This is a genomic window from Pseudoalteromonas sp. BSi20480 (assembly GCF_000241365.1).
In the GTDB taxonomy this organism is placed as follows: Bacteria; Pseudomonadota; Gammaproteobacteria; order Enterobacterales; family Alteromonadaceae; genus Pseudoalteromonas; species Pseudoalteromonas marina.
Genome location: NZ_BADX01000143.1, coordinates 1 through 57,671, shown reverse-complemented (window position 1 = coordinate 57,671; position 57,671 = coordinate 1). Strand labels below are relative to the sequence as shown.

General features: G+C 39.1%; 46 protein-coding genes and 5 pseudogenes. 27 read left to right on the top strand and 24 right to left on the bottom strand.

Annotated elements, in window-relative coordinates; genetic code table 11:
• Positions 1-59 precede the first annotated feature (59 nt).
• From P20480_RS18560 to P20480_RS04825, 3 genes and pseudogenes are all read right to left on the bottom strand, one after another.
• A pseudogene (locus P20480_RS18560) lies at positions 60-1,915 on the bottom strand (glycoside hydrolase family 13 protein).
• On the bottom strand, positions 1,915-3,408 hold the full coding sequence (locus P20480_RS04820) for a tryptophan halogenase family protein (RefSeq protein WP_008131549.1): 1,494 nt from the start codon (positions 3,406-3,408) through the stop codon (positions 1,915-1,917). The pseudogene P20480_RS18560 and the gene P20480_RS04820 overlap by 1 nt, the downstream one beginning before the upstream one ends.
• Positions 3,409-3,523: 115 nt before the next feature.
• A complete protein-coding gene (locus P20480_RS04825; protein WP_008131547.1) occupies positions 3,524-6,310 on the bottom strand; it encodes a TonB-dependent receptor in 2,787 nt (928 codons plus the stop codon).
• A gap of 638 nt (positions 6,311-6,948) precedes the next feature.
• Between P20480_RS04825 and P20480_RS04830 the strand changes: the two genes are divergently transcribed.
• On the top strand, positions 6,949-8,571 hold the full coding sequence (locus P20480_RS04830) for an alpha-glucosidase family protein (protein ID WP_008131545.1): 1,623 nt from the start codon (positions 6,949-6,951) through the stop codon (positions 8,569-8,571).
• Between the two features lie 68 nt (positions 8,572-8,639).
• Here the strand turns inward: P20480_RS04830 and P20480_RS04835 are convergent, their stop codons facing one another.
• On the bottom strand, positions 8,640-9,194 hold the full coding sequence (locus P20480_RS04835) for a TIGR00645 family protein (protein WP_008131543.1): 555 nt from the start codon (positions 9,192-9,194) through the stop codon (positions 8,640-8,642).
• A gap of 229 nt (positions 9,195-9,423) precedes the next feature.
• Between P20480_RS04835 and P20480_RS04840 the strand changes: the two genes are divergently transcribed.
• Positions 9,424-9,666 carry a hypothetical protein gene (locus tag P20480_RS04840; RefSeq protein WP_008131541.1) on the top strand — a complete coding sequence of 81 codons (243 nt, stop codon included), beginning with the start codon at positions 9,424-9,426 and terminating at the stop codon, positions 9,664-9,666.
• 171 nt (positions 9,667-9,837) lie between these two features.
• Here the strand turns inward: P20480_RS04840 and topA are convergent, their stop codons facing one another.
• Both topA and P20480_RS04850 read right to left on the bottom strand, forming a co-directional pair.
• A complete protein-coding gene (gene topA / locus P20480_RS04845; protein WP_008131540.1) occupies positions 9,838-12,546 on the bottom strand; it encodes a type I DNA topoisomerase in 2,709 nt (902 codons plus the stop codon).
• A gap of 244 nt (positions 12,547-12,790) precedes the next feature.
• Positions 12,791-16,141: an autotransporter outer membrane beta-barrel domain-containing protein gene (locus tag P20480_RS04850; RefSeq protein ID WP_008131537.1), complete on the bottom strand. Its 3,351-nt coding sequence runs from the start codon at positions 16,139-16,141 to the stop codon at positions 12,791-12,793.
• A gap of 191 nt (positions 16,142-16,332) precedes the next feature.
• Here P20480_RS04850 and P20480_RS04855 point away from each other — a divergent pair, with 191 nt between their 5' ends.
• Positions 16,333-17,664: a dicarboxylate/amino acid:cation symporter gene (locus P20480_RS04855; protein WP_008131535.1), complete on the top strand. Its 1,332-nt coding sequence runs from the start codon at positions 16,333-16,335 to the stop codon at positions 17,662-17,664.
• 80 nt (positions 17,665-17,744) lie between these two features.
• Here P20480_RS04855 and sohB read toward each other — a convergent pair.
• Positions 17,745-18,763, bottom strand: a pseudogene (sohB, locus tag P20480_RS04860) (protease SohB).
• Between the two features lie 102 nt (positions 18,764-18,865).
• Positions 18,866-21,295 (bottom strand): VolA/Pla-1 family phospholipase, encoded by a 2,430-nt coding sequence (locus P20480_RS04865; protein WP_008131530.1) that lies wholly within the window; start codon positions 21,293-21,295, stop codon positions 18,866-18,868.
• A 206-nt stretch (positions 21,296-21,501) separates the two neighbouring features.
• Here P20480_RS04865 and P20480_RS04870 point away from each other — a divergent pair, with 206 nt between their 5' ends.
• Positions 21,502-22,248, top strand: coding sequence for a YciK family oxidoreductase (locus P20480_RS04870; protein WP_006792162.1), 747 nt, complete (start codon positions 21,502-21,504; stop codon positions 22,246-22,248).
• 72 nt (positions 22,249-22,320) lie between these two features.
• On the opposite strand, the gene rluB is transcribed toward P20480_RS04870, so the two are convergent.
• The 4 genes from rluB to P20480_RS04890 all read right to left on the bottom strand — a co-directional run bounded on the left by rluB (position 22,321) and on the right by P20480_RS04890 (position 25,098).
• On the bottom strand, positions 22,321-23,190 hold the full coding sequence (gene rluB, locus P20480_RS04875) for a 23S rRNA pseudouridine(2605) synthase RluB (RefSeq protein ID WP_006792163.1): 870 nt from the start codon (positions 23,188-23,190) through the stop codon (positions 22,321-22,323).
• The gene (gene scpB, locus P20480_RS04880; protein ID WP_008131527.1) at positions 23,187-23,777 is read right to left on the bottom strand and encodes an SMC-Scp complex subunit ScpB; all 591 of its coding nucleotides are present in this window, start codon (positions 23,775-23,777) and stop codon (positions 23,187-23,189) included. Before scpB ends, rluB begins: the two co-directional genes overlap by 4 nt.
• Positions 23,778-23,925: 148 nt before the next feature.
• The gene (locus P20480_RS04885; RefSeq protein WP_008131525.1) at positions 23,926-24,447 is read right to left on the bottom strand and encodes an EF-hand domain-containing protein; all 522 of its coding nucleotides are present in this window, start codon (positions 24,445-24,447) and stop codon (positions 23,926-23,928) included.
• 219 nt (positions 24,448-24,666) lie between these two features.
• Positions 24,667-25,098 carry a hypothetical protein gene (locus tag P20480_RS04890; protein ID WP_008131524.1) on the bottom strand — a complete coding sequence of 144 codons (432 nt, stop codon included), beginning with the start codon at positions 25,096-25,098 and terminating at the stop codon, positions 24,667-24,669.
• A 240-nt stretch (positions 25,099-25,338) separates the two neighbouring features.
• On the opposite strand from P20480_RS04890, the gene xthA reads away from it, so the two are divergent.
• The 3 genes and pseudogenes from xthA to rlmA all read left to right on the top strand — a co-directional run bounded on the left by xthA (position 25,339) and on the right by rlmA (position 27,591).
• Entirely contained in the window at positions 25,339-26,145 is an 807-nt protein-coding gene (gene xthA / locus P20480_RS04895) for an exodeoxyribonuclease III (protein ID WP_008131522.1), read from the top strand.
• A gap of 5 nt (positions 26,146-26,150) precedes the next feature.
• A pseudogene (locus tag P20480_RS18555) lies at positions 26,151-26,797 on the top strand (energy-coupling factor ABC transporter permease).
• Positions 26,794-27,591, top strand: coding sequence for a 23S rRNA (guanine(745)-N(1))-methyltransferase (rlmA, locus tag P20480_RS04900; protein WP_008131519.1), 798 nt, complete (start codon positions 26,794-26,796; stop codon positions 27,589-27,591). The pseudogene P20480_RS18555 and the gene rlmA overlap by 4 nt, the downstream one beginning before the upstream one ends.
• 17 nt (positions 27,592-27,608) lie before the next feature.
• Here the strand turns inward: rlmA and yfbV are convergent, their stop codons facing one another.
• Positions 27,609-28,055, bottom strand: a complete 447-nt coding sequence (yfbV, locus tag P20480_RS04905; protein ID WP_008131517.1) for a terminus macrodomain insulation protein YfbV — start codon at positions 28,053-28,055, stop codon at positions 27,609-27,611.
• Positions 28,056-28,338: 283 nt separating this feature from the next.
• Between yfbV and P20480_RS18550 the strand changes: the two are divergent.
• From P20480_RS18550 to P20480_RS04935, 7 genes and pseudogenes are all read left to right on the top strand, one after another.
• Positions 28,339-29,554 (top strand): annotated as a pseudogene (locus P20480_RS18550) (acetate kinase).
• 1 nt (position 29,555) lies between these two features.
• Entirely contained in the window at positions 29,556-31,709 is a 2,154-nt protein-coding gene (gene pta, locus P20480_RS04910) for a phosphate acetyltransferase (RefSeq protein WP_006792172.1), read from the top strand.
• Between the two features lie 223 nt (positions 31,710-31,932).
• Positions 31,933-32,318, top strand: a pseudogene (locus tag P20480_RS04915) (ACT domain-containing protein).
• 3 nt (positions 32,319-32,321) lie between these two features.
• Positions 32,322-32,819 (top strand): PTS glucose transporter subunit IIA, encoded by a 498-nt coding sequence (locus P20480_RS04920; RefSeq protein ID WP_008131509.1) that lies wholly within the window; start codon positions 32,322-32,324, stop codon positions 32,817-32,819.
• Positions 32,820-32,822: 3 nt separating this feature from the next.
• Complete coding sequence (locus tag P20480_RS04925) at positions 32,823-33,167, top strand: ArsC family reductase (protein WP_008131506.1); 345 nt, start codon at positions 32,823-32,825, stop codon at positions 33,165-33,167.
• Positions 33,167-34,294: a succinyl-diaminopimelate desuccinylase gene (dapE, locus tag P20480_RS04930; RefSeq protein ID WP_008131502.1), complete on the top strand. Its 1,128-nt coding sequence runs from the start codon at positions 33,167-33,169 to the stop codon at positions 34,292-34,294. The genes P20480_RS04925 and dapE overlap by 1 nt, the downstream gene beginning before the upstream one ends.
• On the top strand, positions 34,294-34,980 hold the full coding sequence (locus P20480_RS04935; protein WP_008131500.1) for a M15 family metallopeptidase: 687 nt from the start codon (positions 34,294-34,296) through the stop codon (positions 34,978-34,980). The genes dapE and P20480_RS04935 overlap by 1 nt, the downstream gene beginning before the upstream one ends.
• Positions 34,981-34,988: 8 nt before the next feature.
• On the opposite strand, the gene P20480_RS04940 is transcribed toward P20480_RS04935, so the two are convergent.
• A complete protein-coding gene (locus P20480_RS04940) occupies positions 34,989-35,858 on the bottom strand; it encodes a DMT family transporter (protein WP_008131498.1) in 870 nt (289 codons plus the stop codon).
• Positions 35,859-36,167: 309 nt separating this feature from the next.
• Between P20480_RS04940 and P20480_RS04945 the strand changes: the two genes are divergently transcribed.
• Genes P20480_RS04945 through P20480_RS04960 form a run of 4 tightly spaced genes read left to right on the top strand, consistent with a single transcriptional unit; the run spans position 36,168 to position 39,077 of the window.
• On the top strand, positions 36,168-37,532 hold the full coding sequence (locus P20480_RS04945) for a COG3014 family protein (protein ID WP_008131496.1): 1,365 nt from the start codon (positions 36,168-36,170) through the stop codon (positions 37,530-37,532).
• A gap of 8 nt (positions 37,533-37,540) precedes the next feature.
• On the top strand, positions 37,541-37,966 hold the full coding sequence (locus P20480_RS04950) for a YcfL family putative periplasmic lipoprotein (RefSeq protein ID WP_008131494.1): 426 nt from the start codon (positions 37,541-37,543) through the stop codon (positions 37,964-37,966).
• Between the two features lie 11 nt (positions 37,967-37,977).
• Entirely contained in the window at positions 37,978-38,592 is a 615-nt protein-coding gene (gene lpoB, locus P20480_RS04955) for a penicillin-binding protein activator LpoB (protein ID WP_008131492.1), read from the top strand.
• Between the two features lie 17 nt (positions 38,593-38,609).
• Positions 38,610-39,077, top strand: a complete 468-nt coding sequence (locus tag P20480_RS04960; protein WP_008131489.1) for an outer membrane lipoprotein — start codon at positions 38,610-38,612, stop codon at positions 39,075-39,077.
• 54 nt (positions 39,078-39,131) lie between these two features.
• Here P20480_RS04960 and P20480_RS04965 read toward each other — a convergent pair whose 3' ends face one another.
• Together P20480_RS04965 and P20480_RS04970 are read right to left on the bottom strand one after the other, a co-directional pair.
• The gene (locus P20480_RS04965; RefSeq protein ID WP_008131487.1) at positions 39,132-40,349 is read right to left on the bottom strand and encodes a pyridoxal phosphate-dependent aminotransferase; all 1,218 of its coding nucleotides are present in this window, start codon (positions 40,347-40,349) and stop codon (positions 39,132-39,134) included.
• A gap of 163 nt (positions 40,350-40,512) precedes the next feature.
• A complete protein-coding gene (locus P20480_RS04970) occupies positions 40,513-40,857 on the bottom strand; it encodes an Hpt domain-containing protein (RefSeq protein WP_008131485.1) in 345 nt (114 codons plus the stop codon).
• Between the two features lie 135 nt (positions 40,858-40,992).
• Between P20480_RS04970 and P20480_RS04975 the strand changes: the two genes are divergently transcribed.
• Together P20480_RS04975 and P20480_RS04980 are read left to right on the top strand one after the other, a co-directional pair.
• Entirely contained in the window at positions 40,993-41,586 is a 594-nt protein-coding gene (locus P20480_RS04975) for a tRNA-uridine aminocarboxypropyltransferase (RefSeq protein ID WP_008131483.1), read from the top strand.
• A gap of 20 nt (positions 41,587-41,606) precedes the next feature.
• Positions 41,607-42,398, top strand: coding sequence for a CLCA_X family protein (locus tag P20480_RS04980; protein WP_008131481.1), 792 nt, complete (start codon positions 41,607-41,609; stop codon positions 42,396-42,398).
• Here the strand turns inward: P20480_RS04980 and dcd are convergent.
• On the bottom strand, positions 42,395-42,982 hold the full coding sequence (gene dcd / locus P20480_RS04985) for a dCTP deaminase (RefSeq protein ID WP_006792188.1): 588 nt from the start codon (positions 42,980-42,982) through the stop codon (positions 42,395-42,397). The genes P20480_RS04980 and dcd overlap by 4 nt on opposite strands.
• 4 nt (positions 42,983-42,986) lie before the next feature.
• Complete coding sequence (apbC, locus tag P20480_RS04990; protein ID WP_033025719.1) at positions 42,987-44,063, bottom strand: iron-sulfur cluster carrier protein ApbC; 1,077 nt, start codon at positions 44,061-44,063, stop codon at positions 42,987-42,989.
• A 187-nt stretch (positions 44,064-44,250) separates the two neighbouring features.
• Here apbC and metG point away from each other — a divergent pair, with 187 nt between their 5' ends.
• Positions 44,251-46,272, top strand: coding sequence for a methionine--tRNA ligase (gene metG / locus P20480_RS04995; RefSeq protein WP_008131479.1), 2,022 nt, complete (start codon positions 44,251-44,253; stop codon positions 46,270-46,272).
• A gap of 124 nt (positions 46,273-46,396) precedes the next feature.
• Positions 46,397-47,047 (top strand): bifunctional 4-hydroxy-2-oxoglutarate aldolase/2-dehydro-3-deoxy-phosphogluconate aldolase, encoded by a 651-nt coding sequence (locus P20480_RS05000; protein WP_008131478.1) that lies wholly within the window; start codon positions 46,397-46,399, stop codon positions 47,045-47,047.
• 90 nt (positions 47,048-47,137) lie between these two features.
• Here P20480_RS05000 and lepB read toward each other — a convergent pair whose 3' ends face one another.
• On the bottom strand, positions 47,138-47,788 hold the full coding sequence (lepB, locus tag P20480_RS05005) for a signal peptidase I (RefSeq protein ID WP_008131477.1): 651 nt from the start codon (positions 47,786-47,788) through the stop codon (positions 47,138-47,140).
• Positions 47,789-47,956: 168 nt separating this feature from the next.
• Between lepB and P20480_RS05010 the strand changes: the two genes are divergently transcribed.
• Positions 47,957-48,454: a fasciclin domain-containing protein gene (locus tag P20480_RS05010; protein ID WP_006792193.1), complete on the top strand. Its 498-nt coding sequence runs from the start codon at positions 47,957-47,959 to the stop codon at positions 48,452-48,454.
• Between the two features lie 75 nt (positions 48,455-48,529).
• Here P20480_RS05010 and P20480_RS05015 read toward each other — a convergent pair whose 3' ends face one another.
• From P20480_RS05015 to aceK, 3 genes are all read right to left on the bottom strand, one after another.
• Positions 48,530-48,781, bottom strand: coding sequence for a DUF2999 family protein (locus P20480_RS05015; RefSeq protein ID WP_008131476.1), 252 nt, complete (start codon positions 48,779-48,781; stop codon positions 48,530-48,532).
• A 69-nt stretch (positions 48,782-48,850) separates the two neighbouring features.
• Positions 48,851-49,813, bottom strand: a complete 963-nt coding sequence (locus tag P20480_RS05020; protein WP_008131475.1) for a zinc-binding dehydrogenase — start codon at positions 49,811-49,813, stop codon at positions 48,851-48,853.
• 54 nt (positions 49,814-49,867) lie between these two features.
• On the bottom strand, positions 49,868-51,643 hold the full coding sequence (aceK, locus tag P20480_RS05025) for a bifunctional isocitrate dehydrogenase kinase/phosphatase (protein ID WP_008131474.1): 1,776 nt from the start codon (positions 51,641-51,643) through the stop codon (positions 49,868-49,870).
• Positions 51,644-51,760: 117 nt separating this feature from the next.
• Between aceK and P20480_RS05030 the strand changes: the two genes are divergently transcribed.
• Entirely contained in the window at positions 51,761-52,708 is a 948-nt protein-coding gene (locus P20480_RS05030; RefSeq protein WP_008131472.1) for a LysR family transcriptional regulator, read from the top strand.
• A gap of 517 nt (positions 52,709-53,225) precedes the next feature.
• Positions 53,226-53,663, top strand: a complete 438-nt coding sequence (locus tag P20480_RS05035) for a hypothetical protein (RefSeq protein WP_008131470.1) — start codon at positions 53,226-53,228, stop codon at positions 53,661-53,663.
• Positions 53,664-53,675: 12 nt separating this feature from the next.
• Here the strand turns inward: P20480_RS05035 and icd are convergent, their stop codons facing one another.
• Positions 53,676-54,944: an NADP-dependent isocitrate dehydrogenase gene (icd, locus tag P20480_RS05040; protein ID WP_008131468.1), complete on the bottom strand. Its 1,269-nt coding sequence runs from the start codon at positions 54,942-54,944 to the stop codon at positions 53,676-53,678.
• A 184-nt stretch (positions 54,945-55,128) separates the two neighbouring features.
• Between icd and P20480_RS05045 the strand changes: the two genes are divergently transcribed.
• The gene (locus P20480_RS05045; RefSeq protein WP_008131466.1) at positions 55,129-55,929 is read left to right on the top strand and encodes a M61 family metallopeptidase; all 801 of its coding nucleotides are present in this window, start codon (positions 55,129-55,131) and stop codon (positions 55,927-55,929) included.
• Positions 55,930-55,969: 40 nt separating this feature from the next.
• On the opposite strand, the gene P20480_RS05050 is transcribed toward P20480_RS05045, so the two are convergent.
• A complete protein-coding gene (locus P20480_RS05050; RefSeq protein ID WP_008131464.1) occupies positions 55,970-56,521 on the bottom strand; it encodes a dienelactone hydrolase family protein in 552 nt (183 codons plus the stop codon).
• Between the two features lie 661 nt (positions 56,522-57,182).
• Here P20480_RS05050 and P20480_RS18545 point away from each other — a divergent pair.
• Positions 57,183-57,671 (top strand): transporter substrate-binding domain-containing protein (locus tag P20480_RS18545; RefSeq protein WP_033025716.1); only part of this gene is annotated, 489 nt, incomplete at its 3' end.

Here is a 57,671-nt window from a genome sequence, read left to right as displayed (position 1 = left end):
AACTTTATACTAAAGATTACTGCAGCAACCATACAGTTGCTGCATACGTATTCAGGTCACTATTGTGGCTTATTGATAACTAATACAGTTGCGCTCATAGCTGGTAATTGAACAGTTTTGCCAAGCTTTTGTGTTTTTTGAGTAAATAAATTAAATGCTGTTATGCTGCTAGGCATTACCTCTTGCATATACTCAATATTTTTTTGTAGTGCCTCTGTGTTTTTATTCATAAATACCAACACAGTTTGCTCATCGCCAATACGTGCATAACTATAAACCCCTTGTTGAGGCGTAAAGTGTACAAGTTTACCTTTATCTAGTGCTGAGCTGTTTTTTCTAAAGTTAAGCAGCGTACTGATGGTGTTATGCATCTCTTTTTGCTGTTTTGTTAAGCCCTCTTTGGTAAAGGCGTTACGTGTTTGCCCATCAAACCCTCCAGGAAAGTCAATTCTAATATCGCCATGGTCTTTACTTGGGGTGTTATCTAATAGTACTTCCGTACCGTAATACATTTGCGGTATGCCACGTGTGGTTAAAAACAAGGTCATCGCCATTTTTGTTTTGGCTACATCTTGACCTAGCTCAGTGTAAACACGGCTCATATCATGGTTATCGGCAAACACCATAATGTTATTTGTATCAGGGTATAAAAAGTCATTAGCTAACGATTCATATACTTTAACCCAACCCGTGTTCCAGCTTTCATCTTCATTTAGCGCTTGAATTACCGACTCTTGCAACGAAAAGTCCATCACGCTTGGTAAGCTTGATGTATACCCATCTTGATTATGCTTGCCACGTTGCCAGTAAGAAGCAATAGCAGGGTTAGACGTCCACTCTTCTCCAACAATATTAAAGTCTGGATACTCTTGCATTATGGCTTTTGTCCAATCACTCAAAAATGCTTTATCTGAGTAAGAGTAGGTATCAACGCGTATGCCGCTTAAATCGGCGTATTCTATCCACCAAATCGCATTTTAATTAAGTATTCACTTAACAGTGGTTGGCGCTGATTTAAATCAGGCATGGTTTCGACAAACCAGCCATCGTTAAACTGGCGTTTATCGTACTCACTGGCGTGTGGGTCTTGTATGGTTTGGCGCGCATGGCTGGTGGCATTCTTGCCTTTATTAAACTCACCATTAAAGTTAATCCAATCTTTAGTTGGCTTATCTTTAACCCAAGTATGCTCAGAGCCAAAATGGTTAAGAACCATATCCATTACAAGGCCTATACCCTGCTCTTTTGCTTTTACAGATAACGTTTTGTATAACTGGTTTGAGCCCATTCGTGGGTCAACCTTATAAAAGTCTGTAATTGCATATCCATGATAAGAATAATTAGGCATGTTGTTTTCAAGCACAGGCGTTAGCCAAAGCTGTGTTACGCCTAAGTCATTTAAATAGGGAAGCGCGTTTATAACGCCTTGAATATCACCACCGTGGCGCCCACCTTTTATACTCGGGCTTGCTGCTTCTAACATGCTTGGGACGGTATCGTTTTCTTTATCACCATTAGCAAATCGATCGGGGTTAATTAAATAAAGCGTATCAGCTGATGTAAACCCTTTACGCTGAGCGCTGTTTTTATCTCGTTCAAGAAGTGGAAACTCAAAGTTATTGCTCGTTTCGCTGCTATTAAACTTAAGCGTTCCGGCTTTAGCGGCGTCGGTAATGGTAATATTTAAAAATACATAATTTGGATTATCGGTACGGGTTACTTTATTTAACTTAACGCCGTTGTATTTAGCTAATTTAATTTGCCCGTTTGCAATGTTTTGCTCATGAACCATGATGGTAATCGTGTTTTTGTTCATGCCAACCCACCAATTAGCTGGCTCAACGTCAAGTGCGTAGCTAATGGTTGGTAAAGTACAGGCACTTACAAGTAAAAGCTTTTTTAAAAGTTGCATCATCAGGCCTTTTTAATTTTTGCTAAAAAATCTTTATGAGTGGGTAATTGATCTACCGTTGAGGTAATAAGCGTTTTTAGTGTTGAGAATAAATCGTTTAGTTGTTCACTACTGAGTGAGTCAACGATGTTGTTATAATCCTCGGGAATAAGACCTTGTCCAATACACACCTGCTGCCAAGCCACTTCTGCAAATAGCTCGTCGTTTTCGCGCACTACCTTGCCTGTTTGCCTAAATAAATCAATTTTATGAGCTAGCGATTGAGGTATATCCATTTGCTTACATTGGCGCCAAAATGGCGAGTCTTCTCGTTCGGTTAATTTGTAATGCAAAATAATGAAGTCGCGAATATGTTCTATTTCAGTAACACTTTGCTTATTAAATTCAGTAACAAGCGCATCACTAATGCCATTATGAGGAAATAACTTAATTAAACGTATAACCGCACTTTGAATTAAATGAATACTGGTAGACTCAAGCGGCTCTAAGAACCCACTTGAAAGCCCCACTGCTACCACATTTTTATGCCATTGCTTTAAGCGTCGCCCAGTTTTAAATTTTATTAAGCGAGGATCTGTTGTAGGTTCACCCGGTAAGTTATTAAGTAAAAGTGCAGTCGCGCCCTCGTCAGATAAATATCGACTGCAGTAAACAAGCCCGTTTCCTGTTCTATTTTGCAACGGTATTTGCCACTGCCAGCCTGCGTTATGTGCAATAGAACGCGTATAAGGCCTTAATTCGTCACCTCCTGTTGATTGCACTGCTACGGCGCTATCGCATGGTAAATAATGCGACCAATCAACAAAGCCTGTATTAAGCGTTTGCTCAATTAAAAGTGCACGTTGCCCCGTACAATCTATAAATAAATCCCCCTCTATTTGGCTATTATTATCAAGCGTTAGACTGTTAATTTGGCCTGTATTTGGGCACTGAGTAACACGCTCTATTTTTGCATCGATGTGTTTTACACCGCGTGATAATGCCAGTTTTTTAAGGTACTCAGCATATAAGGTCGCATCAAAATGAAAAGCGTAACTTATCCCAGGTAGCTGTGTATTAGGAATAGCGCTTAGTGGTGCAAACTTGTGCTTTTTAGCTGCTTGGTAATTAAGTGAAAAATCCCATAAAGAATCCTCACTACCACTAATTTGCCCTTTTACCCAAAAGTTATAAAAGTCACAAAACGGAAAGTCTTTACCAAACGAGCCAAACGCATGCATGTAACTATGTGATGGTGTTTTCCAGTTTTCGAACTCAATGCCAAGCTTTATAGAGGCATTAGTAGCATTTATAAAGTCTTGTTCATTAATACCTAACGCATTGTTGAGGTGAATAATAGGCGGAATGGTCGCTTCACCAACGCCAATAGTACCAATACTGCTGGATTCTATAAGGGTGATGTTAATTACTTTACCTAACACTTTATTAAGTAGCGCTGCGGCTATCCAACCAGCGGTCCCACCACCCGCAATAACAACGTTTTTTATTGGTTTCATAGTATTGCCCACTTCTACAAGCCAAAGCTTTGTTAAGTTTGATAAAATTTAGATAAAGTAGCTATAAAAAAGCCCTTGTAAAATAAATTACAAGGGCTTCTACACACAACGTTTATTATAGCTTGTAACTAAAGCCCAATAAGAACGTACGACCATAATCTTGGTAGTCACGTACTTGCAGCGCGTTATCGCCACTTAAAGTGGTAAACGGTTCTTCAGTAATATTTTGTACTTGGAAGGTTACATTTAAGCCATCTAAGCTATCAACACCTGCTTCGCCAAAATCAAAGCCCAATTGTGCATCCCAAATTGTTTCACCTTTAATGTCAACTTGAGTTGCAGCAAGGCCTAATCCATTTACATTACCTTTAAAGTCACTACGTTTACGCATACTTGTACGCGCTTGGAAGCCATTACGCTCGTAGTAAACAGTCAAGCTATCAATTTGGTCAGATAGGCCAACAAGTTCATACTCATTCCCATTTTGATCTTCAACGTCTTGTTCAATTCCCGTATGGCTTGCAATTAAACCAAAGCCATCAAGTGAAGAATGAAATACGTTAAACGGTAGCGCAAGAGAAAGCTCGTAACCCCATAGGTCACCGCCGCCGCCATTTACTTTACCATTACCAGTACCTGAAGAAGTTGCTGGTATTTCACCCGTTGCAGGATTAGCTACGCCAGACATATCGACTGCGTATGTACCATCAAATATCCACTGGTTGATATCTTTATAGAAAACCGCAGCAGAGAAGTAACCTTCTGCATTAAAGTAATTTTCGTAGCTGATATCAAAGCCTGTCGCTTCTTTTGGCTCTAGTTTAGGGTTACCACCTGAAATACTCCAAAAGTTACCATTATCATCTGGTTGTTGCCCGTATGATGCATTGATTGACGCATTCATATCGTTTAATAATGCGCGCGAAATAGTTTTAGCCGCACCAAAACGTAACGTTTGTTCTTCGTCGATTGCAAACGACAAGTTAATGCTTGGTAAAACGTGGCTGTAGTCGTGACTTACGTCTGTTGGTGTAACAACTACGAGACCGTCTACTGTGTTAGCAGCTGAACCTTGTGAAGACTGTTCAGTTTTAACATAGCGAACGCCCACATTACCTGTTACCGGAATTGCTCCAATTTCTGCGTTAATGTCAGCTTGAACAAAGAAGGCAGTTACTTTTTCTTGGACTGTCCACGACTGTGTTTTATGTTTTTGGTCTGTAAGGCTTTCTTGAAGTAAATCATAGTAACCATCGTTTATTAAGGCACGAGTATCGTAGGCAATCATATCGCCCATACCAATGAAGTCTAAGCTAGCTGAACCTAAACGGTACTGCTCTGGAACCGAAACCATACCTGGGTTTGATAGAGAAAAATCTTTAAGTGTTAAAAAATAACCTTCAGATAACTTTGATTTTTCACGGTCACGATAAGACATACCAAATTTAACAGCATTAACGTATTCGTTGTCTAGAATTTTAGTTGCAGCAAGTTTTAACGTGGTTAGTTCATCATTCACTTCTGGCGCATTGATGAAACCATCTTGTGCTGTATTTTGAAATGGTGTGTCAGTTAAACCATATTTGTCATTAAGGGCTTTACTTCCACCCCACGATAACGGGCCACCTAATTGAATTAGGTTATAGTCACTGTAATCTAGTTCATGAGAAAATTGTGCACCTGTATTACCACCATCAAGCATATAACCAATGTTGTCAGCAACACCATTAGCATCACCTCGACCTGTGCCTGAATAACTTTCAATGCTCCATAGCTGACGTTCAACCTCAGAGCGGCTAATATCAAACTCTGTGCTCCAACTGTCGTTAATATCGTATTTTGCATTAAAACCAAACTGCGTTAATTCAGCTTTTCGTTCTTGATGGTCGTTACGAACAACAACACGCTGACCTTCAGTCACAGCACTTGTGATAAATCCAGTTTCAGCATCAACTGTTGTTGAATCTGAGCTAATTGAACCTTGACCCCATGCAAATGGAATTTCGATACCGCGCAAAATTTGTTCATCTGAAAAGTCGATATAAAGCGCATCAAACGTCATATTTAATTTATCAGTCGGTGCAGCTTCTAATACAAGCATTGCTGAGTCACGCTCAAGCGTTGAAGAACGTACGTATGGTTTAGCACCACCTAAAATAGAATATGATTGACCATCTTCAGTAGTAAACTCTGGGTAACCCCATGAGTTCCAACGCTTTTCTTGGTTTGGTGAACTCATTGTGTTTAGAGCAAACGCAACACCAATGGTGTCATCTGCGAATTGGTCAATGTATGAGACCGTACCACGGTAACCTTGATCATCACCGTCTGGATTAAGCTTACCAAAACCAGTTTGCTCAAGTTGACCATTAAACATGATTACACGTTCACCTTTACTTAAAGGTTTAACGGTTTGCATGTCGATAACACCGGCGATGCCTTCAGCTTCGATACTCGCACTTGGTGTTTTATAAACAGTTACGCCGCTCATTATTTCAGATGGGTAAAGGTCGAACTCAACGCCACGGTTATCACCAATTGATACTTGCTCACGGCCATTAAATGTAGTGGCACTTTCGTTTTCGCTAAAGCCACGTACACTCACTCGGCTTGCACGACCGTCTAGGCGCTGTGCTGTTAAGCCAGGTAGACGAGCGATAGACTCAGCAATCGACGAATCAGGTAACTTACCGATATCTTCTGCAGAGATAGACTCAACGACTTCTGGTGAAAAACGTTTAGTGTTGATTGATTCTACAATACTGCCACGAAAACCTTTAACTTCGATAACTTCTACGTCATCATTTTTTAGTTGTTTTTCTTCCGCTGCAGTTGCTGCAAAACTAGTGATGCCAGCAGCAGCTAACGCCAGAGTTAATATACTTGGTTTGAACATAGACATGATGTTTTCCCGTTACCCATATTGTGATACCCGCTCAATTGTTTAGTGATAGTAAACCGAGGCGAGCTTATTTTGTTGTCAGGATGGATATTAACGCTTGGTTTATTTTATTAACAAGTTTATGCATACGTATTCAAGCCTTATAAAACAAACATAAATTAACATAAACTTCACACAAAACTTAGTAACACACTGTTTTAAATGATATTTATTGGTGCAACCAATTTTATCCGAATATTACAACTATGCAAAATAGCCTAATGATTTAAACCTGCTTTAACAGCTTGTAATTATTAAGAAATAAATTAGATCTATGCATTATTGGCTAAATTTAACTAATAAATATCAATGTGAAATTGGTAAGACCATTACATGCAATCACTATTATAGTGCAACCCAGCTAAAATATGCACTTGCGAGGTGCTATGCCGTGTTACTTTTTAATTACATGCAATTGGTAAACAGATTCAATTTAATGGCAACGCTTTTTGAAGTCACTCAAACAGGCTTATTTTTGTGCATACGTATGCAGTCTTTTTACAGTATCTCGGCCTTCACGTATGCTTTTTGCAAATAACGTGATTTACCATAATCACATATAAGAATTTAAAAAACTGTTTTGAATGACGGAGAAAAGCATGGCCCAAAAGCAGTGGTATAAAGGTGCGGTTATTTATCAAGTTTACCCGCGTAGCTTTCAAGATAGCAACAACGACGGTATTGGTGATTTAAGAGGAATAATTAATCGTATTGATTATATTAAGAGCTTAGGTGTTGATGCTATTTGGATTTCGCCATTTTTTAAATCTCCTATGAAAGATTTTGGTTACGATATTAGTGACTACCGTGATATTGACCCTTTATTTGGCAATTTAAACGACTTCGACGAGCTTATTGAACAAGCACACGACCGCGATATTAAAATTATTATCGACCAGGTGTTAAGCCATACGTCAGATCAACATCAATGGTTTTTAGACAGCCGAGAAAACCAAAGTAACGACAAAGCCGACTGGTATGTGTGGGCTGACTCTAAAGAAGACGGCACTGCACCAAATAACTGGTTATCAATTTTTGGCGGCGGTGCATGGCAGTGGGAACCACGTAGAGGGCAATACTACCTTCATAACTTTTTAACTGAACAACCCGATTTAAATTTTCATAACCCAGATGTTAGAAAAGCAGTGCTGGATAACGTTGAGTTTTGGCTTAAAAAAGGCGTTGATGGTTTTAGACTCGATGCCATTAACTTTTGTTATCATGATGCGCAGCTTCGTGATAACCCTGCAAAACCAAAAGAAAAACGCCAAGGCCGTGGTTTCAGTGAAGACAACCCTTACGCATTTCAATACCACTACTACAATAATACCCAACCTGAAAATATTGAGTTTATGCAAGATATTCGTGCGTTACTTAATAAATACCCAGGCACTGTATCACTAGGTGAAATTTCGTCAGAGGACTCTTTAGCCACTATGGCAGAGTACACACAAGGCGGTGATAAGCTGCATATGGGTTATAGCTTTGAGCTTTTGACTAACGATTATTCAAGTGAGTATATAAGAACAACCGTGCAAACCCTTGAAAAAGGAATGACAGAAGGCTGGCCTTGTTGGGCGTTTAGCAATCACGACGTTGAACGTGTAGCAAGCCGTTGGAGTCAAAATGGCGAAGTTAATTCACAGCAATGTAAAATGCTCACCGCCCTACTCGCATCCTTGCGCGGTAGCGTATGTATGTACCAGGGTGAAGAATTAGGCCTAGGGGAAGCAAACGTAGCCTTTGAGGATTTGCAAGACCCGTATGGAATAACCTTTTGGCCAAACTTTAAAGGCCGTGATGGCTGTAGAACGCCGATGCCATGGGATAATGCCGATTTACACCATGCAGGCTTTAGTGACACTAAGCCATGGCTGCCTGTAGACGAGCAGCATAAGCAGCAATCAGTAAAACAGCAAACACATGATCATGGTTCTATTTTAAATGCTTATCGTGAATTTATGGCGTGGCGAAAAACAAAAACCGTGCTACTTGAAGGCGATATTGAATTTATTAACACACATGAGCCTGTACTTGCTTTTTACAGAACGTTCGAAAATGAAAAAATGTTGTGTGTTTTTAATTTAAGTGGCACTGAAGCATCGCTATCAATGCCAACTGAGGTATTAACAGAGTTTAGTGAGCTTAGCCACCACAAAGGCCATGTAGCGAACGAGGAATTACTATTAGCGCCGTTTGCATGCTATTACGCAAAATGCTAATTGATACTAACCGCTAATTAGTTACAAAAAAGCCCATGTAATAACATGGGCTTTTTTTGTAGGTAAATTTAATGGTTATGGGTTTTGCTATTGAGGTAATCGGTAAATGCAAACAACACTCCAGACATCACAAAAGTAACGTGGATTATTACTTTCCATAGAAGCTCGTCGTTTGAATGCGCCTCTGAATTTATAAACACTTTTAATAGTTCAACAGCCGATATTGCAACGATTGCGCTGATAAGCTTCATTTTTAGCCCTGAAAACCCCACTTTACCCATCCAAGATGGCTTATCTTCATGATTATCTATACCTAGTTTAGACACAAAGTTTTCGTATCCACTAAATATAATAATCAATAATAAGCCTGCAAGTAACGCTGTATCAACCAGCGTCAATATGCCTACTAGTAAATCTTGGTTTGATGCGGTAAAAGTAGCGATCCCCATTAAATAAAGTTGTTTAAAAAACTTTATTAATAACAAAATTACAGCAAACAAAAGGCCAACAAAAAAAGGCGCTAACAACCAACGTCCTTTAAAAATAAACGACTCCAATGCATGCTCTACTTTATTGGTTGATTGAATGTTTTTTTTGGGTGTAACGGGAGTGTTAGGTGTCATTTATTATTCTATGAATTAAAAAAAGGCGACAGTAACGTATTAATTAAGGTTATACAAATAATTATAAAAAAACGGCTCATAAATAAACTTATCTTTACGATAAATATATTTCGTTATCTTTTATTTAAAATTCGATTAAATTCAGCATACCAACAGAAGCGTTCTGCTTGGACATGTTTGTTTAATAGCGACAATCACCGCTATAAAACCATTTTTTAGGAATAAACGAATGAAAAAAGCATTACTTGCATCACTTACAGCGTCACTATTTGCAGTATATGCAACATACTCAGTAGCAGACAACACACCAGTAGCATCAGCACAAATGGTAAAAGAGTACACTGAGATGTGCGTTAACTGGGCCAAAGACGACGATGTAATGAATGAAGACCTTTACGCGTATGTTTTAAATTGCGTAAATGATGAGCTTGAATCAGAAGGCTATCAAAAAGTAACTTCTGTAAAAATCTAACCCTGACTCAAAGGTATGCTTTAAGCCTGCTTTTAAGGCTAGCTATGCTTAGCTAATTGAACAGCCAAAAAGCCGTTGCGAGCACAATTACCAAGCATAAAAAAACCGGAATAGACACATGCTGTGCATTCCGGTTTTTTGTAACTATAAGGTGTTAAAAACGCGCTTTAGTTACTTTTCATCTTTTTTTGCTTTTGCTTTAGGTTTTGCTTTAGCAGGGGCTTTTTTAGCAGCAGCTTTCTTTTTAGGTGCTGCTTTTTTCTTGGCTTCTTCTACCCACTCACCTGCTTCATAATGAGCAGTCCAACCAGTTGCTTTGCCGTCTATCTCAGTCATAACGTACTGCGCTTTGTTTTTACGACTATAGCGCACAACAGCAAGATTACCATCTGGATCTTGAGCTGGTGCGTCCGCTAAATAGTAGAATTTAGGGGATATACGATCTCTAAATCGTTTTAACTCTTCAACCTTAGGAGCTCGAGTTTCACGCGATTTAGGGAATGTATTTGCAGCTAAAAATATACCTGCAGCACCATCTCGTAATACAAAATAGGCTTCTGATTTTTCACATTCTAATTCAGGAATATGAACTGGATCTTCTTTAGGCGGAGCAGCTTCACCATTTTTTAGTAACTTACGTGTATTTTTACACTCTTCGTTATTACAGCCAAAGTACTTACCAAAACGTCCAGACTTAAGTTCCATGTCTGAGCCGCATTTATCACACTCAATAATTGGACCGTCGTAGCCTTTAATCTTAAACGTGCCTTGCTCAACAATATGCCCTTTACACGCTGGGTTGTTACCACATACATGTAACTTGCGGGTCTCATCGATTAAATACGAATCCATCGCTGTTTCACAAACGGGACAGCGCTTCATTTGCATTAATTTTTCTGTTTCTTCGTCTTCAACATCAGCGGCAACCGCTTCATCGCCCGACACTAAATTCATAGTAGTAGTACAACGTTCTTTAGGCGGTAAGTTATAACCTGTACACCCTAAGAAAACACCCGTTGATGCCGTGCGAATACCCATTTTACGGCTACAGGTAGGACACTCTATATCAGTTTCAACCATTTCATTAAGACGCATGCCACCTTGTTCTGGTTCGTCTTTTGCAATGGTTAATTGGGTTGAAAAATCAGCGTAAAACTTATCAAGTACTTGCGTCCATACACGCTCACCTTCTGCTATATCATCTAAACGACCTTCCATTTTTGCTGTGAAATCAAAGTTCATTAAATCGGTAAAGTTTTCAACCAGACGATCGGTTACAATTTCACCCATTTTTTCAGCAAAGAAACGACGATTTTCTACCCGCACATAGCCACGATCTTGAATTGTAGAAATGATAGAAGCATAAGTAGATGGACGACCTATTCCTCGTTTTTCTAACTCTTTTACTAAACTTGCCTCACTAAAACGCGCTGGTGGCTTAGTGAAGTGCTGTTTAGGATCAAGTTCAACAAGTGTCAGTGTTTCGCCCACTGCAACAGCTGGGAGTGATTGATCTTCTTCGTTCTTCTTACGAACAGCTGGTTGCACTTTGGTCCAACCATCAAAACGAAGCACACGCCCTTTTGCCTTAAGCTGAAAATCGTTAGCCGCAACAGTTAAGGTTGTTAAATCGTACTCTGCAGGTACCATTTGGCACGCTACAAATTGACGCCATATCAATTCGTAAAGCTTTTTAGCATCGGCATCTACACCTTCAAGGTGTCCAGACAGCACAGTAACGCTAGAAGGACGAATCGCTTCGTGTGCCTCCTGTGCATTACCTTTAGAGCTGTAGTTAATTGGTTCTTTTGGCAGATATTTTGAGCCAAACTGCTCTGTAACGTATTCACGACACATCTCAACAGCATCTTTCGATAAGTTTGTTGAATCAGTACGCATATAAGTAATATAACCACCTTCGTACAATCGCTGCGCTAGCATCATGGTCTTTTTAACACCATAACCTAAACGTGTACTGGCAGCTTGCTGCATTGTTGATGTGATTAAAGGTGCACTTGGGCGACTTTTACTCGGTTTTTCTTCAACATTAACAACTTTATATTCTGCACTCTCAAGGCTTTTTACCGCCTCTTTGATCTGTGCTTCATTTACAGGTTTAAATGGCTTGTCTGCTTGTTTAGTGACTTCTAAACGCAGGTCAGACTCGCTATTTTTAACATCTGCATGAATATCCCAGAACTCTTCTGGAATAAACGCTTTTATTTCACGCTCACGCTCTACGAGTAATCGTACTGCAACTGACTGTACTCGCCCTGCAGATAAACCACGCGCTACTTTTGCCCATAGAAGCGGCGATACCATAAAGCCCACAACACGGTCTAAAAAGCGACGAGTTTGCTGAGCAAATACCATGTCAGTATTTAGCTCACCCGGTGTTTCAAACGCTTGCTGAATGGCATTTTTAGTAATTTCGTTAAAAACAACGCGTTTGTATTTTTCTGGTTCGCCACCGATGATTTCTTGAAGGTGCCAAGCAATTGCTTCCCCTTCTCTATCCAAATCCGTTGCGAGGTATATTTGGTCTGCTTTTTCGGCCAGCTTTTGTAATTCTTGAACAACCTTTTCTTTACCCGGTAGGATTTCGTAATGAGGCTGCCAGCCTTTTTCAGGATCAATCCCCATACGTGCAACCAAGTTTGTGTAATCTCGTTGCTGTTTATAAGCTGCTTTCTCATCCGGTGGCATTTTACGCACTTCTGCTGGCGTTTTAGTTGCCGGCACTTTTGCTTTGCTCGAACCTGAGGTAGGTAAGTCTCGTACATGTCCAATACTGGACTTTACGATAAAGTCATTACCTAAGTATTTATTAATTGTTTTAGCCTTAGCAGGTGACTCTACAATTACTAGCGATTTGCCCATAGTTGCCTATTTCTAACCAAATATTGAAAATGTGTTTACCGCATTAGCGGTGCGAATATTTATAGGTATATCTACAAACACTAGTTGTTACAAGCTTTTAATACAAACTTTTCAGTATTTACTGAATAAACGAACAATTTTTGTTGCTAATTTAGACAAACTGGTGTTTTTAGAATAATTGCTGTGGAATATATAGAACACAAAGAAAAATGCCAACCTAAAGGTTGGCATTTTTTACGATAACTTAAACATCATCGAAAATTGTGATGCCTGTCGAGACCGTTTTACTGGCCCCTAGTTGGTTTTCAAATTCAAAAGTAATACTTAAAACCCCACTTGTTTGGTCGTTACCATCAGTCTCTCGTGAAATTAATACATCTGAGTACATCGGTTTATCTGTGTTGGTATTAGGTATTGTTTCACTGTGACTAATAATTGACAGATCGCCATTGCTCGTTGTTAAAGACACTACCGTGTTTGCAGGTAATGGATTACCAAATTCATCTGTGTAGTGAATACGAACAGCCATTGATGTTAAACCAATGTCCACGGTAAGTGTTTCAGGGTCTGTTTCATCAGGGTCATTAGGATCGAAATCTGGGTTAGCGATTTCAACATTGTTGACAGAAAGGTCTATTGCAGCAACATCACAACGTTCAGTTACATCGGACTCTTCTAACTCTACAAAAGTTCTGTTACCAGATACTGAGCTTGAACAATCCGCAGGAACAAATACTTCAAATGGTGCTGGTAATGCATCCGTTTTAACCACAGAGAAACGCACATATGGTTCATCGCCTGACATAACTAGCTCTATGTTTTTACGAACCTCAACCAACTCTCGTGAACATTCGCCTGCAGCATTTGCAGCTTCGCTACATAATAAACCATTGTATAGGCCGTCAGCCGCATCGTAGATACCGTCGTTGTCTAAGTCACGCCACGTTTCGTTATGGCCACCACGTGAGTTTAACTCTGAACACGCATCTGATACAGGGTCGTAATCATCGCCGCGTGCATCACTACAATCCGCTTTATCAAAGCTGTTATTTTCGTTGTGATCAATAAAGGCTTCAGGTAAATCGTAGCTAGCGTAGTACTCGCCAATATCAAATAAACCATTCGTACGCTTTATATCATCAGTTGATTGCTCATCAACAAAATTCTCTTGACCTTTAGTAACTGCAAGCACACTTACGCGCCCGCCCATTACTACGCCATTTTCGTCATTTTTAGCGCGGGTAATACCATTAATACACGGTGCAGCTGCGCCAAAGTAAGGGTCACAGTTAATTTGGCCTGTTTTAGGATTGATACCCTCAGTTGTAGACGCATTACCGTCGATATCGCCTATTCTGTTGCCCCATTTGTAATCTTCAAATGGGCGGTCACCTTGAGAGCGCCATGTAACAACACAGGTTGCATCGGTTGTTTTACATGTTTCTTCGTTGCTTGAAGAACCAACCACACCGGCTTCTGAAAGCACTGTGGCTTCAACACCGTCACCGTTGTAATTATTAAACTGGTCACCAAAAAATACAGTTAAATCGGTTATGATACCGTTGTAGTAAAGCGAGTTAGTGTTAAATGTTGTTGGGCTTAAATCAAAGCTGTTTTGGTCAGTTACACCCGAGGCAAGTGTAAGCTGAGCAGAAACAGAACTAATTTGCTCAGAAAGTGGGATCAGGTTTAATGTACCCTCTGGGCAAATTTCATTGCTAGGATCAGTTTGGCACAATTGGAAGTCATCAACCCAACACGTTAAATCATCACCCTCTGGAAGTGCTTTAACATCGTCTTTAGACACATAACACGCTTTCACAACTAAAGGCCCAGGCACAATACCTGACGTTACTGTCGTTTGTACCAAACCTTCGTTATCTGTGTTGCCACTGGTAAGCGTTAAATTTGCAGCGCCTACCGAATCTGTTAGTTTAAAGTCTATTCGTTGCTGAGAAGACGCTATATTGTCAGCATCTAAAAGTTTAAAAGTAACGATTGATTGAGTTGGAAGGCCACCTTCGCCTGGTGGAAGCGCAATAAATGTTTCGCTTACATCCACAAATTGAATAGACTGTACTGCAGAACTTTCCACGGGTATAACCGTTGATTCAGTAAAGTTTTGTCCGCCTGTTTCAACAGTAATAGTTACATCATCGTCAATGTTACACCCTGTTGCTCTGTAAGTTGCTGTTGCAATACCATTTGACGATTTTACGCTGTCATCAATGACTGACTCACCAGCAATCGCACAGGTAGAGCTAAATTCAACGTCAGTAGCCGTTAAGTATAAATTACCATCTTCGTCTGTAAGCGTTACTTCAATTACAGTACTACCACCTGCTTTAAGTGGTATTACACTACCGTCATCATTGGTGTTCAAGCCGTTATCAACGCTAAGCGTTAAATTTGCAATACCCACTGCAAAGTTTAAAGATGCACTTTCATCGAGAGCCGTTGCTGTAACGGTTCCTGCGCCACCAGTATTGCCCGGTTGCAGCTTCAATAATGCAATACCAAAGTTATCAGTTAAAGCAGTGCCCGATGAAGGTAAAATTGTACCTAAATTAGTTTCAATATTTACGAGTGCGTTTTTACTGCCTTCGCCACTTTGTTCATTAGTGACTTCTACAAATAGCTCACCCAATTCAGAAGATGAAATACTGTTGGTCACAGTACAACCAGATGCTGCAGATAAAGGGTCTAATTTAACATTGCTTCGGTTATCATCCCAATCAGCATTACAGCCTGTTAGTAGTTTAATAGATACCGAAAATTGCGCTTCATCTTGCGCTGCACCATCACCCGATGAGTAAAAGACAGCCGTGTTGCTAACGCTCGTACCACTTGCTGGAGCGTAACTTGCTACAACTTGGCCAGCACCCGTTGCAACACCACTGCCCAATGTGACGCGAGCTTCGCCTGAATCATCAGTAATTGCCGTGCCAAGCTCTGGCGTTATAACGCCCGTAAAATTGGTATTAAAAGAAATGAGTTTATCCGCAACAGCAACACCATCTGATTTAAGTGTAGCAACAACAACACCAACGTTATCCGCAGTTACAGGGTTAGCACTGTTAAATTTATCACCATTTTGGTCAACAATTTGGACTTCTAAAGTTGTTGAGCCACTCACACCCGTGTCGTCACCTTGGCCACCTGTTGATTGAAATGCAAACGTGGCTGTATACGTTTCATCATCGCCATTGTAGGTGGCAGTAACTTCACCAGCGCCTGCCTCAGAGCCTGCACTTAACTCGATTGTTGCTATGCCATCGTTTTGTGTCAGGGCTGAATCAGGGTTTAAAACCCCTATATCGTCAGCCAACGTAAAGGTAATGCGTTTACCAGCAACAACAGCGCCATCATTGTCTTTTAGGGTTGCACGTAAATCTAATGCCGCAGTATTCGTCACGCTATTTGATTTAGTTGCGTCTGCTTGAGAGTACCCTTGTAGCGTTAACGTGTAAGTTGTTGTATCTGTGTCCGTATCAGTGTCACCAACTGTACCGCTTTTTTCAATTGATCCACCGCCACCACAGGCTGTGAGTAATAAACTGAGCAATAAAATGCCGAGTAGTCGCATTAAAGGCATGAACCTCTCCCTAGCGTTGTTATTATTAACAATATGTTGTTTACCTCATATTAACCTATAACTTAGTCTAAAATCACAGTTTTTTATTACTTTTTTGTACAAAAATATTTCGTGTAAATACTAATTTTTTCTGTAGTAAATAATTTCTTACTGGTAGTCTATGGCAAATTTATAAAAAGTAGATTCGGTGTATGTCAAAAATCGGTACGTTAAGTTTAACTACTCGCATCATGATTGGTATGGTGCTTGGTGTTACAGTTGGTTTTATATTTCAAGCAATCTTAGCTGGTCAAGACGATTATCTAATCCCTCTTGGATTATTCTCTTTGCCAATTAAAGCCTTTTTTGTTGACGGCATTTTTCATGTGGGTGGGCAAATTTTTATTGCCAGCCTAAAAATGCTCGTTGTTCCTCTTGTTTTTGTGTCCTTGGTATGTGGTACCTGCAGCTTAAGTGACCCTAAAAAATTAGGCCGATTAGGTGGAAAATCGATTGGCTTGTATTTGATTACAACTGCAATCGCTATAACGGTTGCTATGACTCTTGCCTTATTATTTAACCCAGGTGAAGGCATTGGCTTGCCATCTCAAGCAAGTTACGATGCGAAGGAAGCTCCGACCCTCGCTCGTGTTATTATTGATATGTTTCCAACCAACCCGTTTGAAGCAATGGCAAAAGGCAACATGTTACAAGTGATTGTATTTGCATTACTATTTGGTATTGCTATGGCTTTAAGTGGCTCAGCAGGTAAACGTGTTGCAGCCGTTTTTGAAGATTTAAACACCGTTATCTTAAAGTTAGTAACGTTACTAATGAACATTGCCCCTTACGGTGTGTTCTTTTTAATGGCCAAACTATTTACTACGATTGAACTTAATTTGATTGTAAGCTTAGCTAAATACTTTGGTGTTGTTGTATTAGCGCTATTGTTTCATGCCTTTGTAAACTACACCTTATTATTAAAGCTCTTAACCGGCTTAAACCCTGCCACTTTCTTAGCAAAAATGAAACACACGTGTTTATTTGCCTTTAGTACATCAAGCTCTAGTGCAACCATGCCAATAACACTTGAAACTGCAACTAAAAAGTTAGGTGCTAGTAATTCTGTCGCATCATTTACTATTCCGCTCGGTGCGACTATTAACATGGACGGCACTGCAATCATGCAAGGTGTTGCTACGGTATTTATTGCACAGGTTTTTGCAGTTGATTTAACGGTATCGGATTACTTAATGGTAATATTAACAGCTACGCTTGCGTCTGTAGGAACGGCGGGTGTACCGGGCGTTGGTTTAATTATGCTAGCAATGGTGCTTAACCAAGTTGGTTTACCGGTAGAAGGAATCGCCATAATTATTGGTGTAGACAGACTATTAGATATGACTCGTACTGCTGTAAATGTTACAGGCGACTGTATGGTTACTTGCGCGGTTGCTAAAAGCGAAGGTGAGTTAGATGAAGCTATATTTAACGACCCTAACGCTGCAAAAGATTTAGAGGATTACCATAAGTCGATTGACTAATGGCCATGCAGTTTTAAAGCTAAACTAAAAAAACCCTGATAGTTATCAGGGTTTTTTATGCGTAACACTTTATGCCGTACTTAAGGATTTAGTGATTTAAACTTAGACAGCAAGTTTATGCCTATTTTATTAACGCCACTACTTAATCCAAGCGCAAATTTATCGCTTAGTCCTTTTTTTACTTTGTATTTTATTTTGTATATTTGACGTTCGCTTTGCTGTTCAAGTAATGCATCGTCGCTTGTTTTAATTACGTCAACTAATCCTTTTTCTATTGCTTGCGTTGCAAACCAATGTTCACCCGTTGCAACTTGGTCTATATTTAAACTTGGGCGCTGTGAACTGACAAACGTTTTAAATAAATCATGAGTTTGTTCAATTTCATCTCTAAATTTTTCACGCGCTTTGTCTGTGTTTTCACCAAACAAGGTCAAGGTTCGTTTAAATTCTCCTGCGGTAATTTGTTCAAACTCAACATCATTCTTTTTCAAGATTTTATTAAAATTTGGAATTTGTGCTATCACACCAATTGAGCCAACTATTGCGAAAGGCGCTGCCAATATTTCATCAGCTACACAAGCCATCATGTAACCACCACTCGCTGCTACCTTATCGATTGACACACTCAGTGGTATACCTGCCGATTTAATGCGTTGCAATTGCGATGCAGCAAGCCCATAGCCATGGACTACCCCACCACCACTTTCTAAGCGAATGAGGACTTTATCTTTTTTAGGGTCTGCAATTGAAATAATTGCCGTAATTTCTTCTCTTAAACTTTCAACTTCATGTGCATCCATGCTGCCAATAAAATCAACAACATAAAGGCGAGGTTTTGAGCCTTCTTTATCTGACTTTTTGTCGAGCGCTTTTCGCTCTTTATCGTGCGCTTTAAGTTCTTTTTTACTTAATGTATTTTGTAAAAAAATCCTCTTTAAGCTCACTCAACTGAGCCGACACATCATCAATTTGTATTTCACCCTTTTTTTGCTTTTGGCTTCACAGCAGCGCCAACAAGCATCATTAAAATAACTCCTATCGCAATAACAAAGGTAACTGTTTTGGCGAAAAACAAACCGTACTCGTATAAAAATTCCAACTGGTTTCTCCGATTTTAAATTTACGCTAATTTATCATGCTTTTAAGCAAAAAAAAGCCACTTTAAAGTGGCTTTGTACTAGATATATTTTAGAGTGTATATTTAATCAGTAACAACATCACTGTTTGTTACTAATAACATACGACCGCGCGTTGCTAAATAAACAGCAACTTGCATTTGCATTTCAGCATTTGCAGCAGCACTCCCCTCTACAGTAGAAGACTGAGCAGCATCTTGAGCAGGTGTTAAAATAGAACCATGATGACCCTTAGAAAATTTAACTAAGTAGCTAGCCGGTGCTTCTGTCATTGCTTGCGTTGTACTTACCGTTTCTAATCTCATAAAGTTAGCAAGTGGAATTGTACCAGAAATAGGATTGTTAGCTGCCATTGGTGGAATAACTTGATCTGGCTTGTTTTCACCGCCGTCGCCCACTACAACATTCGTATAAACAGGTGTACCTAACGCTTGTACCGCTGCTGCGTAATTAGTTGGATCGCCGCTATCTAATGCTGTTTGAGAAGCAAACGCAAACTGCGTAAACACGCCTTGGATATTAGTAAGCTTAGCTGTTTCACCTGCCGTTGTTATAGAAGTAATATACTCGTTATAACCACACGTTAAATATGCTTCCATATCTGGCAACTCAGCACCACAGTTAGAAACAGCATCACCTTGCAAGAAGGCATTAAATTCATCAGCTTCAGTTGTACCAGCTTGAGAAAGTACAGAGCCTTGAATAAACGGACCAAATGCTGCTGATTCTAGTAAGAAGCTAGCTATACCGCCGCCGCCACTTGCCAGAGCCACTGTATTTACATTAAATAATGGGTCAACAGTAGGCGCTAATGGATTATTAGCCTGTGCAATAAATGCAGGAGCAACAATAGAACCCAATGAATGCCCTATGTATGTTACATCTTGGCTGTTAATAGTTGCATCTTGTAAAAAGTTTAAGCCTAAACGTAAACCTAATAAATCAGCTGCTGATTGACGTAAGCTATCACGTGCAACTAATAAAGAGCTTAAATTCATGTAGCTAAGTACTGAACCGGTCGTTGCATTAAAGTCATCGTTGCCGTCACCGTCTACATCAACACCACGTTCACCATGACGAGGGTGGTCTATTGCAACCGTTGCAAAACCTTGAATTGAAAGTTGAGCCGTTAGTGCAAGCATACTCTCTTTATTAGTTGTAATACCGTGCTGCATCATAACAACAGGCCAACCGCCTTCAGGCATCTCAATTGCTGGCAACTGTAACTGAGCACGTACACCGTTGATGATTGGTAAAATTGGTTTTGTCACCTGTACTGGTACGTTAGCCATACTTTGTACTTTAGGGATTGAGTTATATTTTGTTAAATGACGTGTGCTATCGATACCTAGGTCACGTAACTGTCCACCACTAAGCGCTGAACATAACCCATCATTTTCACTAATAGGATCAGTTGGGAATGCATCACCTGCAACCGCTTTGTAACCTTGAAGTGCTACAGCGTTATCACACATACCTTGCCAGTATGTATCGTTTAAATCGCTAATATCTGTGCCAGTTGGCGTACCAAGATACATAGGTAACATAATGCTACCTTTTTGGTATTGAACGCCTGAAAACGCAGCAGATACTGTTACACCCTGAGATGCAAACACTTGTTGCACATTGACCATAGGTTGTTCAGGTACTTGCAATGCTGGTGTAGGCAAAGCATCGTTTTGTAAACTTGCAGCCAATAAGTTTTTAATTGTGCCAAGTACTGGACCCGCTGACTGAATCGTCATCGCGCCAGAAAAAATAATATCTTCCTTTGAAATATCACCAGAGCTCACAACTACGTTCTCGTAACTATTAACTGCACCTTGTAATGCAAGTTGAGAATCAGTAATTAATGGCGCTTCTTGCTTAACTAAGCCATAAGTAGATGACGGCGCAATAGAACGCCCCATAGAATCTTTAAGGCCTGTGGTTAATACATTGATGTACGAACTACCTGCTTTAAAAGGCTTTAGAGGAATAATAGCGACGGCATTTCCTGAAGCTTGAGTAACAAAGTCAACACCGAATGTTAATTCGCCAACAAGCTTACAAGCTGCACCAGCTGGAGCAACAGAACATTCTGCATCTGTCAGACTTGCGCCCATTATTACTTCAAAAATTCTTACGCTGCCAGGTGTTCCAGCTGACGCTTCGTCAAGTGAAACATTTGGTGGAAATGTCAAATCAACTTTATAAGGAACTTGAGACGACCAGCCGTCCAGTGCGCCTAATGCTAACTGAGGATCAGCATATGCAGCACGCGGGATAGATACATTGTCGTCATCTAATTCACCTGGAATATTTAAAGTACCATCTTGGGTACCGCTCATTAATAAATCATTGGGAACAGAAATTACACCGTTAGCAGGGTCAAAGCTAACCGTGGCCATAGGTACAACTGTAGCGGTTTCATTCTTAACATCTTCTAACGTTTCTCCGCCGCCACAACCTGCTAAAGCAGCAGTGACCGAGAGTGAAAGTAGCATTTTCTTCATATTGGTGACTCCGAACATATTTTATTTTTATAGTGTGTTTAATCAGTGTATCAAGTTAAAACAATGTAATCAGATTATTAATGAGACATTAGACCAGTTAAACTTAACGTAAAGTTTCTTTTTTCGCCACCTAATTTTTCAATAAATTCGATTACTTGTCGAATTGCTATGTTAAAATCAGAAAAAATCTATCAATTGGTACTTTTATGCACACTTATCAAGCAGCTGAAAATGCATTAAACGATAAAGTTATTTTAATCACTGGCGCAGGCGATGGTATTGGCCGGGTAGCAGCCATTACTTATGCAAAGCATGGTGCGACTGTTATTTTATTAGGTAAAACAACAAATAAACTTGAATGCGTATACGATGAAATTGTGAATGCAGGTTACCCAAAACCTGCGATTGTGCCAATGGATTTAAAAGGCGCAACAAAACAAAATTATCGTGATCTTGCTGCAACTATTGAGAATCAGTTTGGTCGTTTAGACGGACTTTTAAATAATGCTGGCATATTAGGCTCTCTAGGGCCACTAGAACATTTTTGTTCATCTACGTTTGAGAACATCATGAAAGTTAACGTGACAGCTCAAGCAATGATCACCAAAGCATTATTCCCCGTGATGCGTAAATCAGACAATGCTTCTATTGTTTTCACTTCATCTGGTGTTGGTCGTAAAGGCCGTGAGTTTTGGGGACCCTATGCCATCTCTAAGTTTGCAGTTGAAGGTATGATGCAAACGTGGGCTTGTGAAGTAGGTAAAACCAACATTCGCGTAAACTGTATTAATCCAGGTGCTACACGCACATCTATGCGCGCATCGGCATACCCTGGTGAAGATAGGGATAAGTTGGCAACACCTGAAAGCATTATGCCGACCTATTTATATTTAATGAGTGATGATTCAATTGCAGTCAATGGCGAGTCATTAGACGCACAAATAAAAAAGTAACAGCTGTTTACTTTTATTAACCTCAATAAAAAAGCCGCAAATAATGCGGCTTTTATACAAAACGTCAAAATATCACTTACGCTTAGTCGACTTAACACGTTGGTTGTGCTTTTTAACCGCTTTACGAATTTGATTAATTTTAGCGCGTTTATCTTTGCGTTTTTCAGGCATAACTGAAAGTTTAGTTTGCGTTTCACGACCTAACTTAACCGTTTTACGCAAGTAGTTAACGGTTTCTAAGTCGTATTCAACCCAACCACCTTGTGGCACACGCTTATCTAGCTCTAGCTTACCGTAACGAATACGGATAAGACGCGACACTTCAACGTCTTGAGATTGCCATAAACGACGAACTTCGCGGTTGCGCCCTTCGTTTAACGTCACATTAAACCAGCGGTTAATTCCTTCACCACCTAGCGGTTTTATATTTGTGAATTTTGCAGGACCATCTTCAAGCTCAACACCACGCATCAGGTTTTTAAGTGTCTCGTTTGTTACTTCACCAAACACACGCGAAGAATATTCACGCTCTACTTCATAACTTGGGTGCATTAAACGATTGGCTAATTCACCATCGTTGGTAAACAACATTAAGCCTGACGTATTCACATCCAGTCGGCCTACAGCTATCCAACGATCGCCATCAATACGAGGAAGTCTGTCAAATACAGTACGACGACCTTCAGGGTCTTTACGTGTACTCAACTCTCCCTCGGGTTTGTTGTACATAATTACACGGCAAATTCTGTCAGCTTTTTCTTCAATTTTTACGGTATGACCGTCAACACGAATTAAATCGGTTTCTTCAACGCGGTCACCGAGTTTAGCTACTTTGCCATTAACACTAACACGGTTAGCATCAATGTATTTTTCCATTTCACGACGCGAGCCTACACCAGCTCTGGCTAGGACTTTTTGTAACTTTTCACCTTGTATATTCATTCGGATGGTTCTCTCACAGAAGGATCACTTAATAACTGGTTTATTTTACTTTCTTGTTGCGCAGGTAACGCAGGTAAGTTTTCTAAACCCGTTAATGAAAAATAATCTAAAAATTGTTTAGTAGTGGCGTATAAAGCGGGCTTACCCGGTACTTCTTTGTGCCCTACCACTTTCACCCACTCTCTTTCGAGTAAGGTTTTAATTATATTCGAACCCGTTGTTACACCTCTTACTTGCTCTATTTCACCACGCGTAATGGGTTGACGATAAGCAATAAGTGATAATGTTTCCAATAAAGCACGTGAGTATTTAGGAGCTCGTTCTTGCCATAGGTTACTCAACCAAGGGCTCAAACTACTACACGCCTGAAATCGATAACCACTACCAACTTCAACAAGGCGAATACCACGGGTTTGAAAGTGTGTTTGTATTGTTTCTATAGCCTCGTTTATACGTGACATAGAAATTGCAATATCCACTAAAACAGTGTCTTTAATATGGCGTTTACTTATGGGTTTGTCTGCAACAAAAATCGCAGCCTCAATGATTTCAACCAACTGCTCATCACTAATTCGCCGCCCAGCCATATACACTCTTAATAAATAAAAATACACAGCCATCTATTATGACAGAACAACCACTAACTAGGAAAATATATCTGGCAATTATCTAAAATTAGCCATAAAAAAAGCCAGTTAAAATAACTGGCTTTGATTTTTATGTTCTGAATTTTAATTAGCTGTGTTTAATTGACTCTAACGCTTCGTCTTCAGCTACAGATTTACCATATTTATTTATGTAGCCCATAAACTCATTTTTACTAATTCGATTGTCTTCGTTTTTGTCCATATAACCAAAGTGATTTGAAATATCGTCGTCATTGCCTTCAACAACTGATATGTAGCCATTACTATCGTTATCTAAACTGGCAAAACTACTTTCAATTTTGTCAAATTTTGCAATTTCAGCTTTAAAGGCTGATTCACTTACATCACTATCGGTTGCAACCTTGCCAGTGTTTAACTGCATGTAAGCATTAAATTCTTTACGACTAATTTCTTCATCCATATTGGTGTCGATATTTGAAAAGTGACCCCAAATATTATCGTCGTCAGCTTCAACTTTTGAAATAAAACCATCACTGTCGTTGTCTAGGCTTGCAAAGTCGCTGTCTATTTTATCAAGACCTTGATTAGATGCGCAGGCTGCTAAACTTAATGTTGCTAGAATAGTTGTTGCTAATGTTAACTTTTTCATAAGACGTGTCCTTCGTTGTTAATAAATGTCACAACAACTAATACAAGTCTGGTGCCAAAATAAAATAAATATAAATTTCAGCACCTTACAGAAAACCTGTTTATTATTTATTCTATTTTCAATACGTTAGCCTTGAAACCTTTTCAACCAACCTTGTAAATTTTGCAAAAAAAAAGCCCAGCTGTAAAAGCTGGGCTCTCATTAATTTTGTCGTGCTAATTAAATTGCAGCGTTTTGATAACGCTTAACAAAGTCAGTAACTTTCTGACCGTTACATTTAAGCGAGTTTAAATTACCTATTTTTTGGCGTACTGGCGCTAAACCTTGCTTTAATGCAGTCATACATAATTGAGTTTCTTGTTGAGCATCTTTAGCAAACACTTCTACTTTGTTTTCAGTTATGTTGTTTGTTGAATCTTTCTTTGCAATATCACGAATATCTTGGCCGTTACACATGATGCTTTGTGAGAAGCGTGATAAGTATACATTGTGCTTAGCTGCTAATTTACGTGCTGCAGAAAAACCTTCGTTTGCGCTTAATACACACAGCTTAGACTCAATAGAGCTGTCTTGGCTGAAGTAAGTGTTACTTTGAGCTGAAACAGAAGAAGATGCTAATAATGTTGCCGCTAAAAATAATTGTGCTTTCATGAGAGATCCTATGTGAACGAGTTTGCCAATGAATTTGCGCGCATTATATAGCCAATTTATTGCAGATCAATTGAATTTTTTATTTATTTTATAAATTAATACAACATTAACAATGTTTAAACTTTCACCACCATTTGATCAACATTTGCGCAGCTATTTTGTCATTTCAGACATGTTATGTAAGCTAAATTACTGATACAATTTGCTATCAAAATGAGAACAAATTTAAAGGTAAATCGAATGAAAGTGATTTCTTTCAATATCAATGGTCTGCGTGCTCGTCTTCACCAATTACAAGCTGTTATTGATAAACATCAACCGGACGTAATTGGCTTGCAAGAGATTAAAGTTCATGATGAAGCGTTTCCATTAGACGATGTTCAAAAAATGGGGTACCACGTCTACTTTCACGGTCAAAAAGCACATTACGGCGTAGCTATGTTATGCAAAAAAGAGCCAAAATCGGTCTTAAAAGGGTTTGCTACCGACACTGAAGAGTCGCAAAAGCGCATGATCAGTGTCACTATTGAACAAGATAACGGTCGCGACATTACCGTTATGAATGGTTATTTCCCGCAAGGCGATAATATCAATCACGAAACCAAATTCCCCTATAAACGTCAATTTTATAAAGATTTGATGACACATCTAGATACAAACCTCACTCCCGATCAGGATGTAGTTGTTATGGGCGACATAAATATATCACCTACAGATTTAGACATAGGTATTGGTGAGGTCAACGCTAAACGCTGGCTAAAAACAGGTAAGTGCTCTTTCCAACCAGAGGAGCGTCAATGGCTATCAACACTTTTAGATTGGGGATTTAAAGATACCTTCAGAGAACTCTATCCTGATGTTAACGATCAATACTCATGGTTTGATTACCGCTCTAAAGGCTTTTTAGATAATCGCGGCCTGCGAATTGATGTTGTGCTTGCAACTCAATCACTTGCTGAGCGTTGTATTGAATCAGGAATTGACTATGAGCTACGCGCAATTGATAAACCATCAGATCATGCGCCAATTTGGTCAACGTTCAAGTAGCTATAATGTTAAACACTGAAATACAAGGGCTGATGTGGGTCCTTGTACTTGCTATTGCGATTTTTAGTTTCGACAAAAACACATATAAATCGCTTTATAAAACGTCTGCTAGGCAAACCGGTATATTAGCCTGTGCGCTTGTATTTGCACTACTGTGGCGTATTAAAGCCGGTATTTTAACTGGCCTTGACCTGCACATACTTGGTATTACTGCAGCCACCTTAATATTGGGCTGGCGGCTAGCCATTTTGAGTAGCCTACTGGCAAGTGCCTTGTTGTTTTCATTTGGGCAGGTTAGTTTTAACCTTTTACCTGTACAAATACTTATTGGCGCTTTTATTCCCATATTATTGAGTTATTTAAGTTTTGTTGTGTGCTATCACTATTTACCAAAACATTTTTTGTTTATATATTTGTTTGTGCCTTCATAACAGCTGGGTTTATAGCGTGCATAAAGATATCTTTAGGTGCCCTCTTTTATTTCTCTTTAGGTCAGTATAATTGGCAAGAACTTGCCGACAATTACGTTTATTTAAGTGCTATAATTTGGTTTCCAGAAGCCATGTTGAACGGAATGGCCATCACCATTTTAATTACATACCGTCCCCACTGGGTTAAAACTTTTTACGACAAGGATTACCTAGACTCATGAGTCTTGAATATCAATGCCCTTTATGTAGCAAATCGCTAACAAAAACTCAAAATACACTGCGCTGTGAAAGCAACCACAGTTTTGATTTTGCCAAAGAAGGCTACGTTAACTTACTGCCTGTTCAAAACAAAAACTCTAAACAACCTGGTGACTCGCTTGAAATGGTGCAAGCAAGGCGCACATTTTTAGAGCAAGGTTTTTATGCATTCTTACAACAAGCACTTAGCGATATAACAAGTACTATAAAAGGTAATAATATTATTGATTTAGGGTGTGGCGAAGGGTTTTACACCCACGCTATTGCTAATAATACTCAAGCGCAAGTTTATGGTGTAGATATTTCAAAGTCAGCTATAAAATACGCCGCTAAACGTTACCCCAACTGCAGCTTTAGCGTTGCGTCAATCAGTCAAGCCCCTTTTAAAGAAGGGTTTGCTGATATTCTTATAAGTGTATTTGCACCTTTATTTACTAAAGAGCTTGATAGACTCGCTAAACCTAATGCTACGCTTGTCGTGGCCAGCCCAGGGCCATGGCATTTAAAAGAGTTAAAAGCTTATATTTACCAATCAGTAAGCGAGCATACGAAAGTAGATGTGCCTGAAGGTTTTACAGAAACTCACCAAGATTTGATCACTCAACAGGTAACACTGAGTATTAACGATGTTAGAAACCTGATAATGATGACACCGTTTGCGTGGAAATTTAGACCTGAGCACTGGGAAACACTAGAAGAGAAAGGTGAACACCATGTCACCTTGTCGTTTTATATAACGCAATTTCAAAAAGCGTGATTGTTGAAAGCGTTTTATTAAAACTGTTCTTTAGTAAACGCTTTATCCATTTTTTCAAACATATCTTTAAGTAAATTTGCAAGCTCCAAATAGCGGGGCTTTTTTTCACTTAACTTAGGTTGATAACCATTAGCAACCATTTTTGTATGGAGCTCTTTGTACCAACTTAGCATGGCTGGGTCTAATGGGGTTTGTGCTCGTTTACCCAACCACAATAAACCTTGTAGAGGTAAAGATAAGAAAAACAATGCACTTGCAATCGCTTGTGGTAAAAAATCAGGGCCAAGGTAGTTGAGTTGAAAAAATAATGTAAACATAGCAAGAATGGGCATAACAGTAATGGCAAGTTCTGTTGCTCTAATTACCCTAAACTCACTAAACAATGGAGCTAACTCTTTTCGCATTGGCCATTGTTTTGCGTACTGTCTACCAATTTGAACTTGTGACATCACACTTTTTTGCATCATGACTCCTCACAATTACTGAATTCAATATATAAATTAGCTCGTGTTTTTATAAAGTGTAACACAAATACAGCGGGTTTCACTTAATCAGTAAAAGTGCTTAATTATGCTGTTAAATTGTGCAAAATACTAAACTAAATACATCAAATAGTTTAAAATATAAAACTTATTAATGGGTCTAACGACCTTGTTTATAATATCTTTAGCCTTTTAATTAAGACCTGAGTGTAACAGTAAATAATTAATGTTCACTTACTAAACTTTATTTATGGAAATTATATCTATGCCAACACCCGCTCCTAAGTCACAACATGTTTTAGTATTAAACTGTGGTAGCTCAAGTTTAAAGTTTGCCATTATTGATGCAAACACCGGCCATGAAATTATATCGGGCTTAGCAGAGCGACTAGGTGCAGCAACTCCGTCGGTAAAGTATAAATACAAAGGTGATAAAACACTTATTGATTTAGCACCAGAGCAAGCTCACGCTGAGGCTATTAATACGCTAGTAACGTTAATAAAAGATCACAAACTAGATGAACAGCTAATTGCTGTTGGTCATCGTGTTGTTCACGGTGGCGAGCACTTTACCAAATCAGTATTAATTAATGATAAAGTTATTGAAAGCATAACCCAGGCTGCAACACTTGCACCGCTTCATGGTCATGCCAACTTGCTGGGTATATCTTCAGCGCAAGACTCGTTTAAAGGCTTACCTCAAATTGCCGTATTCGATACGGCTTTTCACCAAACTATGGATAAAGTCGCATACCTTTATGCGCTACCTTACAATTTATATACCGAGTTTGGTGTTAGACGTTATGGCTTTCATGGTACGAGCCATTTTTATGTTGCCGGGCAAACAGCAAAACTACTTAACCAACCTATTGAAAAAAGTAATTTTATTAGTGCTCATTTGGGGAATGGCTGCTCTGTATGTGCGATTAAAAATGGTAAGAGTGTCGATACAAGTATGGGCCTTACGCCACTTGAAGGGTTAGTAATGGGTACTCGCAGTGGCGATATTGATCCAGGTTTATTTAACTTTTTAACGACACAACTTGATTATAGTGCGCAACAAATAGATGACTTACTCAATACAAAAAAGTGGTTTGTTAGGCATTAGTGAGCTTTCAAACGATTGTCGTACTATTGAAGAAGCTGCTACAGCGGGAAATCAACAAGCAGCATTAGCACTCGATATGTTTTACTATCGTTTATCTAAGCAAATTGCATCGTACATGGTGCCTTTACAGCGTCTTGATGCGCTTATTTTCACCGGCGGTATTGGAGAAAATTCAGATATCATTCGTAAAAAAGTGATCACTCAACTTGGATTTTTAGGTATGGAATGTGACACGCAAGCAAACCTAGATGCTCGTTTTGGTCAACAAGGTGTAATTAGCACTGAGCAATCTCGTATCAAAGCTGTCGTCATGCCAACGAATGAAGAATGGGTTATCGCCCTCGACTCTGCAAATATTGTTAAGGAGCTATAATATGGCACACCGTATTATGTTGATACCGATTTCTACGGGAGTTGGTTTAACATCTGTTTCCGTCGGGCTTGTGCGTGCGCTTGAGCAAAAGGCGGTAAAAGTTAATTTCTTCAAACCTATTGCTCAACCGCGCTCTGGCGAAACCGGTCCAGAAAAATCGACACAAATAATAAAGCAAGGCTCCCCTATTGACCCACCAACACCGTTTGCATTGGATTACGCAGAGCAAATGATTGGTGATGCAAAGGGCGACGACTTATTAGAAGAAATTGTTGAGCGCTTTGAAAGTAAAATTAACGACGATGAAGTAGCCATCATTGAAGGCATGGTTCCGACTCGTAAACAACCTTATGCAGGGCGCGTAAACCGTGAAATAGCGCAAACACTCGGTGCCGATATTGTATTTGTATTAACGCCTGGTAACGATAATATTACCCAGCTGGAAGATCGTCTTGAGATTGCAGCTGGTAATTATGGTGGTATTGACCACCCGCGTGTATTGGGCTGTATTTTTAATAAAGTAAATGCCCCTCTTGATGAAGAAGGCAGAGCACGCGCCGATTTAGTCGACTCTTACAAACCTGATGAAGTAGATAACGAACTAAACCGTTTAGCATCACTGCCAATTTTTAGAAAAAACCCATTTATGTTACTTGGTGCAATACCATGGGATTTTGATTTAGTCGCACCACGTGTGAAAGACCTAAGTGCGTATTTAAAAGCCACAATTATTAACGAAGGTGATATGCTGCATCGACGCCTGCGTCGTATCACATTTTGTGCACGTACAGTGTCTAATATTTTAAACCACTTTACACCAGGTGCACTATTAGTTACTCCTGGCGATCGTTCTGATATTTTAGTAGCTGCGTGTTTATCGGCAATGAATGGTACTAAAATTGGGGCAATATTACTCACCGGTGGTTTTATGCCAGAACAGCGTATTATGGCGCTGTGCGAACAAGCAATGCAAACGGGACTACCAATTTTGGCAACAGAGGCCGATACATGGCGAACATCGTTGTTACTTCATAACTTTAATATGGAAGTGCCAAGCGATGATGACCAACGTATAGAAAAAGTGAAAAGCCACAATGCTGAATATATTGACTCAGATTGGCTGAACTCACTGGCAAAAAATGTAGGGAAAACACGTAAACTCTCACCACCAGCTTTCAGATACTTACTTACAGATAAAGCCCGTAAAGCAGGCAAAACGGTTGTTTTACCTGAAGGCAACGAACCTAGAACTATTAAAGCGGCTGCTATCTGTGGGCAACGCGGTATAGCAAAAACCATTTTATTAGGTGATCGCGAAGAAATAATGCGTATTGCTGAGCAACAAGGTATAGAGCTCAACGAAAATGTAAGTATTGTAGAACCAAGCAGCATCATTAATGATTATGTCGAGCCTATGGTCGAAATCCGAAAAAGCAAAGGTCTCACTGCTGTTGTAGCGCAAGAACAATTACTTGATAACGTAGTACTGGGTACTATGATGCTTGAACAAGGCAAAGTTGACGGACTTGTTTCAGGAGCAGTTAACACAACCGCTAATACAATTAGACCGCCATTACAGCTCATCAAAACGGCCCCGGGCTCATCGCTTGTATCGTCGGTATTTTTTATGTTGCTGCCTGATCAGGTACTCGTTTACGGAGACTGTGCAATTAACCCAGATCCAAATGCTGAGCAACTTGCTGACATTGCGATTCAGTCAGCTGACTCAGCTGCAGCTTTTGGTATAGAGCCGCGTGTTGCCATGATCAGCTACAGTACAGGTACATCTGGTACAGGAGCCGACGTTGAAAAAGTGCGAGAGGCAACCAAAATAGCTCAACAAAAACGTCCCGATTTGATTATTGATGGTCCCCTTCAGTACGATGCAGCAATTATGGAAAACGTTGCGCTTAAAAAAGCACCAAATAGCCCCGTAGCAGGTAAAGCAACGGTATTTATTTTCCCTGATTTAAATACCGGTAATACAACCTATAAAGCCGTGCAAAGAAGCGCAGACCTCATCAGTATTGGTCCAATGCTTCAAGGTATGCGTAAACCAGTCAACGATTTAAGCCGTGGTGCATTAGTTGATGACATTGTATACACAATCGCACTTACCGCTATTCAAGCAGCGCAAGTCGAAGCACTTAATTAAAGGCTTTAATTAACATGTGCTTTTTATAGCCTAGCTAATTTCTAATTATAAATTAGTTAGTTAGGCTATTTATACCTCTCAACCCCCATAGTTATCCACAGAAATTGTGGGTAAGTATAAGTAGCTCATATTTTGCAGCTTAGTTACGGTGAGTTACCGCTTTAATTTATCTTTAATAATCTATACTATTAATAAATCGTCTTTGCTGTACCGCAGGTTTTTAATGTCAAAACAAACATTACAATTACACAGCACTATTTTGTCTATACATAGTTTAGATATTGATGCTGATATCCCTGCTGCTTTGTTAAAACTTCCGTTGTTTTTTATCTCAAAAACCCATGACGAACTATCAATTGTATGCCCCAGTAGTTTTAAATTACACAGCCTGGATACAGAATCTGATTGGCAAGCATTAGAAGTTATTGGCCCTTTAGGGTTTTCGTTAACAGGAATTATGGCTAATATTTCTGGCGTGTTAGCTAAAGCACAAATATCTATCTTTTCTATTTCAACTTACGATACTGACTACATACTTGTAAAAAACAAACAGCGGCCCAGGCAATCACAGCACTAAAAAAAGATGGCTATAATGTGGTGACAAACTAATTTATGAAAGCACAACCAATAGAGCTTATTGCACAAAATAAAATCCCCCGTGATGCTATTAATATCACCAGTCCTTTTACGGGAAAGGTAGTAGAATTAAGTAATCACCCAGAGCCTTTGTTCAGTTTTGGTACACTTGGCCCCGGTGTTATGGTGCAAGCAACCAGTCATAAAATTTTAGCCCCCTTTGATGGGGTTTTACTGCAGGTTAAAAACGCAGGAACTGAATTTATTTTGCAGGCTAAAAATGGTTTAAAAATACTCATTAATTTAACCTTACCTGCCTCTGCAGCAATTACGCATACCCATATAGCACAGTTAAATGGCAGCCAAGTACTCAAAGGCCAACGACTTGCTTATTTTGACCTAAGAGAATTAGACTCCCCTATGCTAGGAAGTTTAATATTACTTAATGGTCACAACCTGGGCACTTTTCATTATTCACACCTGCATGTAAAAGCAGCTGAAGACACCTTATTAACTATTATTAAAAAGAAGTAACTTATGATCACTCTTTACGGAATTAGTAACTGCGACACGATTAAAAAAGCTAAAAAACACCTTACAGATAATAATATTGAGTTTACCTTTCACGATTACCGCAAAGAGGGTATTAATGAACAAATGGTCGCTGAATTTGCTGATAAATTAGATTGGGAACAATTAGTCAATAAACGTGGAACTACATACAGAGCTCTAAGTGACGAGCAAAAACAAAATTTGACTAAGCAAAATGCTATTCAATTATTAGTTCAGCAGCCCGCTATGATAAAGCGACCAGTATTAGTTAACGGTACTGACTTTTATTTAGGCTTTAAAGTCGCGCAATACGATGAGATTTTTAAATAATGAATGAAGTAATTGCACTTGCACAAGCCTTGATACAGCGTGAATCTGTCACCCCAGAAGATGCCGGCTGTCAACAAATGATGAACGAACGTCTTGAAGCGATCGGCTTTAATATAGAGTCACTATTTTTTACTGATACATTAAATACTTGGGCGCGTAAAGGCGACCAGTCGCCGCATTTTTGTTTCGCAGGACACACAGATGTAGTGCCTACGGGTCCCGCAAAAAACTGGCAGCACCCACCTTTTTCAGGGCTGGTAGAAAATGGTTTATTGCATGGTCGAGGAGCTGCCGACATGAAAGGCTCGCTTGCTGCCATGATTGTAGCTACTGAGCGTTTTGTAACTAAATACCCGAACCACAAAGGATCAATTTCTTTTTTGATCACTTCTGATGAAGAAGGACCATTTATAAATGGAACCACCCGAGTTATTGATACACTAGAATCTCGCGGTGAAAAAATTGATATGTGTTTGGTTGGCGAACCTTCATCTCGGGATGTCTTAGGTGATGTAGTTAAGAATGGCCGACGCGGCTCGCTTACCGGATTCTTAAAAGTTAAAGGTATTCAAGGACATGTTGCCTACCCTCACCTGGCTCAAAACCCTATTCATCTAGCCACTGAAGCATTAACAGAGCTTAGCCAAACCCAGTGGGATAAAGGGAATGATTTTTTTCCGGCAACCAGCTTTCAAATATCAAATATTAACGGCGGCACAGGTGCAGGTAATGTGATCCCTGGTGAGCTAGATGTGCAATTTAATTTTAGATTTAGCACCGAAGTCACACATCAACAATTACAACAGCGTGTAATCGACATTTTACAAAAACACAACTTAAACTACGAGTTAAACTGGATTGTAAATGGTCTCCCATTTATTACAGAACATGGTCCACTCGTTGACGCAACCGTTAATGCTATTGAGTCTGTGACAGGATTAGCAACCAATTTAGAAACCACGGGGGGAACCTCTGATGGTCGCTTCATTGCACAAACCGGTGCTAAAGTCATTGAGCTTGGGCCTCGTAATGCCACCATTCACAAAGTGGATGAGTGCGTAAGTACAGATGACTTAATTAAACTCACCGACATTTACGAGCAAATACTTGAGCAATTGTTAACCTAATGACTGATTTAGAAGTACCCACGATAGCGTGTGTCACAGGGCAAAGTGATACACATTTAACTAAAATACAAAGCCATCGTTTGCATAGCGCTATCACTGCTGATTTTATAGCGCTACAAAACGCAGCTAAACAAGCTGGGTTTGACTTAACTATTGCATCAAGCTTTAGAGATTTTGACCGTCAGGCGCTAATTTGGAATAACAAATTTTCCGGACAAAGGCCTGTTTATAATTCACAACAAAAGGTTGTTGATTTAACGAACTTAAATGACATTGATAAGTGTATTGCAATTATGCGTTATTCAGCTTTACCTGGGGCAAGTAGGCACCATTTTGGTACCGATTTGGATGTGTACGACAAAGCCAGTGTTAGTGACGATTATCAACTGCAGTTATCTCCTCATGAATATGAGAAAAACGGTCCCTTTTCAGCATTTAGTGAATGGCTCGGTATTCACCTTGAGAAATTTGGTTTTTATCGGCCTTATCGCGAAGATTTAAACGGGGTAGCTCCTGAACTTTGGCATATTAGCCACATTAAGCAATCACAATTGCTAAGTATTCAACTAACTGAAAGTGCTTTACGAAAATGCATTGAAAACAGTGAACTACTTGGTAAAAGTGCCGTATTGGCGCACTTACCTTCACTTTATAAGCGCTTTGTGACCAACGTTAGTCCACCATAAAAGAAGGACTACTCCTTCTTTTTATTTAAAATAAATATGAGTACCGCTGTTAATATAACTAAGCTGGCGATAACAAATTCAACCGTTAATTGTTCTTGTAAAAAAATAACGCCTGCAAACGCTGCAACTACCGGCACACACAATTGCACAACCGCAGCCTGCGTGCTTTTAAGTAATGGCATTGCAACGTACCAAATACTATAGCCAATGCCAGAGGCTAAAGCGCCAGAAGCGCTCGCGAGTAAAATGCCTTGTATGGTAAGTGCGTTAAAGTAGCTCATACTAACAAGTAATAAGATGGGGAGCGCTACTAAACTTCTAATAAAATTAAACCCTGTCGTTCGCAATGGCGATACACATACTTTGCCACGTATACTGTAAATACCCCAAGCAACACCGCTTATGGCCATCAATCCCGCTCCTATTAGCGAGGGCACCGCCGCTGAGGGCAGCATCAAATAAGCAAACCCCGTAACAGCAATCAAAAAAGCAGCCCACTGCACGGCGCTTAATTGTTCTTTTTTATATATACCCCAACCAATCATCGTAAGTTGCACGGCTGAAAATAAAATCAGAGCGCCTGTTCCGGTATCTAACTCAACGTAGGCCACCGAAAAACTAAGTGCATAAACAAGTAAACTAATGCTACTTCGCCAACTCCCTGTATCACTTAAAATAGCATCATTAAATGACCCATTACGTTTTAGATTATAAGTATAAACGCTCATAATAATACCTAAACATGCAGCACCGCTTAATAAACGAATGATGGTAAAGTTATAGGGATCTATATACCCCTCAGCTAATGCCATTCGGCAAAATAAAGAATTGGCGGCAAATGCTATTAAAGCAATAAATGTATATATAGCTGCTTTCAAAATAATCCTTTTTAACCTAAATCTGGTTGTTAAATAATCTGTTTTTATGGGTGAGTAGTTAAATAACTTAAACTGCTATAAAAGTAAGTTATTTATACAGCATAAGGCAAAGTGTGCAAAAACTTTCAACTTAATAAGACCTTAACTTTTCGCTGTCTATTTCACACATTACTAAATTCACGCCTTATTCACATAGAACATGCATATTTACCTTAACGATGATATGGCTCTACGTTTTTTTACAATGTTTCACACTCTTGTTTAAAGTGAGTGTGTTAACCTGCTTAAGTAGATTAAAAGGAGTGCTGTGTGCGCAGAAGTATAATTTTAAGCGTTTGTTTTATTTTAAGTGGTTGTAGCTCTATAGGGTTTAACGACCTGTTTAACGATTACGCCACACAAATGACGCCAGTGCGAAATGCTATTGAAAATAATAACCCACAACAAGCTAAATCGTTAATTGCAGACAATAGCACTATACACAGTAGTTACTTGCTTAACCAACTTGAGCAAGCGCGTATCAACGACCTTACTAATTCAGCTGATAACGCTCAAAGCAAATTCGAAAACGTATATGCTCAAATGCAAACGAAACGCCAAGCTGCAAAGATTCAACTAAGTGCCGGGCTTGAACAAAGTAATGCATTATTTACGAATGACTCGGCAATTACCTATGTACCGCCTGCTTACGAGATGAGCATGCTTCATAGTTATAAAGCACTTAACTATGTTTATAAAAATGATATTGAAGGCGCACTGGTCGAAATTCGCCGAGCTAATAAAGTACAAGCCGATGCGCTTAGCGAGAATGAAGCAGAAATAGATTCAGAAAAAAATGAAGCGCAGCAGCATTATCCAAGTATGAATAATGTGACAAGAGATGTTAAAAACGGCTTTCAAAACGCATACACTTTTTACTTATCGGCTTTGCTTTACCAAAGTGCAAAACAGTTTGACGACGCCTACATAGACTACAAAAAAGCGTTAGCTATTCAACCAAATAATAAATATTTACAGCAAGATGTAATTCGCTTAGCTAAAAAACAAGGGTTTCATCAAGAATTTGACGAATACACACAACGTTTTGGCGAACTTAGCACTTTAAAGCCTAACCATGGTGAAGTAATCGTATTACTTGAACAAGGTTTCGTGCCCAAACAAACTGAATTTAAATTAAGACTACCGATTGATACAAGTAAAGGTGATGTTCGTTTTTATAGCCTTGCTATGCCCGTATATAAAGACAGTGCTTACATTAGCCCAATACAAAATGTGAATATTGCTGGACAAGAAGTAGCATTAGCGCCATTAGTTTATTTAGAAGCCCTAGCCGCTAAAACTCTTGAACAAGAAATACCAGGCAAAATTACACGCCAAGTATTACGGCTCATAACTAAAGAAAAAGTTCGCGCTGAGCTTGCGCGCAGCGCAGGAGATGTAGGCAACATTTTAGCCAATATATATAATTTAGCGTCAGAGCAAGCCGACACCCGAAGCTGGCTTACATTACCAAATCAAATTTCTGTAGCGCGTCAAAGTCTGACAGCAGGTGAACATATATTAAATATAGGCAATCAACCGCCTATTAGTTTTACCGTTAGTAAGCAAGGGTTAACTTTAATTTACCTAACCTCTATTAATAACTATTTTAACTACCATGTAGTTCAACTCTAGGAGACACCATGAAATACATAGTGCCAATGTGTGCCGTTTTATTGCTAAGTGCTTGTGCAACACAGCCTGACACATCAGGTATAGCGGTTGAACAAAATAAAGGAAATTTTAATGATCAACTTAGAGTGGATAACCCTGATTTAGGTGAAAAACTCGCCATTACCGACGTTAAAACGCGTCAAACAAATCAGTTAACGGATGTCGTGGTTACCCTATCTAGCCAATATAAAAAGTCACAATATTTACAGTATCAATTTAAATGGTTTGATAAAGATGGATTTTTGATTAAAGGAAATCATTCACCGTGGCAGCCATTAACTTTATTTGGTTTTGCTAATACACAATTACCAGGTTTAGCGCCTAGCTCTGATGCTGTTACATTTTCACTGGCAGTTAGAAAAGTATCAACTGAATCTCAAGAATTTAAAGATTAAAGGAAACTATTATGAACACGACATTTAAAACAGCATCCACCTACGCATTGGTCGGGCTCAGCGCATTGATCTTAAGCGGCTGTGCTAACAAAGCCGTAGTTAGCTATGGTGACGCTCAAGCAGTTGAAACAACTGATATAAATTTTGGTTCTACCGATTTACAAAAAGTCGCGAGCCAAATGACCGACTCATTACTAAGCTCGCCAGTGGTGGGAACCATGACTCAAAATAACCGTCCTGTTGTGTTTGTGGAACGTATTAAAAACAAAACCAGTGAGCATATTGATACAGAATCAATCACTGATTCTATCTCAACGCAAATGCTACGCAGCGGTAAGTTTCGCTTTGTAGACATGACACGTGTTGAAGCTGTACGTGAACAGCTAACCTTTCAAAACGAAGATGCATTAGTGAACCCAGCAACAGCGGTTGCATTTGGACAACAAATTGGTGCGCAATACATGTTGTATGGCAACTTATCAAGCATTGTTAAAACAAATGCAGATAAATCAGACGTATATTATAAATTCACAATGCGTTTAATGGATATGAAAAGCGGACTTATTGAATGGGCGGACGAAACTGAAATTCGCAAAACCAAAGAAAAATCAACCTTTGGCTGGTAAGCCGATAGGAGTAAGTTATGAAAGCAATTGCTGTAATTATGTGCGCTTTACTTACATTAAGTGCACCCACTTTTGCTAAATACGAGCGCAATAAAGCCGTAGCAGTTCAAAAAGTGTTGTTTGGTGACATTAAATCAGTACGAAACATCAGCGAGCAAGAACTAATACAAGACAAAAAGAACGGCTGGAAAACGTTTGGTGGCGCACTTATTGGTGGTGTTATTGGTAATCAATTTGGTGGTGGCAGCGGTCGTGCTATAGCCACAATTTTAGGCTCAGTTATCGGTGGTAGCGTTGCTAACAATAGTCAGCAAGGTAGCTATTACAAACAAACTCAGTTAGTTGAATTACTAATTCAGGTAGAAAATGGCGACCAATTTATGGTAGTTCAAGACCTAGACCAAGGTATGCGATTTCAAAAAGGCGATAATGTGAGGTTAGTTTATTTAGGCGATAACACCGTAAGAGTAGATAAAGCATATTAATAACACGCCTTTAAAAACAAAAACGAGCCAACAGGCTCGTTTTTTTATAACGTTTTATAACTGGCGATAATCTTTAAAAAAACGCTGCATTTTTTGCATGGCATCAGTTAAGTCATCCTTATTAGGTAAAAACACTAACCTAAAGTGATCAGGCTCTGGCCAATTAAACGCACGCCCATGCACTAACAATATTTTTTCGGCCTTGAGCAAATCAAACATCATTTGCTCATCGTTTTTTACATTAAAGTGTGCAGTATCAACCTTGGCAAACGCATATAAAGCGCCTTTTGGCTTTTTACAGCTAATCCCTTCAATCGCGTTTAAACCGCGCCATGCAATATCACGTTGTTCGTATAATCGCCCGCCCGGATTAATTAAGTTATCAATTGATTGCACACCACCTAATGCCTGCTGAATTGCATATTGGGCAGGTACATTAGCGCATAAACGCATTGACGAGAGTATATCTAACCCTTTACTTAAGTCGTCCATGGCTGATGTTTTACCACTTAAAACCATCCACCCCATTCTTAGCCCAGCAGCACGGTAAGTTTTAGCTAAACCATTAAAAGTAATCATTGGCACATCATCACACAATGAAGCAATTGAAGTGTGGCTAATTCCATCGTATAAAATCTTTTCGTAAATTTCGTCGCTTAACAACAGTAACTTGTGCTCTCGCGCAATATCTATTAATTGCTTAAGCAGGTCATCACTGTATACCGCACCAGTGGGATTGTTCGGGTTAATTAATACCAAGGCTTTGGTTTTAGAGGTGATTTTACTTTTTATGTCATCTATATCAGGAAACCAATCTTGCTCTTCATCACATAAATAATGAACGGGATTACCGCCCGCTAACTTAACTGACGCAGTCCATAACGGATAATCTGGCGCGGGGATAAGCACTTCATCGTCGTTGTTAAGCAAAGCTTGAGTGATCATTTGGATTAGTTCACTTACCCCATTACCAATATAAATGTTATCAACGTCTAAGTTGTTTAACCCACGTTGTTGATAATGCTGGTAAACAGCTACTCTGGCTGAGTAAAGTCCTTTAGAGTCACAATAACCTTGGGCAGAATACAGGTTACGGATAATATCGCGATGCATATCTTCAGGCATATCAAAACCAAATGCAGCTGGATTACCGATGTTTAATTTTAAGACTTTTTGACCATCGTCTTCCATTTTTTTAGCTTGAGCTAAAACAGGTCCACGAATGTCATAACATACGCCTTCTAATTTATGACTCTTTTTTATATCTGACATTTTACCTCTACTAGCTGGCGCCTGATGACCTTTGTAATTTGAGTTTTATAAGTAAGGTCTATTTTATCTCAACAATAAAAACCCGGTTGCCTACTAGACTAACCGAGTAAATATATAACACCAGTAAATTTAACAGCTTAAAACTGAAATTAATTCACGTTAACTATTGTGCATCTAACCATTGTTTAAATTTTGTTTGAGAGCCTTCTACCTGTGGCATTAAGTTGGCACAAGCATCCATCGCTTTAGCTAAGTCATCATCAACTAAGCTTAACTCTATGGTGCGCGAAACATCAGCTAAACTAGACGCACCAAACTGCGCGGCATTTGATTTTAAACTATGAGAATGACGAATCGCTGCCTCTTTATCTTTACCAATGGTTGCCATAACTTCAGAGCCCAGACGTTCAAACTCGGCACAACAAAAATCAAGCGTATCAGCAAACTGCTCGCCCAATAAAGATTTCATATTCTCTAACGCTGATGTATCTATGGTAATGTCTGTCATTATTTAATTCCTTCAACTATCCATGTTCATTGTATTTGATATAACTACTGTATATTGATAAATGAAAAAAAACCAACTTAATTGCTTTCATAAATGTATAATTTACAAGTTAATAATAGAGAGAAAGTTTTTAAAATGGCACGCATTCTTTGTACTCATTGTAATTTTGCACTTAATACCTGTGTATGCAGCGCTATTGAAACAATAACTAACAAAGTTAAAGTTATTATTCTACAACACCCCAGCGAAGAAAAAATAGCAAAAAACACGGCTAAATTACTCGACTTAAGTCTAACTGATTGCGAAATCATCAAAGGTGAAAACAGTGCTGACTTTAGTATGTTAAATAGTTTGCCAAAAGAATCAACAGTACTGCTTTACCCAAACGAAAATGCCACCTACCTAGATGAACCAAACTCTACAAACCATAAACACATCACTCATTTAATTGTAATCGATGGAACATGGAAAAAAGCCTATAAAATTTTACAACTCACCCCTGCACTCAATCAATTTAGAACAGTGAGTTTTAATAAACCACCTAAAAATCGTTATATAATTCGTAAAGCGCCCCGTGACGATAGCCTCTCTACACTTGAAGCCGTTGCTCATAGCTTAAGCTTAATAGAACATTTAAACCCAGAGCCTTTGTTTACTTTATTAGAAGAATTAATTAATAAACAAACCCAACATATGCCTGAGCACGTAAAAGCACGTTACTTAAATTAAATTTAGCTTTTGATAAACAGATGCGACATTACCCAAATAGATTAAAACGAGGATTTACTCGTCAAGGCCCCGACTATCGCTTTGATGACCAAGTTGATTTTAGCGATATAAGAACCACGTTTGGGTTCAGATCAATGGTGGTTGGTAAATGGGTAACCAAAGAAGAGCGCTATATTAGCGCTAATTTAATTTACGATGCGCTGGCCGACCTGGCGCAAATACTGCACTTACCACCTAAAGCAATTGGTCTGCGCGGAAAGTTAAATTTTGCATTTGGGCACGGTGGTCAAAAAGGTGTGCAAGCGCATTACAATGCAGGCAGTCAAACATTAGCACTTGCTAAAAATGCGGGCGGTGGTGCGCTCGCGCATGAGTGGTTTCATGCATTCGATCACCACATTAGTGAACATTTATTTAAAGTAATACCACGCTATGGATTTGCTTCAAAGCTTTGGCTTTCAAATACACCAAATTTAATGCACCCACTCAATGACGCACTGAACAGCTTTTATAAAGAAGTATTTTTAGATGCAAGTGGCGAAAATGCCAATGAATTTGTGCAAGCATGTATTAAACACGACCAAGCCCATAATATGAATTATATGAGTATGCCTGAAGAAATTGCAGCTCGCTGTTTTGAAGCCTGTATATATGCACACCCAAATATAAAAAACAGTTTTTTGGTGGACGGTTTGCAATCCAGTAATTTAATTTACCCACCAGCACAACATACCACCAAGGCAAATAAAGCGCTTAACCACTATTTTCAACTATTGGGTTATGCGCTTCATAATTTACCCAATAAGGTTTAGCTGTTTTCATCACTTATGCGACTTGCAACTGCGCTACTCTGGTCTTTGTATTTAGCATCTTTACGAATGTTATACGGGTTTTCACAAGGCCCTGAGAGCATTTCGAAACTCATAGCGCCAATTTTCATCATTGGGCGCAGCGCTAAGGGTAATTTTCCTGAGTTGTAAAACTCTAATACAATATTACCGCTCCAGCCGGGATCAATTCGGTGTGCTGTTACATGCACCATCAAACCTAAACGCGCAAGCGATGAGCGCCCATCCAACCACCCTACAATATCGGCAGGTAGCGTTACTTTTTCATAAGTGATTGCAAGTGCGAGTTCACCTGGATGTAAAAAAAACGCTTCACCGTCTGCAAGCTCAATTTCCTCACTCATGATTGATTCCATGGCTTTATTGAGTTGATCCTTTGGACCACTTAAATCAACGTAGGCTGCATTATGGGCATTGAACGTTCTAAATTTATTACCAAGACGTAAATCTGCTGTCACACCCGATATCATCTCACTACTCGGAGCAGGCTCTATAACTATTCGGCCATCTTTTAGGTGTTCTTTAATATGTGTATCTGAAAGTCTCATGCTTTTAATCTTCTGTAATCACAATTTCTATACTGTTGTGATGCTGTTGATAATATAGCGTACTGGCTATAAGCCTAGCTGCTGCGCTGTATGTTTTGCTTATTGCCGCATTGTTATCGCTAGCAATAAGTTTTCCTTGCTCAGAGTACTCTCTAATATCAATGGCAAGGGGAATATGGCTAAGTACCGGAACGCCATGCTTGTGGGCTAGTTTTTGTGCGCCTTCTTTGCCAAATACATGGTTTGCCTCACCGCAGTGGCTGCAAACGTAATGGCTCATATTTTCTATCAAACCAAGTACTGGCACATTTACTTTATTAAACATTGCAATGCCTTTTTGGGCATCAGCAAGTGCTAAATCTTGAGGCGTAGTTACAATAACAGTCCCACTGGCAGGTACTTTTTGGCTCATAGTAAGTTGTATATCACCTGTACCTGGGGGCATATCTACAATTAAATAATCGAGCTCGCCCCAATCAGTCTCGTTCAGTAATTGGCTAAGTGCACCCGATGCCATTGGGCCTCGCCATACTGTTGCGTCATCACTGGGTACTAAAAAGCCAATAGATTGGGCTTTAATGCCATTGGCATCAAACGGTAGTAATTGTTTGTTATCTTTTGTTTTTGGCTCAGCACCAACAAGGCCCAACAACATAGGTATTGAAGGACCATAAATATCAGCGTCTAAAATACCAACGTTTGCTCCCTCGCCTTTTAACGCACCGGCTAAATTAACAGCTGTAGTCGATTTACCTACCCCACCTTTACCTGAAGCAATAAGTACAATGTGTTTAATTCCTTTAAACTTTGCAGGCTCTTGAATATCAACCTTAGCCTTTATTGAGATTTCAATATTTAAAACATCACGGACATGCTGCTCTACAAGGGGGATTTCTGATTGCGCAGCAAAAGGTAAAGTAAGACTAATTTGTATTGATTTATCGTCGTTTTCAGAAATTGACTCAATAAAGCTTTCGTCAATTCCTACGGCAAAGGCCGCACTACGATAAGCCGCTAAAGCAGCAATAATCGGTTGTTTTTGCACCGATTTAGAAGAGAAAAGTTTCGACAGTCCAAACATAGCAATTAAATAGCGTTTCTTTGATGAAAAGTGCCTCGGAATTATGTAACATTCAGGTCATTAACACCAGTCAATTAATAAAAATCCATAAGCAGTGTGCGCGCATAGCCACCTGTTTATAGATAAATTAATGATAACAGCCGTTTAAATAGTAAAAACGGTATTTTATCCTCAATTCGGAATGATTATGGCACAGCGAAAGATCCTGATTACCAGCGCATTACCTTATGCAAATGGCCCAACCCACTTAGGTCATTTATTGGAATATATTCAAACTGATATTTGGTCACGTTTTCAAAAACTTCAAGGCCATGAAACGTATTATGTTTGCGCAGACGATGCCCACGGCACACCAATCATGCTTAATGCACAGAAGCAAGGGATCACACCTGAAGAAATGGTAAAAAATGTGAGCATTGAACGCCAACGCGACTTTGCTGATTTCAACATTAAGTTTGACAATTACCACAGCACGCATAGCCAAGAAAACAAAGAATTTAGTGAATTAATATACAACCGTTTAAACGATGCGGGCCATATAAAAAAGCACACTATTTCGCAATTGTTTGACCCAGAAAAAGGCATATTTTTACCTGATCGCTTTGTAACCGGTACTTGCCCAACGTGTAAGTCTGAAGATCAAAATGGCGATAGCTGTGATTCGTGTGGCGCAACTTACAGCCCAACCGAATTAATAAACCCGCGCTCTGTTATGTCAGGTGCCGAGCCTATTTTGAAAGATTCTGAGCATTACTTTTTTGACCTACCAGCATTTGAAGGCATGCTTAAAGAATGGCTACACTCAGGTACTATTCAACAAGAAATGGCTAACAAGCTAGACGAATGGTTTACTGACGGCTTACAACAGTGGGATATCAGCCGTGATGCGCCTTACTTTGGTTTCGAAATTCCAAATGCCCCAGGTAAATACTTTTACGTATGGCTAGATGCGCCAATTGGTTACATGGCCAGCTTTAAAAACCTGTGTGATAAAAAAGGGATTGATTTTGACGCATTTTGGGCTGAAGGCTCAGAAGCAGAACTTTACCACTTTATTGGTAAAGACATTATTTACTTCCACAGCTTATTTTGGCCAGCCATGCTAGAAGGTGCTAAATTTAGAAAACCAACTAACGTATTTGCACACGGGTTTGTTACTGTAAATGGCGAAAAAATGTCTAAGTCAAAGGGCACGTTCATTAAAGCGCGTACCTACCTAGACAACCTAAATCCAGAATACTTACGTTACTATTACGCTGCAAAATTAAACAGCGGTATTATCGACCTTGATTTAAACCTAGAAGACTTTGCACAACGTGTTAATTCAGATCTGGTTGGTAAAGTCGTTAATATAGCGAGCCGTTGCGCAGGCTTTATTACCAAAAAGTTTGATGGCAAATTAAGCCCAACTATTATGCAACCAGAGCTCCTAGAAGAGTTCCAAGCTGCCGCGCCAAGTATTACCACCCATTTTGAGAACCGTGAATACAGTCGCGCAATTCGTGAAATTATGGCCCTTGCCGACAAAGCAAACCAATTTATTGATGGCGCAGCACCATGGGTATTAATTAAAGACGAAACTAAGCAACAAGAAGCTCACGATGTGTGTTCGCTTGGCCTTAACTTGTTCCGTGTTTTAATTACCTATTTAAAACCAGTACTACCGGCTATGGCCCAAAACGTAGAAGCGTTTTTAAACGATGATCTTGCTTGGGATGCAGTACAGACGCCACTAGTAAGCCACTCAATCAATAAATTTAAACCATTAATGCAACGCGTAGAAATGGACAAAGTAAACAAAATGGTTGAAGAATCTAAAGAAAGCCTAGAGCCTAAAGTAACAATTGACCCAAATAGCCCTCTTGCAAAAGAACCTATTAGCGAAGAAATTGAGTTTGACGATTTTGCAAAGGTAGACCTTCGTGTTGCTAAAATTGCAAAAGCAGAGCATGTAAAAGGCGCCGACAAACTACTGAAGCTAACCCTTGATTTAGGCGGCGAAACGCGTCAAGTATTCGCAGGCATTAAATCAGCATACGCTCCTGAAGACATTGAAGGTAAGCTAACAGTAATGGTTGCAAACCTTAAACCGCGTAAAATGCGTTTTGGTATGTCTGAGGGTATGGTACTTGCTGCAGGCCCTGGCGGAAAAGAAATTTATATTCTTAATCCAGACGACGGATCAGAGCCAGGAATGCGTGTAATGTAAATTTACACATATGAATAAAATAACCGCTGACTCTCAGCGGTTTTTTTATATGTTATTTTATCCTATTTGCGACTTTTATCGATTTTTTGTACCATCGACCAATAAATAATAAAAAAGTAATACAATGCCTAGCACGGTTTCTCAAGAAAAGACTGTAACTCGCAACAAAATTTTAAAGCACAAAATAGTCGCTATTATCCGCTTAAAAAAGCAATCAGATGTTGCACCACTTGTCGATTGCTTAGTTGAGGCTGGTATAAAAGTGCTTGAAATCACCTCTAATACACCAGGGTTTGAGCAAGAAATTAAAAATGCACGTATTCGTCATCAACATATTTTGGTGGGTGCAGGCACCATCACAAATACTAAACTAGCTCAACGAGCCATTAATGCGGGTGCACAGTTTATAGTAACCCCTAATACTGATAAGCGTATTGTGTCAGTTTCCCATCAGTGTAATTTACCTGTTTTAATGGGGGCTTTAACGCCAACAGATATCGCTAACGCGATTGAGTATAATGCGGATATTATTAAGGTATTTCCAGCAGGTAGCATGGGAGTTGACTATTTTAAGGCATTAAAAGGTCCATTTGATAGCGCCAATTTAATGCCCGTTGGCGGGATAAATTTAAATAACATTACTCAGTGGTTTGACGCAGGGGCTTGCGGTGTAGCCATTAGTAGTGATTTTTCAAAAGTGATTACTAGCCACGCTGACAAGCAAGCTCTTACCCAGTTAGTTCATGACTATTTAACTGACATACCCACTGATTAAAGGTCTTTAATTTGCTGTAATCACTAGGTATTGTTCAAACTTAAATTACATCAAATACTTAATACTCTGTTCAAACAAATCTAAATGCACTTAGTTTAAAGAGAGCAGAACACGCTCTTTTCTTGGTATGTAGTAATTATCGTAATCAAGCGAAACAATGACCTTATTTGCTTTTCCAAGTAGTTCACCACGAGGGATTAAACCAATTACGCGAGAGTCTGCGCTATTGTCACGGTTATCCCCCATTGCCAAATAGTAATCATCTGGAATGGTGATCATTTCAAAGCCAGCTAATTGGGATGGTACATTTGCTATCCTAATGGTGTGCTTCTTAGTGTTTAATATCTCTACTTTATCAACCGAATCGATATTATTTTGCACATGTTCGTATTTAAGCTTTTTGCCATTAATAATTAATTCGTTATTTACCAAAGAAACGGTATCACCAGGTACACCAATAACACGTTTAATTAATCGGTTATCTGCCGCTTGTGAGTCGAATACAATAATGTCCCCTGTTTGTGGTTCATTAATTTTAAGCAAAGAAATATGCGTAAAAGGCACTCGTAAGTCGTACGCCATTTTGTCTGTTAAAATTCTATCTCCTTGCTCAATTGTAGGTTTCATTGAGCTCGTAGGCACTTCATACCAGTCGGCTACTGCACTTCTAAACACACTCATTAAGGCAATAAATACAATGAGTGAACGATTATTTTTCCAAAATTTATAAAGCACTTTCATAACTGCTCCCTTTAATTGATCAAGTAATGGTATGACCTAACAGCGCTTTGGCAGTTCAAAAAAGGATGTAACAAAAGATGTTTGACCAAAAAACGTTTTTGATCGATTAAATTTTCAGCTGCGTAGCATCTTAGGAATTTAGCAAATATTAACTTAAAGGAAACTAACATGTTTAAGAAGATAACCACCGCAATTTTAATTACCGCAGCAAGCATAGGGTTTTCATTTTCTGCGCAAGCCAACCATCATGGCATGAAGAAAGATGTGGTTGATGTTGCGGTTGAAAATGGCTCGTTCACAACACTTGTTGCAGCCGTAAAAGCAGCCGGTTTAGTTGATACTCTAAAAGGCAAAGGACCATTCACTATTTTTGCACCAACTGATGCCGCTTTCTCAAAGTTACCTGACGGTACCGTTGAGATGCTGTTAAAGCCAGAAAACAAAGAGAAGTTAACGGCAGTGCTAACCTACCATGTTGTCGCTGGAAAAATAATGGCAAAAGAGGTGGCTAAGTTAGATAGTGCCAAAACACTCCAGGGGCAGTCGGTAATGATTAAAACAAACATGGGTGTGATGGTAAACGACGCTAACGTGATGATGCCAGATGTTAAAGCAAGTAATGGCGTAATCCATGTAATTGACACTGTTCTTCTTCCAAAAGAATAAGCAGCAAAATTTATGTACAAAAAAAGAAGCATAAACGTAAGCTTATGCTTCTTTTTAACGAATACTTAGACCTTATTACTGATTAAGCTTTTCTTTCGCTTCTTTTACTTTTTCAAAGTCTAAACCTAACTCATCGGTAGCTTCTTTGATTAAGTGTGGTTGTGTCATAACAACAGCCATTAATTGCTGAAGCTTTTCAGGCGGTATGCCAAGCTCCTGTACAAGCGCCATAGCCATCATTGGGTTTTGTGTAAACGCCTCGAATAACGCTTTTACTTTTTCATCACTTACATTATGTTCTTTTAAAATTGCAATTATTGGATTCATTTTTAACCTTGGTTTTATAATAACGTGTGTATGACTGAATTATATGGGCATAACGTGTAAAATAAAGCGTTATTCTACAAGCAATACGACTTTACCCGCGTTTTCGTTGCGCTCTAATATTGCATGTGCCTCTTGAGCCTGTGTCCATGGCAACGTTTTGTACACATTAAAGTCATAGTTTTTAGATGCTATGTCGTTGTAAAAGCGTTCTACTAAGTCATCTCTTAGTTGGCGTTTAAAATCAATACTGCGGTTACGAAGGGTTGACGCATGAAACGAAATCCTTTTACGTAAAAGGGCTGCAAAATCAACCTCAGCAAAACGTCCATCTAAAAAGGCAAGCATAATTATTTGGCAATCCATGGCAGCAACTTGTGCATTTTTGTTTAAATAACTACCTGCAACGGGATCAACAATTACATTAGCGGTTAAATTACGGCTTTGCATGTAATCTACAAAGTCTGTGTTTTTGTAGTTAATTGTATGATCTGCTCCCAGCGACTTTGCGTGCTGGCATTTTTCATCAGAACCTGCGGTTATAACAACAGTTGCCCCTGCACTTTTTGCAATTTGAATAGCGGCACCACCTACGCCACTGGCCCCTGCATGTATCAATGCCGTTTGCCCATGTTGTAGTTTGCCAAGCTCAAATAATGCACCAAAAGCAGTTAAATACACCTCGCTTATGGCTGCACCTTCAACCATAGTTACATCATCGGGTAGTTCCATTAATTGTTTAGCATCTACGGCAACATATTCGCTATAAGCGCCACCTGCACACAGTGTAAAAATGCGTTTATCAAGCCAGCTTTTATCAACTTCGTTACCCAGCTCTACCACAGTGCCTGCACACTCTAAACCTAAAATTGGGCTGTCACCTTCTGGGGCTGGGTACTTACCTTGGCGTTGCATACAATCAGCCCGATTCACCCCAATTGCAGCCACTTTAACAAGCACTTCATGATTTTTTAGCTGCGGTTTACGGGTATCACTCAGTGCAAGGTTTCCGCTTTCATGGGAAATATATTTCATTACCACTCCTTTGCTTTAACTAAAGTTGTACTTTAAACATGGGGGTAATTATTTCTATTTAAACCGCCAGCTTTGCTTGTACGGGTAAACATCAGGTAAAAAACCATTTTGTATTTGCTGCTGGCACTGTTGCCAATAGGTTGTTGTGAATAAGTCACTGTGGTGGGTGTTAAAACACTCAAATGCATGAGCATTTGCGCTAAAAAAAACTTTAAATTGGCTGGGAAATATATCGTTTTCATCAATATCAAAATAAGAATGACTACTTAACTCCTCTAATGTATTTTGTGTTTGAGGTACATCTCTAAAATTACACTGAGTTAGTGGGCAAATCTCATCAAAGTCGTAAAACACAACACGCCCCCAGCGAGTAACGCCAAAGTTTTTCATTAGCATGTCACCTGGAAATATATTCGCCCCAGCTAAATCTTTAATTGCTTTTCCATAATCAAGCATCACATGGTCCAATGCGTGTTTATCGCAGTGGTTAATATATAAATTAAGAGGTGTCATTTTTCGTTCAACATACACATGTTTTAAAATAAGTGCCTTGCCCGATATAACTAAACTGCTGCCAATGTGTGTTTTCATCTGCGTTAATAGTTCTTCACTAAAGCGGCTCAAATCAAACGCTAAATACCTAAACTCGTGTGTATCTACCAATCGCCCTACTCGGTCGGCTTGCTTCACAAAGTTATATTTTTCTTTTACTTGTGCTTTAGTTGCGGTTTTTGGTGCACTAAATTTATCTTTTATTACTTTATATACGTAATCTGAGCCTTCAATAGTAAATACCAGCATAACCATGCCAGGTGTACCTGGTGCGTTTATATATTTAAAACTTGCGGGGCTGTTTTTAGTGGTGTCGACCTTGTAGCGGTAAAACTCGGTTTTAGCGTGTTTAATAAAGCCAATAGCGTTAAATAATTCAAAACGCTTTTTATGCGGCATAAGTACACTGAGGTAATCAACATAACGCGCGGGTTGGTCTGTATCTACCATAAAATAAGTACGAGCAAAGCCAAATAATAAGCTTAATTGATCGGCGCCCATCATAACCGCATCTATTTTTAAGCCTTTTTCGGTGTTTAAAATGGCAATAGCAAACGGCATGTTATCGCCATTTTTAGCGATACAACGGCCAATCAAATAACAGGCTTTATTTCTAAAAAATAACGAGTTTGCGTATTCAATAAACCCGTCGTTTAAATTTATCAGTTCATAGACCTGCTTACATTGATGCTTAGCACCTTGCATTAGGGTTTGCTTTAAGCGCTTTAAATCGGCATTTAATTGGCAAAATGGAACTCTAAACATTTGCGTAGTAATAAGCTGTGAAATTGCGGTTTCAAACCCATTTTGAAGCGATATTCTACTTACTAAACTTTCAAATGAGCGTGGTTCACTTCGGTATTTGGCTTTTAATACAAATAAATGCACTGTACGAATTTTTTTATCGTCCCAAATAGCACCAAATGTTGAATTAAAGAAAGTATGCGCAATGGGTTTATTCTCATGGTGCTCAACCATATCCCCATAAATATTTTTAGCTAGTTGCCATGTGTGTGGGCAGTCTAGTTCTTGATAAGCAATTATTTTAACCGCTTCACTCACATTTTTTACTTGGCGCTCATAAACTTGTAACCGATCACGCATTGCACGTTGTACATCATGATATTGGCGCTGCTCAAACCGGCTTTGTGCACCAAGTGTTATATTTAAAAACTCAGCAAACATCGCATCAAACCCTGCAAATACAGCACGTGCAAGCTTAGTCGCAATCACCTTTTGAAGAGCATTATTTGAATCATCGATTAACGTATTTGGCATGTTAACAACACTTATATTTTTACCCGTTATGGCGGTTATTTTTTATTAATTGTTTACACCTTAGCAAGCAGGCTTTAATTTAGATAATTAATACAGCAAATAAATAAGATTGATCTAATGAATATACGTAACGTCGATCTCAACCTTCTCGTCTATTTAAACGTGCTTATAGACGAAAAAAGTGTGTCTAAAGCCGCCAATAAATTAGCGCTAACACAACCGGCAATGAGTAATGCATTAAAGCGATTACGCGATTTATTTGAAGATCCGCTTCTTGTTCGCGCTGCAGGGTCAATGACCCCAACAGCTAAAGCACTCCTGCTTAAACCCGAAATAGAATCATTATTAAAAATGGCTGAAGCAATTACTCAACCCAGTGAGCAATTCAACCCCGCTACGGCTGAAATAACCTTCAGAATAATGGCAAACGACTATTTAGAGTCAACGTTAATTGCGCCATTTATAACAGCGCAATTAAATAAAAATCCGGGTATTAATTTTGACGTTTTAAGCCCAAGCGATGTTAACTTACAAGACATGGAAAAAGGCACCATAGACCTTGCTATTAATCGCTTTAACGGATTACCGCGATCGTTTCACCAAGCCACAGTATGGCGCGATAACTACTGCTGTTTAACACACCCCAAGAATACTTTTTTACAAAACGCCACACTCGATGATTACCTCAAAAAAGAACATATTTGGGTAAACCGGGCTGGTTGGGGCCCTGAAGCCGCAGTAACTAATAAGTCAGGTAAACAAAAATTAGGCTGGGTCGATGAAGCACTCTGGCAGTTAGAGCAAACACGTAAAATTAGGGTATTTACCCGCCACTACATGATTGCCAGTTTACTTTGCCAATCAGAGCAACTGGTGGCGACATTACCACGCAGGCAAGCTAAGCTATTAACAACACACACTAACTTAGTAATAAGTCCCCCCCCGTTTCAAATAGTGCCTATTGAGGTAAAAATGATATGGAGCCCACTGCTTCACCATGCGCCAGCGCATCAATGGTTACGCCGCGAAATGCTTGAGTTCGCTAAAACAGTAGCAGATAGGTAAATTTTAAAATATCCATTACGTTTTTCAAAAAATACTGAAAAATCTAAAAGCACACATTCAATTTACTAGTAAATACATACTAAAAATGACGGGCTCGGTGTGAGGTAAGAAACACAACGTTTAAAAACTAATTTTTCAATAAATAAAACATCGAGACACTCACTTTAATAAAGTGAGTGTCTCGATATTTTGCTTTGGAGTCGTATAAGTCTTAGCAAGGGGAGTAACCTTACTCATTAGTAATTTGCAAAGCCGATACCATGTTTTTTATTTTAAATTAATTCAACACCTTAACCAAGAATCCCATATTCCCTCTGCTGAAACTTGTACCACTTTTGTGCATTTATTTATTTTTTGCACCAAATTAAATAAAAAAGAAGCCAATAAATTTAGCGTAAATTAAATGAATAAAACTTAATATTGATCTAATCAATATCAGTTATTGAAAACAACAATTTCATTAATAATACAGTTAGCGCTAGAGTGAAGTTAAGCCAACAAACTAAGAGTAATTATTATGACAACAGCTTCTTTCACACGCCAAGACGGGTTATTCATCGACGCTAACTTACATCAGTTCATTGAAGAGCAGTTATGTTCTAAAGCAACATTACAAACAACAGATGTTTACCAAACACTGGCGACATTAGTTGATGAGTTTGGGTGTACTTGTCGTAAAACTAAACACCAACCAAACGATGTACTTGAAGTACAAACACTATTGAACGCTTACCAACTGCAAAACCATCCGCACTGTCATGTGGATGCGCAAACAACTGAAGCGGTACTTGATGAATATTGCTGCCAGGTTCCTGCAATCATTGTTGTTGCTTTAATGGATACGCTTAGTGGTACACAATGCGATGAACCAAATGCACACGACATCTACCATCGTGCCGCACAGTTAATTAATCGCCCATGCGTGCACACAGTTAAAACTGCCTCAGCAGCTTAATAATGAATGTGTTTAAAAGTGCTCGATAACTTTATCTGCAAAGTCTGTGCAGCTTAAGGTTGTCGAGTTATGAGTTTTTGAAATATCAATGCCTTGCTGGGTTAAATCAAAAGTAACATACCCACTTGCTAATGTGTTTTCTAAAGCATTTTCAATAGTTAATGCCGCCTCATCCCATTTCATAAATTTAAGCATGAGTACTGCGCTCAAAATACTACTGCTTGGATTCGCTTTGTTTTGCCCTGCAATTCGCTCAAATGTACCATGAGTAGGTTCAAAAAAAGCCACATCATTATTCAAGTTTGCAGCAGGCATAATGCCCACACCACCCACTTGAGCGCTGAGCATATCGGCTAAAAAGTCCCCATTTTGATTCGTAGTTGCCACTACATCAAACTGCTCAGGGTTCATTAAACATTGTTGCAGCATGTTATCGGCAATGACTTCTTTAATTATTAGAGGCGCCTGCCCAGCACGCTCAATTTTCAGCCAGCGGCCATTTTCGTGTTCAATAGCATTAAATTCCTTTTTGGCAAGTGCAAAGCCCCAGCGTTTAAATGCACCATCAGTAAACTTAAGCACATTGCCTTTATGAACAAAAGTGACAGAATCTCGATTGTTATTAAGGGCAAAATTAAGAGCAAAACGTGTTAATCGTTCAGAGCCTTCTTTGGATATATTTTTTATACCTATGCCGCAATCTTGTGAAAACCGAAGACGTGTTACCCCCATTTCTTCACATAAAAAGTCGAGCATTTTTTCACTTTCAATGCTCCCTGCTTGCCACTCAATACCTGAATATACATCTTCGCTGCTATCACGAAGAACCGTAATGTTGGTTAAAAAAGGATTTTTTAAAGGAGAAGGCAAAGCACTAAACCCTTTGATAGTGCGCATATTTACAAATAAATCCATTTCTTGGCGTAAAGCAACATTTAAAGAGCGGAACCCTCCACCCAAAGGCGTAGTTAATGGCCCTTTTATTGCTATTTTACAGGCTCTTACTGCTTGTATTGTTTCTTGTGGAAACCAATCACCATCGTAAAGCTTGGCTGCTTGCTCACCATTAAACACTTGCATCCAATGTATTTTCCGCTTGTTTTTGTAACAGTGTTTAATAGCGCAATCTACAATATTTCTCATAACGGGCATAACATCTTGCCCAACTCCATCTCCATTAATATAGGCAATAACAGGCTCTGAAGGAATAACCCACTGCCCTTGCTCATCTACCGTTATATGTTGCCCTTGCTCTGGCATTTTTATATGTTGGTATTGCATCATTAAAGCCTATAAATCAATGTATATGGTCGATTAAACCATGTTAATTAAGGCGTGTCTTTAATTGCCTTTTTATAGTTGGTATCAGTTTAAAAAATAACAAATACGATGTGCTTATGTAGTTAAAAGGATGGTCTTATAGCGTGTACGGTTCGTATTAGTTTTTAAATATAGAGGGGTTTTAATGAAATTATTGTGGACGTTGCTATTTTTATACTCTTTAAACATCTACGCTCTTGAGGTTGACATACACGAGCTAGACTCGCTTTCTAAAAGTGGCCAGCAAGTTGTTTCTACCTGGATTGATCAGAGTGTAAAAAAAACTAAAAATACGCTTGGACCTTTAAAGCAAACTACCTTGCCTATTTATTTAAAGCCGCAATATTTTGCATTTGAGCCTGTACCATGGGCAACGGTAAAGCGGAGCAATCCCGATGGGGTTGAACTTCATATTGATAGATACGCAAGTTTAAATGCATTTACTAAAGACTGGACCCTATATCACGAGCTATCGCATTTATATTTGCCGCTTTTCCCCTACTCTGCTTTTTGGTTAAGTGAAGGGTTTGCTAGTTATATGCAAAACGTAATTATGCGAGACAGCGGTGTAATAACCCAAGCGCAATTTGTTCAACGATTAAATGCTGGGTTTAATAGAGGTAGACTACAAAGCAAAACAAAGTCGCAGCCCTTAAGTGAGCTTTCTGCTGATATGTGGAATCAAGGTGCACAGCAACGTGTGTATTGGACAGGCGCTGCATTTTTTGTTGAAGCCGATTTAGCACTTCACCAGCAAGGTCAAACCCTTGCTGAGATAATAAAAGCCTATCAACTATGCTGTAGAACAGCGCGTTCAAGTGCTAAAACGTTTATCAAAGACCTTGATAAACTCTCACGTAGTAGTATTTTTACTTCTTTATATGCAGAGTATAAAAACCGCACTGACTTTCCAAACGTGACTAAAAAATTAATAAACACACTTTGAGCTGTATTGATTTTAAAGTTAGGCGTCTATCACCAAGATGCTAAAAAGCATTTGAAGTTAAGTTGTTACAAAAGTATTGATAAGCCTGTTCATTATAATTTAAAGAACGCTTATTCATAAATCCATGACAATAATCTGTTGGTTTGCAAATTACGTTTTGTTTTTTATTAAGCTCATTAATAACAGCAGTCACATCAAAGTGCAGCTCATCGTAAGGAAAAATAAACTCACAGGGTACACTTGCGTCTAAATCTAAGTAGTTTCGTATTTGTGATGGATAAAAACCAACCACTTTTTTAAGATGTGGATTGCTTGTTAATAACTGGGCTCGCCATGCGGCACTAGCCCCTGCACTAAAGGCAATGCAAATTGTTGGCTCTGTGAGTCTATCAAATTGTTTATGCAGCATTGCCGTATACACGTTGTGGCCACATGCTTTTATAAAATTTTTATAGTTAAGTTCTTCACTTTCAATAGCTTGCTCTTTCCCACTGTAAGGTTCAACAAGGGTGAACTGAGTGTTTAATGTTTTACAAAAGTCATGTAAAGCCGGTGTTTTTCCGTAAATATCACTTACTATTATGTAATGCATACGATTCCCTTTTGGTGTAATTCAAAGTATTTAACCCAGTTGATAAAGTCTACACTACAAAAACTATACAAATAACTTGCGAGCATAATTTATTTAGGTTACATTCCCTCTCTGGTTTTAAGAAACCACTGCGGTTAACCTATTTACCCTGATCCAGTAAGCCCCGCACAACGTATATTTGAAAGCTAAGTTATTGTACGGCGAGTACCCCTTAAATAATACCGAGATGAATTTTACAATCATCGTAAAAGTGTCATAAAGATCGTCAACACTGTAATGAAGCTAAACACAACATCGTTAATTTATTGACTGCAATCTGCTATAAAAAATAGCGCAGAATAAATTACAAGAATAAAGTGAGTTTTATTATGTCTTATAAATATAACGGATCTATGATCCAAATAGCACATCCTGTGCAATCAATTTCAGTTAATAAACATCGTGTTATCTTTAGTGATACACAAGGTTTAAAAAACGCATTGTTTCAAAAAGCTAGCGATGCGCGTCAATTTGTTAAGTGGCTAAAAGTTAGCTAAGCAAAGCTATATCGCAATCCCATGCGCGATAACACGTAATATTATGCCAGCCTTGTTGCTGGCATTTTACTTTTTAATACTTAAGTGTTAAAACAATAATCCAATTACATTCGTTGGTTACTGCAATGTTACGTGTACTTTTCACTCTTTTATTTTGTTGCTCTCTAACTTCAGTTTGTCATGCTCAAACAATTAACTGGTTAACCAACGACTTTGCACCTTACTATATATTAAATGGTAAGTATCAGGGCCAAGGCCGCGACGAAACAATCATAAAATTACTCGAAGACCAACTACCTCATATCAAATTCAATCGTGTTGTGGTGCCTGCAAGTAAGCTAATTCAAACCCTTTCTGATAAAACGAATGACGCGTGCGTACTTTCTCTTTATAAAAACGAAAACAGAAAGCAACAAATGGTATTTACACAAGAAAGCTCTACTGTTGGTTTATCTCCCTCTGTTGCACTACATAAAAAGCTAGCAAATGCGCTATCGCTTAAAAACGACGCTGAGGTGTCTTTGTATGATTTACTACAAGAGAAAAAGCTAACATTAGGCGTGTCTCTGAGTCGCTCTTATGGGGAAGCTATCGATAGTATAATTAATTCAACT

What these genes read in the sequence shown, in the direction of transcription:
- lpoB (WP_008131492.1), top strand. Translation starts at nt 37,978, where the DNA reads ATGAACACGACATTTAAAACAGCATCCACCTACGCATTGGTCGGGCTC.
- P20480_RS04920 (WP_008131509.1), top strand. Translation starts at nt 32,322, where the DNA reads ATGAAAGCACAACCAATAGAGCTTATTGCACAAAATAAAATCCCCCGT.
- pta (WP_006792172.1), top strand. Translation starts at nt 29,556, where the DNA reads ATGGCACACCGTATTATGTTGATACCGATTTCTACGGGAGTTGGTTTA.
- P20480_RS04870 (WP_006792162.1), top strand. Translation starts at nt 21,502, where the DNA reads ATGCACACTTATCAAGCAGCTGAAAATGCATTAAACGATAAAGTTATT.
- dcd (WP_006792188.1), bottom strand. Translation starts at nt 42,982, where the DNA reads ATGAGACTTTCAGATACACATATTAAAGAACACCTAAAAGATGGCCGA.
- P20480_RS05035 (WP_008131470.1), top strand. Translation starts at nt 53,226, where the DNA reads ATGACAACAGCTTCTTTCACACGCCAAGACGGGTTATTCATCGACGCT.
- rluB (WP_006792163.1), bottom strand. Translation starts at nt 23,190, where the DNA reads ATGAATATACAAGGTGAAAAGTTACAAAAAGTCCTAGCCAGAGCTGGT.
- P20480_RS04960 (WP_008131489.1), top strand. Translation starts at nt 38,610, where the DNA reads ATGAAAGCAATTGCTGTAATTATGTGCGCTTTACTTACATTAAGTGCA.
- P20480_RS05030 (WP_008131472.1), top strand. Translation starts at nt 51,761, where the DNA reads ATGAATATACGTAACGTCGATCTCAACCTTCTCGTCTATTTAAACGTG.
- P20480_RS05020 (WP_008131475.1), bottom strand. Translation starts at nt 49,813, where the DNA reads ATGAAATATATTTCCCATGAAAGCGGAAACCTTGCACTGAGTGATACC.
- P20480_RS04850 (WP_008131537.1), bottom strand. Translation starts at nt 16,141, where the DNA reads ATGCCTTTAATGCGACTACTCGGCATTTTATTGCTCAGTTTATTACTC.
- P20480_RS04825 (WP_008131547.1), bottom strand. Translation starts at nt 6,310, where the DNA reads ATGTCTATGTTCAAACCAAGTATATTAACTCTGGCGTTAGCTGCTGCT.
- icd (WP_008131468.1), bottom strand. Translation starts at nt 54,944, where the DNA reads ATGCAATACCAACATATAAAAATGCCAGAGCAAGGGCAACATATAACG.
- xthA (WP_008131522.1), top strand. Translation starts at nt 25,339, where the DNA reads ATGAAAGTGATTTCTTTCAATATCAATGGTCTGCGTGCTCGTCTTCAC.
- P20480_RS04855 (WP_008131535.1), top strand. Translation starts at nt 16,333, where the DNA reads ATGTCAAAAATCGGTACGTTAAGTTTAACTACTCGCATCATGATTGGT.
- P20480_RS04890 (WP_008131524.1), bottom strand. Translation starts at nt 25,098, where the DNA reads ATGAAAGCACAATTATTTTTAGCGGCAACATTATTAGCATCTTCTTCT.
- rlmA (WP_008131519.1), top strand. Translation starts at nt 26,794, where the DNA reads ATGAGTCTTGAATATCAATGCCCTTTATGTAGCAAATCGCTAACAAAA.
- yfbV (WP_008131517.1), bottom strand. Translation starts at nt 28,055, where the DNA reads ATGCAAAAAAGTGTGATGTCACAAGTTCAAATTGGTAGACAGTACGCA.
- P20480_RS04835 (WP_008131543.1), bottom strand. Translation starts at nt 9,194, where the DNA reads ATGACACCTAACACTCCCGTTACACCCAAAAAAAACATTCAATCAACC.
- metG (WP_008131479.1), top strand. Translation starts at nt 44,251, where the DNA reads ATGGCACAGCGAAAGATCCTGATTACCAGCGCATTACCTTATGCAAAT.
- P20480_RS05045 (WP_008131466.1), top strand. Translation starts at nt 55,129, where the DNA reads ATGAAATTATTGTGGACGTTGCTATTTTTATACTCTTTAAACATCTAC.
- P20480_RS04935 (WP_008131500.1), top strand. Translation starts at nt 34,294, where the DNA reads ATGACTGATTTAGAAGTACCCACGATAGCGTGTGTCACAGGGCAAAGT.
- aceK (WP_008131474.1), bottom strand. Translation starts at nt 51,643, where the DNA reads ATGCCAAATACGTTAATCGATGATTCAAATAATGCTCTTCAAAAGGTG.
- P20480_RS04885 (WP_008131525.1), bottom strand. Translation starts at nt 24,447, where the DNA reads ATGAAAAAGTTAACATTAGCAACAACTATTCTAGCAACATTAAGTTTA.
- scpB (WP_008131527.1), bottom strand. Translation starts at nt 23,777, where the DNA reads ATGGCTGGGCGGCGAATTAGTGATGAGCAGTTGGTTGAAATCATTGAG.
- P20480_RS04950 (WP_008131494.1), top strand. Translation starts at nt 37,541, where the DNA reads ATGAAATACATAGTGCCAATGTGTGCCGTTTTATTGCTAAGTGCTTGT.
- topA (WP_008131540.1), bottom strand. Translation starts at nt 12,546, where the DNA reads ATGGGCAAATCGCTAGTAATTGTAGAGTCACCTGCTAAGGCTAAAACA.
- P20480_RS05010 (WP_006792193.1), top strand. Translation starts at nt 47,957, where the DNA reads ATGTTTAAGAAGATAACCACCGCAATTTTAATTACCGCAGCAAGCATA.
- P20480_RS05050 (WP_008131464.1), bottom strand. Translation starts at nt 56,521, where the DNA reads ATGCATTACATAATAGTAAGTGATATTTACGGAAAAACACCGGCTTTA.
- dapE (WP_008131502.1), top strand. Translation starts at nt 33,167, where the DNA reads ATGAATGAAGTAATTGCACTTGCACAAGCCTTGATACAGCGTGAATCT.
- P20480_RS04970 (WP_008131485.1), bottom strand. Translation starts at nt 40,857, where the DNA reads ATGACAGACATTACCATAGATACATCAGCGTTAGAGAATATGAAATCT.
- P20480_RS04840 (WP_008131541.1), top strand. Translation starts at nt 9,424, where the DNA reads ATGAAAAAAGCATTACTTGCATCACTTACAGCGTCACTATTTGCAGTA.
- P20480_RS05000 (WP_008131478.1), top strand. Translation starts at nt 46,397, where the DNA reads ATGCCTAGCACGGTTTCTCAAGAAAAGACTGTAACTCGCAACAAAATT.
- P20480_RS04980 (WP_008131481.1), top strand. Translation starts at nt 41,607, where the DNA reads ATGCGACATTACCCAAATAGATTAAAACGAGGATTTACTCGTCAAGGC.
- P20480_RS04975 (WP_008131483.1), top strand. Translation starts at nt 40,993, where the DNA reads ATGGCACGCATTCTTTGTACTCATTGTAATTTTGCACTTAATACCTGT.
- P20480_RS04830 (WP_008131545.1), top strand. Translation starts at nt 6,949, where the DNA reads ATGGCCCAAAAGCAGTGGTATAAAGGTGCGGTTATTTATCAAGTTTAC.
- apbC (WP_033025719.1), bottom strand. Translation starts at nt 44,063, where the DNA reads ATGTTTGGACTGTCGAAACTTTTCTCTTCTAAATCGGTGCAAAAACAA.
- P20480_RS04965 (WP_008131487.1), bottom strand. Translation starts at nt 40,349, where the DNA reads ATGTCAGATATAAAAAAGAGTCATAAATTAGAAGGCGTATGTTATGAC.
- P20480_RS04820 (WP_008131549.1), bottom strand. Translation starts at nt 3,408, where the DNA reads ATGAAACCAATAAAAAACGTTGTTATTGCGGGTGGTGGGACCGCTGGT.
- P20480_RS04865 (WP_008131530.1), bottom strand. Translation starts at nt 21,295, where the DNA reads ATGAAGAAAATGCTACTTTCACTCTCGGTCACTGCTGCTTTAGCAGGT.
- P20480_RS05015 (WP_008131476.1), bottom strand. Translation starts at nt 48,781, where the DNA reads ATGAATCCAATAATTGCAATTTTAAAAGAACATAATGTAAGTGATGAA.
- lepB (WP_008131477.1), bottom strand. Translation starts at nt 47,788, where the DNA reads ATGAAAGTGCTTTATAAATTTTGGAAAAATAATCGTTCACTCATTGTA.
- P20480_RS04925 (WP_008131506.1), top strand. Translation starts at nt 32,823, where the DNA reads ATGATCACTCTTTACGGAATTAGTAACTGCGACACGATTAAAAAAGCT.